The 42,628-nt window shown below is 43.9% G+C and carries 36 protein-coding genes; 19 read left to right on the top strand and 17 right to left on the bottom strand.

What is annotated here, in order from left to right; genetic code table 11:
- Positions 1 to 485: 485 nt before the first annotated feature.
- From K5Q92_RS18470 to K5Q92_RS18535, 14 genes are all read left to right on the top strand, one after another.
- A complete protein-coding gene (locus K5Q92_RS18470; protein ID WP_220770361.1) occupies positions 486 to 683 on the top strand; it encodes a Flp family type IVb pilin in 198 nt (65 codons plus the stop codon).
- A 77-nt stretch (positions 684 to 760) separates the two neighbouring features.
- Positions 761 to 1,327 carry a prepilin peptidase gene (locus tag K5Q92_RS18475; protein ID WP_220770362.1) on the top strand — a complete coding sequence of 189 codons (567 nt, stop codon included), beginning with the start codon at positions 761 to 763 and terminating at the stop codon, positions 1,325 to 1,327.
- Between the two features lie 9 nt (positions 1,328 to 1,336).
- Positions 1,337 to 2,659 carry an AAA family ATPase gene (locus K5Q92_RS18480; protein WP_220770363.1) on the top strand — a complete coding sequence of 441 codons (1,323 nt, stop codon included), beginning with the start codon at positions 1,337 to 1,339 and terminating at the stop codon, positions 2,657 to 2,659.
- 28 nt (positions 2,660 to 2,687) lie between these two features.
- A complete protein-coding gene (gene cpaB, locus K5Q92_RS18485) occupies positions 2,688 to 3,503 on the top strand; it encodes a Flp pilus assembly protein CpaB (protein WP_220770364.1) in 816 nt (271 codons plus the stop codon).
- 48 nt (positions 3,504 to 3,551) lie between these two features.
- Positions 3,552 to 4,988, top strand: a complete 1,437-nt coding sequence (locus tag K5Q92_RS18490; protein ID WP_220770365.1) for a type II and III secretion system protein family protein — start codon at positions 3,552 to 3,554, stop codon at positions 4,986 to 4,988.
- 22 nt (positions 4,989 to 5,010) lie between these two features.
- Positions 5,011 to 5,304 carry a hypothetical protein gene (locus tag K5Q92_RS18495; protein ID WP_259649628.1) on the top strand — a complete coding sequence of 98 codons (294 nt, stop codon included), beginning with the start codon at positions 5,011 to 5,013 and terminating at the stop codon, positions 5,302 to 5,304.
- An 18-nt stretch (positions 5,305 to 5,322) separates the two neighbouring features.
- Complete coding sequence (locus K5Q92_RS18500; protein ID WP_220770366.1) at positions 5,323 to 6,636, top strand: TadE/TadG family type IV pilus assembly protein; 1,314 nt, start codon at positions 5,323 to 5,325, stop codon at positions 6,634 to 6,636.
- Between the two features lie 8 nt (positions 6,637 to 6,644).
- Entirely contained in the window at positions 6,645 to 7,115 is a 471-nt protein-coding gene (locus K5Q92_RS18505; RefSeq protein WP_259649629.1) for a TadE family protein, read from the top strand.
- Entirely contained in the window at positions 7,112 to 7,549 is a 438-nt protein-coding gene (locus tag K5Q92_RS18510) for a TadE/TadG family type IV pilus assembly protein (protein WP_220770368.1), read from the top strand. Before K5Q92_RS18505 ends, K5Q92_RS18510 begins: the two co-directional genes overlap by 4 nt.
- Positions 7,550 to 7,636: 87 nt before the next feature.
- Positions 7,637 to 8,869, top strand: coding sequence for a pilus assembly protein CpaE (locus tag K5Q92_RS18515; RefSeq protein WP_220770369.1), 1,233 nt, complete (start codon positions 7,637 to 7,639; stop codon positions 8,867 to 8,869).
- Position 8,870: 1 nt separating this feature from the next.
- Positions 8,871 to 10,199 (top strand): CpaF family protein, encoded by a 1,329-nt coding sequence (locus K5Q92_RS18520; RefSeq protein ID WP_220770370.1) that lies wholly within the window; start codon positions 8,871 to 8,873, stop codon positions 10,197 to 10,199.
- Between the two features lie 11 nt (positions 10,200 to 10,210).
- The gene (locus K5Q92_RS18525) at positions 10,211 to 11,188 is read left to right on the top strand and encodes a type II secretion system F family protein (protein WP_220770371.1); all 978 of its coding nucleotides are present in this window, start codon (positions 10,211 to 10,213) and stop codon (positions 11,186 to 11,188) included.
- Position 11,189: 1 nt separating this feature from the next.
- Positions 11,190 to 12,152: a type II secretion system F family protein gene (locus tag K5Q92_RS18530; RefSeq protein ID WP_220770372.1), complete on the top strand. Its 963-nt coding sequence runs from the start codon at positions 11,190 to 11,192 to the stop codon at positions 12,150 to 12,152.
- 33 nt (positions 12,153 to 12,185) lie between these two features.
- Positions 12,186 to 13,241 (top strand): lipopolysaccharide assembly protein LapB, encoded by a 1,056-nt coding sequence (locus K5Q92_RS18535; protein ID WP_220770373.1) that lies wholly within the window; start codon positions 12,186 to 12,188, stop codon positions 13,239 to 13,241.
- Between the two features lie 124 nt (positions 13,242 to 13,365).
- Here the strand turns inward: K5Q92_RS18535 and K5Q92_RS18540 are convergent, their stop codons facing one another.
- The 12 genes from K5Q92_RS18540 to asnS all read right to left on the bottom strand — a co-directional run bounded on the left by K5Q92_RS18540 (position 13,366) and on the right by asnS (position 27,042).
- Positions 13,366 to 13,713 carry a hydrogenase maturation nickel metallochaperone HypA gene (locus K5Q92_RS18540; protein WP_220770374.1) on the bottom strand — a complete coding sequence of 116 codons (348 nt, stop codon included), beginning with the start codon at positions 13,711 to 13,713 and terminating at the stop codon, positions 13,366 to 13,368.
- Positions 13,713 to 14,729, bottom strand: coding sequence for a hydrogenase expression/formation protein HypE (hypE, locus tag K5Q92_RS18545; RefSeq protein ID WP_220770375.1), 1,017 nt, complete (start codon positions 14,727 to 14,729; stop codon positions 13,713 to 13,715). The genes K5Q92_RS18540 and hypE overlap by 1 nt, the downstream gene beginning before the upstream one ends.
- On the bottom strand, positions 14,726 to 15,847 hold the full coding sequence (gene hypD, locus K5Q92_RS18550; protein WP_220770376.1) for a hydrogenase formation protein HypD: 1,122 nt from the start codon (positions 15,845 to 15,847) through the stop codon (positions 14,726 to 14,728). The genes hypE and hypD overlap by 4 nt, the downstream gene beginning before the upstream one ends.
- Complete coding sequence (locus K5Q92_RS18555) at positions 15,847 to 16,095, bottom strand: HypC/HybG/HupF family hydrogenase formation chaperone (protein WP_202722100.1); 249 nt, start codon at positions 16,093 to 16,095, stop codon at positions 15,847 to 15,849. Before K5Q92_RS18555 ends, hypD begins: the two co-directional genes overlap by 1 nt.
- Positions 16,095 to 16,856 (bottom strand): hydrogenase nickel incorporation protein HypB, encoded by a 762-nt coding sequence (gene hypB, locus K5Q92_RS18560; RefSeq protein ID WP_220770377.1) that lies wholly within the window; start codon positions 16,854 to 16,856, stop codon positions 16,095 to 16,097. Before hypB ends, K5Q92_RS18555 begins: the two co-directional genes overlap by 1 nt.
- A 100-nt stretch (positions 16,857 to 16,956) precedes the next feature.
- Positions 16,957 to 19,344 carry a carbamoyltransferase HypF gene (gene hypF, locus K5Q92_RS18565; protein WP_220770378.1) on the bottom strand — a complete coding sequence of 796 codons (2,388 nt, stop codon included), beginning with the start codon at positions 19,342 to 19,344 and terminating at the stop codon, positions 16,957 to 16,959.
- Between the two features lie 18 nt (positions 19,345 to 19,362).
- A complete protein-coding gene (locus K5Q92_RS18570; protein ID WP_220770379.1) occupies positions 19,363 to 21,117 on the bottom strand; it encodes a NiFe hydrogenase in 1,755 nt (584 codons plus the stop codon).
- A complete protein-coding gene (locus tag K5Q92_RS18575) occupies positions 21,104 to 21,661 on the bottom strand; it encodes a HyaD/HybD family hydrogenase maturation endopeptidase (RefSeq protein ID WP_220770380.1) in 558 nt (185 codons plus the stop codon). Before K5Q92_RS18575 ends, K5Q92_RS18570 begins: the two co-directional genes overlap by 14 nt.
- Before the next feature lie 12 nt (positions 21,662 to 21,673).
- Positions 21,674 to 22,342 (bottom strand): Ni/Fe-hydrogenase, b-type cytochrome subunit, encoded by a 669-nt coding sequence (cybH, locus tag K5Q92_RS18580; protein WP_220770381.1) that lies wholly within the window; start codon positions 22,340 to 22,342, stop codon positions 21,674 to 21,676.
- Between the two features lie 14 nt (positions 22,343 to 22,356).
- Entirely contained in the window at positions 22,357 to 24,060 is a 1,704-nt protein-coding gene (gene hyaB / locus K5Q92_RS18585) for a nickel-dependent hydrogenase large subunit (protein WP_220770382.1), read from the bottom strand.
- 2 nt (positions 24,061 to 24,062) lie between these two features.
- Positions 24,063 to 25,199: a nickel-dependent hydrogenase small subunit gene (hyaA, locus tag K5Q92_RS18590; protein ID WP_220770383.1), complete on the bottom strand. Its 1,137-nt coding sequence runs from the start codon at positions 25,197 to 25,199 to the stop codon at positions 24,063 to 24,065.
- Between the two features lie 442 nt (positions 25,200 to 25,641).
- Positions 25,642 to 27,042: an asparagine--tRNA ligase gene (gene asnS, locus K5Q92_RS18595; protein ID WP_220770384.1), complete on the bottom strand. Its 1,401-nt coding sequence runs from the start codon at positions 27,040 to 27,042 to the stop codon at positions 25,642 to 25,644.
- A gap of 151 nt (positions 27,043 to 27,193) precedes the next feature.
- Between asnS and K5Q92_RS18600 the strand changes: the two genes are divergently transcribed.
- Positions 27,194 to 27,529, top strand: coding sequence for a hypothetical protein (locus K5Q92_RS18600; protein ID WP_220770385.1), 336 nt, complete (start codon positions 27,194 to 27,196; stop codon positions 27,527 to 27,529).
- 36 nt (positions 27,530 to 27,565) lie between these two features.
- Here the strand turns inward: K5Q92_RS18600 and K5Q92_RS18605 are convergent, their stop codons facing one another.
- The gene (locus K5Q92_RS18605; protein WP_220770386.1) at positions 27,566 to 28,156 is read right to left on the bottom strand and encodes a CoA pyrophosphatase; all 591 of its coding nucleotides are present in this window, start codon (positions 28,154 to 28,156) and stop codon (positions 27,566 to 27,568) included.
- A gap of 58 nt (positions 28,157 to 28,214) precedes the next feature.
- Positions 28,215 to 29,702, bottom strand: a complete 1,488-nt coding sequence (gene pabB, locus K5Q92_RS18610) for an aminodeoxychorismate synthase component I (RefSeq protein ID WP_220770387.1) — start codon at positions 29,700 to 29,702, stop codon at positions 28,215 to 28,217.
- 178 nt (positions 29,703 to 29,880) lie between these two features.
- On the opposite strand from pabB, the gene K5Q92_RS18615 reads away from it, so the two are divergent.
- Positions 29,881 to 31,401: a fumarate hydratase gene (locus K5Q92_RS18615; protein WP_220770388.1), complete on the top strand. Its 1,521-nt coding sequence runs from the start codon at positions 29,881 to 29,883 to the stop codon at positions 31,399 to 31,401.
- 199 nt (positions 31,402 to 31,600) lie between these two features.
- Positions 31,601 to 33,652 (top strand): S9 family peptidase, encoded by a 2,052-nt coding sequence (locus K5Q92_RS18620; protein ID WP_220770389.1) that lies wholly within the window; start codon positions 31,601 to 31,603, stop codon positions 33,650 to 33,652.
- 191 nt (positions 33,653 to 33,843) lie between these two features.
- Here K5Q92_RS18620 and K5Q92_RS18625 read toward each other — a convergent pair whose 3' ends face one another.
- Together K5Q92_RS18625 and K5Q92_RS18630 are read right to left on the bottom strand one after the other, a co-directional pair.
- Positions 33,844 to 34,410 carry a prepilin-type N-terminal cleavage/methylation domain-containing protein gene (locus K5Q92_RS18625; RefSeq protein WP_220770390.1) on the bottom strand — a complete coding sequence of 189 codons (567 nt, stop codon included), beginning with the start codon at positions 34,408 to 34,410 and terminating at the stop codon, positions 33,844 to 33,846.
- 503 nt (positions 34,411 to 34,913) lie between these two features.
- Positions 34,914 to 36,497: an isocitrate lyase gene (locus tag K5Q92_RS18630; RefSeq protein ID WP_220770391.1), complete on the bottom strand. Its 1,584-nt coding sequence runs from the start codon at positions 36,495 to 36,497 to the stop codon at positions 34,914 to 34,916.
- A 110-nt stretch (positions 36,498 to 36,607) separates the two neighbouring features.
- Here K5Q92_RS18630 and K5Q92_RS18635 point away from each other — a divergent pair, with 110 nt between their 5' ends.
- Positions 36,608 to 37,552, top strand: a complete 945-nt coding sequence (locus K5Q92_RS18635; protein WP_220770392.1) for a LysR family transcriptional regulator — start codon at positions 36,608 to 36,610, stop codon at positions 37,550 to 37,552.
- A gap of 257 nt (positions 37,553 to 37,809) precedes the next feature.
- A complete protein-coding gene (locus tag K5Q92_RS18640) occupies positions 37,810 to 39,984 on the top strand; it encodes a malate synthase G (RefSeq protein ID WP_220770393.1) in 2,175 nt (724 codons plus the stop codon).
- A 73-nt stretch (positions 39,985 to 40,057) separates the two neighbouring features.
- Here the strand turns inward: K5Q92_RS18640 and adhE are convergent.
- Positions 40,058 to 42,628: bifunctional acetaldehyde-CoA/alcohol dehydrogenase (gene adhE, locus K5Q92_RS18645; protein ID WP_220770394.1), on the bottom strand; the 2,571-nt coding region annotated here is incomplete at its 5' end.

A 42,628-nucleotide genomic window follows, 5' to 3' on the forward strand; every position in this document is an offset into this window, starting at 1 on the left:
CTTTTGGTATGTGAACTATTTTTATTCTTTTGCCGCACCGATCTGCTATAAACAATCTACCAACCCCTTAGTTTTCCTATCTTAACGGCTTTAGCATAATAATTTCATTGAATAATGAACTGGTCTGATTTTCAACCGCTTTAATTAAAATGAGGTTGTTAACATAAACGCCAGAGTTTCTATCTCCCGATATTATCTAATACTTTTAAATGCTACAGCCTAATGGATACGTGGATGTTGGCATTTGTTTCGTGCTAGAAAATTCTTGGATTGTTGTAAAGTGAGCAATAGGTTAGCGCTCTTAAATTATCTTGATTTAGTTGTTTTTATTATAGGTAGACCAATAATTTATTCCACATGGAGAGTTAACTTTGCCTTTGCTACCTTTATAGACAGCGTTACTTAAGCAATGAGCAAAAACTTTGCGTCTGTAGCCAAACTTGTAAGAGCTGGTTTTGAGATAGGACAAAATAGGTGGGTAAGTTATGGATATTAAATGTTTGCTAAAAGAGTTTATCGAAGATGAAAGTGGTTTGACTGCGGTTGAGTATGCAATTGCAGGTGGATTGGTTGTTGGTGGTATGATTGCTGCGTTCAACACTTTAGGCACAAATGCCACTGATAAAATTGATTGTTTAGCTTCAGCAGTAAATGGTAATTCAACGGATTGTACAGCTCCTTAAACCGTAAAAAATTCAACGGATTAAAGATTGCTCACTATGATGTGAGTAATCTTTTGCTGAATAGTTAAGGGAATAATATGGCTGATTATCAATTGTTACTTCAAGTTATTATCGCAGGAATATTTTTAGTTTTAGCGATCGTGTTTGATTTAACAAAGGAGAAAATACCAAACTGGCTATGTTTATTTGCAATTTTTTGTGGCTTTTCAATCAATAGTTATTTTGCCCATCTGAGTGGGTTAATGCACTCATTTATCGGCTTTAGTCTTGCCTTCATCATTTTATTTCCAACTTTTATTTTTAAGATCCTCGGTGCAGGTGATATTAAGCTAATGATGGGGATAGGTGCACTAATGGGGCCGCAATTAGTAGTTTGGAGTATCGCCTATGCTATCGTTGCAGGAGCCATAACGAGTAGCTTACTCGTCATTTGGAGATCTGGTTTTTCAGGTTGTTTCAAAACATTAAAAAGATATTGGGACTGCTTTTATTTAAGAACGTATTTCAAGCCTGAAGAAGGTGAAGTTGCAGGTCAAAGGGTGCCGTACGCACCGGCTTTAGCTATTGGATGGCTTTGGGCGTGTTCGCTGAACCAAGACATTAGTTATTTATACTCTTCTATTAGTCACTCTCTATTTTCTTAGGATGCGCGCATGAATATACCTAGAGAAGAGCAATCGCAAAAATCTATCGCTTCAAATAGTGAAGTGCTGCAAATGGAGACTCAACTCGCTCCTCGTCCAAAAACAATTAGTGAAACAGGAGTGTCAGAGTCTTTACTCCTAGACTTAGTGACAAAGCATCTGTTAGCCGCAGGTGTGTTAACGAGAGAGCAACTCGTTAATTTGCTAGGTGTAACAGGAGGTATTATTCAGCAATTGCTAGACACCGCAAAATCTTTAGCCTGGGTTGAAAATAGACAGACAACGGCCGATGGTCAGATGCGTTATGCCCTAAGCGCAGGGGGCGAAGTTCACGCGAAACAAGCATTGTCGAGAAATGGTTATTTGGGCTTAGCACCAGTGCCGTTAAAACAGTATGCAAATATTTGTAAGAAGCAATCGAGTAGAGCCAAGGCGATTACTTTTGAAATGCTCGAAGCGGGGTTATCAGCTTTAGTTCTACCTAAAGACTTACTCTTTAAGATAGGCCCGGCTATGAACTCTAGTCGCCCAGTGCTTATTTATGGTCCACCTGGTACAGGTAAAAGCTACCTGTGCCGTCACCTTAATTTAACCTTGGGAGACAGTGTGTTAATTCCCTATGCATTAGCCATAGGAAACGAAGTCATTCAAGTATATGACCCTGAACTGCATCATAAGGTTGGAGGTGGCAGCGAAAGCACGAGTTTAAACCTAGCTGAGGGGCATGATCCAAGATGGATAAAGTGTGAAAGACCGTTGAGGATCACCGGTGGTGAATTGACCGCCGAGATGTTAGAGGTTCAGTTTGACAGCCATAGTCGTACTTATATGGCTCCACTTCAACTTAAGGCAAATAACGGTATTTTGTTATTAGATGATCTCGGTAGACAGAAGATCAGTGCGAAGCAGTTATTTAATCGCTGGATTATTCCTATGGAAGAGAGAAGAGACTTTTTAAGTCTACAATCTGGTGAGCATTTTGAAATTCCATTCGAACTAATTCTTTTATTTTCAACTAACCTTAATCCAAATGAACTTGTAGATGAAGCCTTCTTAAGGCGACTAGGGTACAAAATTCACTTCGATGCCTTAGATGAAGAGCTATATAGAAAGATATGGTTTCAAGTATGTGAAGACTTAGGGTTGAGTTGTACTGAAGAGGTTTTTCAGTATCTCTTAGTCGAATATCACAAGCGGTACGATAAACCTCTTATTCCATGTTATCCAAGGGATTTGTTAGGGATTATGTCTGATCAAATAAGTTTCATGGAGTTCGAGCCCGTAGTGACTCCATCCTTAGTGGATTCTTCTTGGTCGATATATTTTGTATAAAATTTTAGATTTTGATTAGGAGCGACAAATGAATAATAAAACAGTCTTATTTGTCATTTTGTCATTAGTCTTTGGAGTTACCGCTGTGTATCTAGCGCAAAGTTGGCTCAAAACAAATACTAAAACAGAAAATGTAGGCACTACATCCAATGTAATTACCATGGTGTCAGAGGTTCCCTTGGGAACGATTATCGAGAGGAAGCATTTGGCCCTTACGCCGGTTCCTCAAAATCTTGTTCCAGAAGGTGCCATTACTGAGATTACCGAGGCTGAAGGTCAGGTCGTAAAGCACCGACTCTACCAAGGAGAGGTACTTCGTAAAGAGCGATTAACTCCGAAAGGTGAGGGAAGCACATTAGCGAGCTTAATAACCCCTACTATGCGGGCTGTAACGATTCGGGTTAACGACGTAGTCGGTGTTGCTGGCTTTCTTTTACCCGGTAATAGAGTAGATATTATTAATATATTTAAAACCACGGGTTTAAAAACGGATATTGTTCTTTCAAATGTAAAAATTCTAGCCATCGATCAGAAAGCGTCAAATGATGAAAATAAGCCAGTGCTGGTTCGTGCGGTGACATTAGAGTTAAGTTTGGAGCAAGCGGAAACTTTAATGATCGCTAAGAGCAGAGGCTCTTTGCAACTGGCACTTCGTAATCCTAATGATACCGCCGTTATAGAGCTTGCCGATATCGAAGAAGCGAATAAAACTGCTGAAAACGATAAGAAAGAGCCTGCTCCACAAGTTGAGCCTGTAAGTGTGGCTAGACTCTCGGAACCCAGCTCAAACAAAGTATTTTTGCTTAAAGGCATGAATGAGCAAGAGATCAAAGTCGACAACTAATAATTAGTTGATAGCAAACATAAAGATTCATGTTTTAAGGAGAATAACATGTCATTCCTTCGGTACTTATCAATTGTTTGTTTATTGGCAATGTTGCAGCTATCAACGGCATACGCTGGCGGCCCAACAGCTGGTGCAAGAGCCGATGTTCAGCGGATCCCTATTTTTAAATCTAGAGTGTTAATGCTCAATGGTCCGATACATCGTGTTTCGGTGGGTAACCCGAGCATCGCCGATATTAAGTTACTCCCTAATGATGAGCTGTATATTCTGGGTAAGCAGTTAGGTAGTACTAATGTAATGATCTGGGATAAAAATGAGCAACTTGCAAGAGTGATGGATATTGAGGTAACTCATGATCTTAATGGGTTAAAAACCAGATTGTATCAATTTCTTCCTACCGAAAAGTTAGGGGTTCAGACCTCTCAAGGTCAACTATTATTAAGCGGGCAGGCTTCCAACCTCCAAAAAATGAATACAGCAGTGGAACTTGCACAGGGCTATGCTGAGGCCGCAGCTGGCGGGCAGGCACCGAGTAAAGTACTTAATATGATGACTATAGGTGGTGATCATCAGGTCATGCTTGAGGTCGTTGTTGCAGAGGTTCAAAGGAATGTCGCGAGACAGTTTGATTCTAAGTTTTTCATCTTTAATCAAGGTTCTAACTTATCTGGCGGTGTAGTTGGTGGAGGCGGAGGCTTTGATCCTGGAAGTATTGGTGGTATCGATGCTAAAGGAATATTTGCACAGTATATCAACGGCGACTTGATGATGAATTTTGCGTTGGATATCGCTAAGCAAAATGGACTAGCCAAGGTATTAGCTGAACCCAATGTTACTGCTATGAGCGGACAATCGGCTCAGTTTCTTTCTGGAGGAGAGTTTCCAATTCCGGTTCCAGGTGAGAATGGGAATACAACCATAGAATACAGAGATTATGGTGTCGGTGTGAAATTTGTACCAACAGTCCTTGATTCTGGGCAGATTAACTTGAATCTAAATGTTGTTGTAAGTGAAATTAGTACCGCAAATAGTTTTGCTATTTCGGGCAATACATCAACCACGTTAGTCGTCCCGTCATTAGTAAAAAGAAGTACAGCAACAACGGTTGAGTTAGCAGATGGGCAAACTATCGCTATTAGCGGTTTGATTAGTGACACTCTTAGAGAAAATATAGATAAGTTACCCGGCTTGGGAGATGTTCCGGTATTGGGGCAGCTATTCACAAGTAAGAGCTTTCAAAGTGGGCAAAGCGAACTGGTTATTCTGGTTACGCCTAGGCTAGTTCGAGCATTTAATCGTAAAGATATTTCCTTACCAACTGATGGATTTGTATTACCTTCTGATGTCGAATTTTACCTATTAGGTAAACTGTCCCACAAAGAGAAAACTGACGATACGAATGAAACACCTTATGAGCCAGTCGAGTCTGATGCGAAGTTAGATGATTCAGGAACTCAGCAGAAATATGGCCATTCACTTTAATTGTCGAAAAGGAGTAAGGCTCATGAGATCCAATGTAAAAGGCGTTAGTACGACTTTTTTTACCGCTTTTGTTGTTCTTTGTAGTTTGACTGGTTGCACTAAAATCAATGACTTTCCTATGGGCGAGAGTCATTACCGCATTAAACAAGTGCAGATATTAGATCCCGCAGCTGCAGAACGTAATGACGGTATTATACTTAGCTTGGAAGGTAACTATGGGCGTGAGGTTATGCAGTCTTATCGTGCAAGTACTGTTAAGCCTGCAACCGCAAGAAGTATGGGGTCGATAACCGCCGATGGTTCAAGTAGCAATTAAATCATAGAGGCTAGAGTTATGGCGAGTCAATTCAGTTTGTTAGTCCAACGTAGACGTCCGAAAAGATATCAATCAGGGGCGATAATCGTCATGTTTACGATAGGATTATTTGCGATTGTTGCCATGGCGGCTTTAGCGTTAGACAGTAGCCATATGTTATTAAACAAAGGCCGGTTGCAAAATGCTGTTGACTCAGCGGCTTTAAGCGCAGCTAAAAAGCTTCAGGATGGTGGAACGCTTTATGATGCAAGAGAAGTTGCTATTAGTATTCTTGCCCAAAATCTTGGTCATGCTGAAAATAACGAAATAGCAGATGTTGTCACTTTGTCATCACCAGATTACAACTCTTCCCAAGTAACAAGCCATGTTGCTATAGAGTTTTCTGCATTGCCTGACCCTTTTGTCCCTGGATCCGATAACAGTTATGAATATGTCAGAGTTAGGGTTGAAGATATTGGTCTGGACAACTTTTTGGCGCAAATTTTAAATTTTGATAAGAAAGTTCGTGCTTCTGCTGTAGCTGGTCGCAGTACCGATATTGAGTGCTTAAATAAAGTTGTTCCCTTATTAGTTTGTGGTGATATGACACAACCAGATGACTATGGGATGGCCCACGGTGGTCTTCATGTTATGAAAATTGGCTCCAAACAAAATCCTACGGATCCAGATATAACTTTAGGACCAGGTAATTTTCAATTACTAGACCTTGGTGGCTCAGGCGGTAAAAGTATAGAGGAGGGGCTTGCTGGTGAGTTTTCTCCAGACGCGTGTGTAAGTGTAGACCAGCAGATTCCAACTGAGCCTGGTAATAAAGTCGGTCCGGTTGCAGATGGTCTTAATACCCGCTTTGGAGAGTGGCCAAATGGTAATCAATTGAATTCTTTAGATCACCCTCGAGACATTAATACGTGCCAGGGAGATAGATTATTAGTAGATGAAGAAGCCAACATAATTAATCCTACTGCTGAGTATTATAGCTATGCGGCTTATTATGGTCAGGATATTGATGAAAACCCTGTACCCCACTCTCAATATTGTAAGACCGGGAATATATTAGACGCATCAGCATATAACAAGGCTGATAGGAGAAAGCTTCCGGTTGTTATAGGAGACTGTACGGGTAAGGTCAATGGTAAAAATGTTGTAGAGGTTAAGGCTATTGGTTGCTTTTTCTTAACTCAGACTGTTGAGCATGCGGGAAATACATCAATCATTATCGGAGAATACGTATCTGAATGTGGTTCCTCGGGGAACGCCTCTTTAGATCCAGACTTTGAGAGTGATAACTTTACCATAGTGCTCTATCGTGATCCTGATAGTCCTGATTCATAGGTGCCATGATGAATTTGAATAAACAGAAAGGAATTGCGGTTATCGAGTTTACGCTTGTATTACCCATTCTATTGTTACTGATATTCGTTACAGTCGAATTTGGGCGAATACTTTATCAATATAGCGAATTAACGAGAATGGCGCGCAGCGCAGGACGCTTTATATCTAATACCGCAATCGTCAATACAACCGGAAATTTACCGGATGTTTTATCTGATGAAAATTGTGATTTTTGTATTAGTAATATGAAACGTATGTTGTTAAGCGGAGATACGCTAAATACCACATCTAATCTCTCTGGTCTTACAAATAGTGATATTACTGTAACTGAGTTTCCTGTTGATAGCGGTATTCTCGTAATAAAAGTGAGCTATGACTGGCAGCCCTTATTTGCAGATAAGCTATCGACGCTTTCTTTTGGACAAGACATAGATCTCACTTTCAATTTGGATGCGAGCTATGCGGTAACAGCGTTATGAAGAAGCAGAATGGAGTCTATGCAGTAGAATTTACATTTGTTGCAGGGATATTTTTCGTTGCACTTTTCGCAGCCATTGAGTTTGGACGTCTATTATTCACCTACAATGTACTCCATGAAGCATCAAGAAGAGCTGCAAGGCTGGCTGTGGTATGTCAGGTGAATAGTGATATCAATTCTATCGCGTTGTTTAATGATGCTTCGATTCTTCCAAATTTAACGGCGAGTAACCTAAATATTAGTTACTTAGCCTACGATGGTACGCCCGCTACGGGGATAGAGATCGACTTGGTGAGAGCTGAAATTACTGGATACAACCATCAATTTCTTGTACCAGGTTTATATCGAACGCTAAATTCTCCAACTTTCTCTACAACTCTACCTAGAGAGAGCCTTGGCATATTTCAAGGAGGAACAACAGACTGCAGTCTGTGAGTAAAAATATAACCAAATAAATAAATACCCTAAGGATTATTGTCTATAGTAAGTGTAGATGTGTTTAAAAAGGGAGGTAGGTTGCGAATGGATAAGCCGTTAGAGCTATGTGTCTCGAATGATAATCAACAACAAGAATTGCCTACGCATTTATGTTTGTCATTTCCTGTTCGAGCCGTTGTGCTAACTAATGGCAACCAGTCTCTTGCGTGGTTAGGTGAAAACTTAAATCAACTTGAAAACTTAGATTGGCAGGCAGCCTCTTATGACCAGCAAAACTTAGCGAAAGAACACAATAGCTTCAATCTCGTGATATTGGTATTGCCCTCTGATGAGATAGAGGCTGTAAAAGCGTTAACTTATGCATCACAGTTCGACTGTGACACGATAGTGGTAGGGATTAATACCCCGCAGAATATTCTACGGTTGGCTTTTCAATATAACGTAAGTGATTTTATTCCTGCGACTTCCCCGTTAAATGAGATTTTTAGCTCATTAGAGAAAGTATCTAACCGTCTTGTTCAGAATGCAGATCTAGCTCCCGTTATTGCCATTATCAACGGTAAGGCGGGTTCTGGTGCGAGCTTTATTTCAGCCAGCTTAGCGGATGTCGTATCTCAAAGAAAAGGGGCTGACTTAGCTTTGTTAGACATGGACTTACATCACGGTACCCTGTCTCATATTCTTGGTGTTGAAGCTAAATACTCTGTTTGTGATGTATTGGCATCGATTGATGAACTTGATGAGATAGCACTAAAAAGTACGATGAGCAAAAAAGGAAATTTGAGTCTATTAGCGGCTAAACCCTTTGAATTGCTTGGACTCGATAAAGAGGTCGACTTTGGTAGAGTTAAAGGCTTAATTTGGAAGTACCGTAATTTTTACAAACAAGTCATCTTAGATTTTTCAAGAGGACCAGAGCATTGGAACTGCGATCTTCTTTTAGATGCTACGATCTTAATTGTTACACAACAAAACATAATGCACTTACGTCAAACAAAGGATTTAGTAAACCAATTGACGAAGCGACTAGGTGTCTCTCCAGAAAGAATTAACCTTGTGGTTAATCGATATAACAAAAGCTCCAATATCAAGATAACAGATATAAAAGAGGCAATCGGTATATCGAATATTTGTACTGTTATTAATGATTATCAGTTATCGAATGAGTGCGTAGATCTTGGTAGAGCAATTACAGAGATCGGAAAAAAACAGCGTATCGTAACCGATATTCGCCTGTTAGGAGACAAAATACTACCGGTGAAAGTGGATGAAGGTAATAGAAAACCGGGTTTTTGGAAGCGCCTTTTAGGAAACTAACATGGAAATATTACAGGAAAGCAGAAGGGTTGATGATTACCAACCATTGACCCAAGAAGAGCAGGATATCAAGGTGCAGCTCTATGATAAATTATTGAGTTTAATGGACCTTTCCCTTATTGAAACCGTTTCAAAAGAACAAGCTCAGATCCAAATTAGTGAAATATGTGGCCAGATTTTAAATGGACTTAACCTCCCCATAAACCTCTCTACCCGTAAGCGACTTATCAGCCTTATTATTGATGAAGTGTTAGGGTTAGGTCCGCTTGAGACGCTTTTAGCCGATCCCTCAATATCAGATATTCTCGTTAATTCCTATGATCGAGTTTATGTAGAAAGAAAGGGTAAATTAGAGTCGGTTAATATTAAATTTCATAGTAACGCTCATCTCTTAAATATCATTGATAGAATCGTTTCAAGTGTCGGAAGACGAATTGATGAATCATCACCTATGGTAGATGCAAGGCTTGCGGATGGATCACGAGTGAATGCCATTATCCCCCCGCTGGCTTTAGATGGGCCGTCCCTATCAATCAGACGGTTTGCCGTTGATAAACTTAATGCTAAACAGCTCATTGATATTGGTTCTGTGACAGAGTCTATGATTGAACTTTTGAAAGGCGGCGTTAAAGGCAAGCTGAACATTTTAGTATCAGGCGGAACTGGTAGCGGTAAAACGACCCTACTAAATATGTTATCTGGATTTATTCCGAGTGACGAACGTATAGTTACCATTGAGGACTCCGCAGAGCTCCAACTTCAACAACCTCATACCGTGCGCCTAGAAACCCGGCCTCAAAATATTGAAGGCAAGGGTGAAGTTTCTCAGAGAGACCTTGTTAAAAACTGTTTGAGAATGAGGCCAGACCGAATTGTAATTGGTGAGGTCCGTGGTGGAGAGGCCCTCGATATGCTAACAGCGATGAATACAGGTCATGAAGGCTCGTTAACTACTTTGCATGCCAATAGCCCAAGAGATGCGCTTGGCCGACTTGAGTATATGGTTTGTATGGCGGGTTTTGATATGCCAGTCAGTAACATACGGACCCAGATCGCGTCAGCAATTGATCTTGTTGTGCAGTTAGAGCGTCAAGAAGATGGGCGCAGAAGAGTGACCAGCATACAAGAGATTAATGGTATGGAAGGGGATGTCATTACCATGTCTGAAATATTCCGTTTTGCTCGTAAAGGGCGAGATGAAGACGGAATGATTATTGGTGAGTTTGAGGCCACTGGAGTCATCCCAGGTTTTCATACCAAACTAAAACAACATGGAATAGATCTTCCATACCATCTTTTCAATTGTGGCGATCCATTTACTGAATTTTAGGGAGCCGACACATGTTTTCTAATCAAGTCATTTTTCTCGGCCTTGTGTTTGTTGCTGTACTCTTTTTGTCGCAGGCACTTTTTTTGCCTGTTTACAGTCCGCAAAGAGCAAACACCGCACTGGTTCGTAAACGTCTAAAGAAGCTCTCTGAAGAATCAGGTGATATTACCTATGAGACTTCCTTGCTGCGTAAAAGCCGTTTAGGAAAACTAGGTCCTATCGGGCGTTGGTTAGAACACTTTCAGGTGGTGGAAAACTTAAGTTATCGTTTGGAGTTAGCCGATTACAAACTGATGGGCCACCAATTTATTTTTCTCGCACTCTTATCCGCATCCATCGTTACATTTTTGACGTGGATGTATATAGGTGAACCTATCGCTGCGGCCTTTATGTTTGTGGTAACGCTTTTCTTATTTAACGTCAAATTAAATCGCGATACTGCAAAACGAATGGACAAGATTGAAGAAAGTTTTCCTGATGCTTTAGACGTATTACGTCGTGCTCTTCAAGCGGGTTACTCTTTCTCTGACGCCATTAAGTTAGTGACAGAGGAGATGGAAGGTCCGCTTGCGAAAGAGTTTAGCTTAATGTTCGCCAATATTAATTACAGTAAAGATACTAAGAGAGCGCTCTTAGGGTTTATTGAGCGGGTTCCAAGTGTTTCTGCTATGGCTTTTGCTAGTGCAGTTATGGTGCAAAAAGAAACAGGCGGTAATTTAGCAGAAAACATTAACAACTTGGCAAGAGTCATCCGATTACGCTTTACGTTTAGGCGAAGAGTGAGAACACTTTCAGCCGAAGGTCGCTTGTCTGCCTGGATCCTTATCTTGCTGCCGTTTGTACTTTTCGCTGTCATTTATATCCAAACACCAGGTTATGTTGGCGAGCTAACGGGTACAGAAGAGGGCAATCAATTGCTTATTTGGGGGGCCATCGGAATGTTTGTCGGTGGTATGTGGATTAGTAAGTTAATAAGGATAGATATGTAATATGGACTTCCTAATTGGTTTATTCGGTCAGTTATTTGATGATCCACAGCATGTTGAATGGGCTATTTACACAGTAGCTGCGATTGCTGGGGTTACCCTCGCGATATCAATCTCTTACTTGATTAGTGGAGTCTACTCACCCATCAGAAAGAGATTGAAACTACTCAATGATGATGAAAAGAAATTGGTCACCCATGATGTAACCGGAACGCTGGAGCATGGCATGGGGGAAATGGCTAAGAAGCCATTTCTTAACTTTTCTAACCATGAAACTAGGCGCCTGCTTATTCATGCTGGATTTCACTCTCAAAATGCTTTAGCAGTTTTCAACGCTTCGCGTTTGTTACTGATCTTAGTCGGATCAATCGTTTCTTTGGTGATTTTAAATCTGTTTCCGAATATTTCGGGTATTTGGACTATTTACATTTTTTGCTTGTTTATTGGGGGCGCATTTATTATCCCCTCTATCGTATTGCAGTCTTTGGCAAACCGCCGTATGCGTCTTCTTCGAGTAGGGTTTCCCGATGCACTAGACTTGTTAGTGGTTTGTTGTGAGGCGGGACTTGGGTTAATGGCGGCTATGCAACGGGTAGCGAAGGAGCTGGCCTTTAGCCATCCAAGCCTAGCCGGTGAGTTGGATTTGGTTTGTAGTAAGGTCAGGGCGGGGTTAACGATTAAGGTTGCGCTGCAGGAGTTTACCGATAGAACGGGGTTGGAAGATATTAAGGGGCTCAACTCCGCAATTTCTCAAAGTATGCGTTTGGGTACGGGGATTGCCGAAACACTCAGGGTTTTTTCTGATGAGTATCGTAATAAGCGGTTACAAGCAGCCGAAGAGCAAGCCGCAAAACTTGCTGTGAAAATGATATTTCCAATGATGTGCTGTATTTGGCCTTCGTTTTTTATCGTTGCAGTTGGCCCAGCTGTACTAAAAGTAATGAAAGTATGGGGACAGGCATTTTAGTCGTTATATTGAAGGATTTTTTAGGGGATGGATATGAGCATGAGATTGATACCGTTTAGTAAAGGTTATAAAGCATCTTTTATTCCACTGGCTAAAGCTTTGCTAATGTTAAGCCTTTTGTTTGGCGTAACAGCTTGTAGCTCTACTCCTGAAGAGGTGCCTGTAGAGGTTAAGGAACCTGAACGCCAAGATTTATTGGATGTTGGAACGCTCTCATCGATTGCATCGGACTTTTCCGCTCCCAAAACGGAAGAGGACGCATTAATTAAAGCCCGAACCGAGGAGCAATCAGGCAACCTTGAAAAAGCATTATACGCCTATATCCAAGCGTTAGATTTTAATGCAAAAAATCCGGAAACCTTTTATCAAATCGGGCGGATTCATACCATGAGAGGCAATCTCGATATCGCCTATAGAGCATATAATGAAGCTCTCAGCCTCGATCCTAATCTAATGATGGTTCATGCAGATCTTGGGGTCATTAGTATGGATAAGCGTCAGTACAGCAAAGCACGTTTACATTTAGAAAAGGCGATTGAACTGGATCAAAACAGACTCGCACAACTTGAGGTTAAGTCAGTTGTAGGAGGGTTTGTGGTACCAAATCAAGATTCTCCGGCACGAGTGTATAATGCTATAGCTATTTTAGAGGATGTTGAGAATAACCATCAAAAAGCTAGAGAGTACTTCAGGCTAATATTAGAGTTACAGCCGCATTCTGCGGTGCTTATTACCAATTTGGGGTATTCTTATTACTTAACGGGTGAACTCAGCATGGCCGAAAAGTATCTGCGTCAAGCAATACGCCAAGACTCAAATTTCGATCGTGCTTGGACCAACTTGGGGCTGGTCTATGTTCGTAAGGGGCTTTATAAACGTGCGTTAGCCACATTTGAGCGGACCATGTCTCCAGCCGACGCCTTAAATGATTTAGGTTACTTCTTGATGCTAGAAGGGCAGTATGAAAAGGCGATTGCATTATTTGAGCGAGCGATAGATACATCGCCTAGTTATTTTGAACAAGCTCAGAAAAACTTGAAAAGAGCTAAAGCTGAGATTTCTGATGAATTTCAGCATGCGGGTTATTGATTATAAAGCTGCGGACTTAAAATTAATGCCCTGTCGACTAGGTTAAGTTTAGCTTTATCGGCTTCTGCGAGGCTCAACCCAATAACAATAAGCCCTACCGAGTAGGGCTTATTTCGCTAGCTTGTTAACCTTGCTCTAGCTCAAGTTGCATTAGCAGCATATCTTCACCATCGAGCACTTTTGTTTGATCACTTTGACAGTGACTGCAAATGACGCTTCGCTCACTATGCTCAGTAGTTTTACCGCAAGTTAAACATGACAGTACCAAGGGTTGGATATTCATTACTAGCTTGGCTTCTCGACAGATCCCCTCTAATTTGAAGGTTTCAAAAGCCGTTTTGAGTAACTCAGGCTCCACACCACTTAAGATCCCAAGTTTAATTTCGACTCGGCTTATCTTGTTAGCGTTATTCGCCAAAGCATGGCGTTCACACTCTTCGATTAATGCCGTAACAATGGAGTACTCATGCACTAGCAGATCCTCGGCAGTAGTTCACCCTGAGGTAAGTCTAGATATCGCGTGCTCCCCCAAGGAGTGTTCAATATCACTTTACCTTTTCGATTTTGGTTGACCTCTCCAATAATGGCTGCTTGCTCGCAGTGACAAAATCGCTTCATAATCTCCAATGTTGCATCGGCACTCTCTCTTGGTACGGCGAGAATAAAGGTACCTTCATTAGCAAGATCAAACGGCTCGAAGCCATAAAGCTCACATAGGCCTCTGACTTCATCGCAAACTGGGATCGCTTCTTCTTTCACATTGATCTCAACATCGGATGCCACAGCCCATTCATTGAGAACCGCAGATAGTCCGCCACGGGTAGCGTCTCGCATAGCGTGGATCTCGATATTTGCAGCAATGAGCTGTTCGACAATTGGCCATAACGTGGCGCAGTCACTGGTTAGATCTGAATCGAGCGTTAGGCCCTCACGAGCCATCAAAATTGAGGCTCCGTGACGACCGATATCGCGAGAGACAATAATCACATCGTCTTCGGCTACACTTTTTACAGATATGCCTTTTCGTAATATACGACCTACGCCTGTGGTATTGATGAACAGTCCATCGGCGCAACCTCGCGGAACCACCTTTGTGTCTCCACAAACAATACGCGCACCAGATTGCTTCAGCTCCTTGGCCATGCTTTCGACGATGGTTTTTAACTTAGTAATCTCAAAACCTTCTTCAATGATAAAGCTGCAACTGAGATACTGTGGTTCTGCGGCCATCATGGCTAAGTCATTAACGGTGCCAGCTATGGAAAGCTTACCTATGTCGCCACCAGAAAAAAATAATGGCGCTACGGTGAAGGAGTCGGTAGTAAAGGCGACATCTCCGTTAAAATGCAAAACCGCCGAGTCTTCTTCGCTACGTAAAATTGGATTATCGAATGCTTTAAAGAACAGATCTTTAATTAGGTGGTTCATCTCTTTACCACCGCCACCATGACTGAGTTGTACGACTTTCTTGGAAGTGGTTTGATTCATTCTGTTACTCCATTATAGCGATAGTAGGCGTTACACGCGCCTTCTGAGCTGACCATGCAGCTGCCTAAAGGGGTTTCAGGTGTGCAACCGCGGCCAAATACCTTGCAGTCCTTGGGTTTGCATAAGCCTCTAAGAATGTCACCGCACTGGCAGGCTTTATGATCGTCAATTTCATCATTGGGTAGGTGTGCAGCAAAAACGTGTTCGGCATCTCTGTGAGCGTATTCCTCTCTTAACATTAATGCTGAAGAGGGGATGGGACCGAGACCGCGCCAGCGGAAATTGTCTCTAACCTTAAAATAACGGTTGACTATTTCTTGTGCGGCAAGGTTGCCATCTTCAGAAACCGAGCGGCTGTACTGATTTTCTAGCTCTGCCTTCGACGCTGCTTTTTGCTTCACAATCATCAAAATGGATTGCATTACATCTACAGGTTCAAAGCCAGACACCACGACAGGGGTGTTATAATCGGTCACTGCAGGGCGATAGACTTTGGCTCCACTGATCACACTAACATGTGCTGGGCCGATAAAGGCGTTCACCTTGACGTTTGGATCGGCCATAACCGCATCCATCGCTGGTGGAACAAGAACGTGGTTGATATGAAAAACCAAGTTTTTTATGTCACGTTGCTCGGCTTGATCAATAAGTACTGCAGTCATTGGAGTGGAGGTTTCGAAGCCTATAGCAAAGAAAACAACGGTTTTATCGGGGTTGTCGGTAGCTATTTGTAAGGTATCTAAGGGATCATAGATAGGCCTAATGTCACAGCCATTGGCACGGAAGTTAGCCAAGCTGCCTTTCGAACCTGGAACACGGATCATGTCGCCAAGTGTCACCAAAATAGTATCCGGTAAACTCGCCAAAGCGGCAGCATGATCGATTCGCTCTTTTGGCATGATGCAAACAGGGCAGCCAGGGCCATGTATAAAGTCGATATTATCTGGCAATAACTGGTTTAAGCCATACTTCATGATTGTGTGGGTATGTCCGCCGCACACCTCCATAATATTAACATTGCCATCGATTAAGCTTGCATAAGCGGCAATTTCTTTCGCTAAAGATCGAATGACTTCAGGATCTCTGAAGCCTTTGTAAAGCTCGGTTAGGGCTATCATTAAGACTCCTGCTGTTCTTGTTCGAGTTTCTCTACAATTTCTCGATACAGAGCTAAGCTCTCCATGGCGTCAGCTTTATCGATTTTGTTCATAACAAAGCCGATATGGATTAGAACGTAGTCACCTATTTCTAATGCATCAGCCATTAGATGACTACTTACCTTACGCTTGACGCCCATGGTATCAACTGTTACCGCTTGCTCGTCTTCATGTAGTGCGATAACTTGTGATGGAATAGAAAGACACATTAGGCTGGAACTCCTGATTGTTGAAGCAACCAATCAGCTACTTTGATTAGGGATTGAGGATCTTTGACAGAAACCTCTAATAGCTCGACATTAGGGTTCAGCTTCTTTAGCTGAGCACGGGATTCTTCCATGCTGAAGTCAAAGTAGGGCATGAGATCAGACTTTGTGATCAACACTAAGTCAGCACGGCGGAACATTACCGGGTATTTTTCAATTTTGTCATCGCCCTCAGGTACAGAAAGCAGCACGATATTCTTATGGGTGCCTACATCATAACTTGCAGGGCAGACTAAGTTGCCAACGTTTTCGACAAAGCAGATATCAATTGGATCTAAATTAATATGATGCAGGGCGCTATGCACCATAAACGCATCTAAGTGACAGGCTGCCCCAGTTTGGATCTGATAGGCGTCAATACCTTTCGCCTTAAGTCTGTCAGCATCCCTTGAGGTCTCAAGATCGCCTTCTATAACGGCATATTTGAGTTCGGTGTATTGATGTAAATGCTCAAGCAACGTGGTTTTTCCGCTACCAGGGCTACTCATTAAGTTAAATGCTTTGATGCCTTTTGCTTCAAAATGCGCTCGATTATGCTGCGCCTCAATATCGTTCTTATCTAAAATTTTATGAATGATAGAAAGGGTTTTTTTGTCATTAAGTTGCGGGTTGCTAGCGATATTTTCGTCAGTATTAGAATGCGAATGACCTGAACTTAAAAGATGATCATGACGGGTGATCGAACAACCACAGTCTTGGCACATAGGTAACTCCGTTTATTTTAGTTTTAAATGATTGTCACTTAGGTTGTCAGTATCGACCTTGATGCAAATCAGATTTGTGTTTATTGTCGGGTGATATTTATCACACATGTTGGTTATGCATTGCATGCCACAATTGGCCAAGTGCTACGCCGGCATCGTTTATCGGCACATTTTTGCTTGATAGCAGTTGATTACCTTGTGCGGTAAGTTGTTTTTCACAGCGCTCTAGTAGATATCGGTTTTGAAATACCCCGCCGCAAAGTACGATTGGAGTCGTTAAGTGCGGTTTTGCGCTTTCGCAAACCATATCGCATAGCGCGTCCATAAAGGCTTTTGCAATAAGTGCAACACGCAAAGGAGTGAGCGGTGCCAGAGTAATTTGCTCCACAATTTGCTGTAGCAGGTCTGAGCTATTCCATTGACCGTTTGACAGCTTTATATCAAAGCAAATTGGTTGATAGTGTTCAGTGGGGCAATCACGGCTGTTGCTGTTTAGCTGTTGAAGTTCAGATTGGCTATCAAAATTATTCAGATCAGAAGCGGAGCTCAGCGAGTTGGCTGCAGTTTCAATTAAGATCCCAGCCTGTCCTTCATATTGAATCTCGTTGATCATTCCAAGCGCCACAGCTACGGCATCGAACAATCTTCCTATTGATGAGGTTTTAATACTCGTACCTGCCTGCCAAAGCTTAACTAGGTTGCTAAACAATATTGGAGAGAGTGCCTTTAGCGCCGGAATATCAAGCTGTTTGATCTCTTCTGGTGAATATTTTTCAAGCATAATTGCAAGTAAAACCCGTACAGGTTGTTTAATCGCCTGCTCACCTCCAATAAGCGCAAAGGTACTGAGTCTAGCTTGCCGCTGGTATTGATTGACATCACACAGCAGCAACTCTCCACCCCAAAGTGTATTGTCATCACCTAATCCAGTTCCATCAAAACTAAAACCTAGAACCGGGGTGGTAATATTATTAGCCGCCATTACGCTCAAGACATGAGCATAGTGATGTTGCACCGAAGATGTACGAGCAACGCCTTGGGATTGAGCCCAGCGACTGGTAGCGTAGTCGGGATGGCTGTCATGGACGAGGCGGTCGGCGGTAAAGCCATATAATCTTGAAAAGGTATTTAGGGTGTGGTGGAAAAACTCCTCAGCTTCAATCGACACTAGATCGCCGATATGGGGACTCAGAAACAGGTTATGATTAAAACCGAAACAGATACTGTTTTTTTGTTGGGCGCCAACAGCAAGTATGTTTCCTTCCAGTGCCTGCTCGCTATAGAAAGAGAGTGGTGCGTACCCCCTTGCTAGACGCAGCACCTGTAGTTTGTCGTTTATTACCTGCACGACACTATCGTCACAGCCATTTAATATTGGACGGTCGTGATCGAGAATATTATCGATCACATGGGCTAGCTTGGTTTTAATTGCCTCGCTATTGGTGATGATTGGCTCACCGGAGAGGTTTGCGCTGGTCATGACCAAGGGACGCTTAATCCCATCAAGCAGGAGTTGGTGCAAAGGCGTATAAGGTAGAAAGATTCCGAGTCGGTCTATCTCTGGTGCAACGAGATGGCTAAGTGCTGGCTGGGCATTTTGAGAATCGATTTTGCGCATCAAGGTAATAGGGCGCTCAGCGCTGCTAAGGATCTGCCACTCTGCTGTGCTACCTGTAACGAGTTGCTTAGCGGTATCAATATTTTCAACCATCACAGCAAATGGTTTAGCAGGGCGATTCTTTCGCTGGCGCATCAGACTCACACTGCTATCGTTGGTCGCATCACAAACTAGATGAAATCCGCCAATGCCTTTAATGGCGAGTATTTTGCCTTTAATTAATGCCTCTATCGCATCTTCAAGGGCACTTTCTTTATTGCTGAGCAGTGTCAGGTCGGCTTGCTTGAAGCTTAATTGTGGGCCGCACTGAGGACAGCTAACGGGTTGAGCATGGTAACGCCTATCCATCGGGTCTAAATAGGCTCTCTCGCACTCTGGGCACATCTCAAAATCAGCCATGGCAGTATTGGGTCTGTCATAGGGCAGACCATTGATCAGTGAATACCTAGGGCCGCAATTTGTACAATTGGTGAACGGGTATCGAAAGTGGCGATTGTTAATATCTGCAATATCATCAAAGCAGTCTTTACAGGTGCATTTGTCAGATGATACGGCTACAACGGCAAGACTTTCTTTTTCGCTATGTACAATACTAAACTTGTCGCAATCACTTACCACTGGTAGTGGAGTGACATCAATACTGTCAATCCGCGCGAGTGGTGGCGGCTGATCTCTAAAGGCCGCTTCAAATAAAGCCAGATCGCAAGCTTGCCCCTGAGCCTCTATCGTGACTCCTTCACTATTATTAAGCACGTTTCCAGTTAGCTTGAGTTCATGGGCTAACCGATATACAAATGGGCGAAAACCGACACCTTGTACGATGCCGGTGATCTTTAGCTGTAAACGACACATAGTCAGGTTTTTTGTCATATATGCGGTCACAGCTAGTTAGCGTCTACGCTGCTTAAGGTATAAACCACCAGCGGCGATATTTAAGCCGTCAAGATCCATTTTTGGATTGGTGTTGAGGGTAAAGTTTTTACCGAGTCGCAGTGCAACTCTTTGTGCTAATACCTCATTGGCGAAGCTATCACCCGCGAGAACGACAGATTTAATGCAGATATTCTGATCTAGGTGCTCAATCCAGTTACAGAGGTAATCAGCGAAAGAGTCGTGTATACCAAAGGCAAGTTTATCGATGTTTTCCTCCTCGGCGAGCCTAAAGCTGATAATCGTACCTAATGTTTTACACCAGTTCAGGCTTCTAAAGGCTTCGCCGCGCGTTAAGGGGAAATCGACTCTAGGGGCATTAGCCCCTTTATGGCACATAGCTCGAGCGACTACGTAATCACAGAGCTCAGTCTTACTTACGTTACTTGGCTCACTTATTTTGCTGCCAGCGCCAAGGAAGATCGCGGTGATCGCTAAAAGAGACTCTATATTATCGGTCGGCGGGGGAAGCTTTAAGGATAAGAGCTTTAGGTAGTCTTCGGGATAACGTGTCTTGAATTTATCCAGTAAGTTCTTTTGAGGCGACAGTTCAAGATGATGCACTATGTCGTAGCCGTTATCCGGTAAGCTTGGAAATTCAAAGAATAGCTCTAATTGCTGTTTACTGTCTAAGGTTACAATCTGGGTCTTATTGGAGCGACTAAAGTATAAAGCGGCTACATTTTTAGGCTTATTATCGTTGACTATCGCGCCATGTAGAGCACAACTTGCTGCATTATCAATCGGTGCGCCTTTATTGGCTGCTGTGGGGTTAACGCTTATCTCAACTTGATTGTTTTTCCATCTTGCTTGATAACTTCCAGCCTCAGCATCATCGTGCAAAGGTTGGCGCGGCGCTTCAATCATGATCTTATGTGAAGTTGGCGGGGTTTCAATTAGCGCCCATTTAGCGTCTAGCATGGCAATTTTGGGGTTATGGGCATTTGCTATATAGATATAATCAGTACCCTGTTGCCTAAGGATCTCGCAAATCACTAATAATAGCCGAGAATTTGCAAAGCTAAGTTCATATAGAGGTTGCTTTAATCTTGGGTGGCTGCTGATAGGCCTTGCTCTAATAAACGGCTTTTCGATACTAGAAAGCGCAAGTATTTGGCTATCGTTTACCGAAAAATGCGCGTGAAGATTGTTGGGGTTGCAGATCACCAACTGATGGCGGTTTTCGATTGGTTGGTTTTCAATAGGGTAGAAACTGATAACCGGGCCGGTATTGTCTTTGCCTTGAGTTAGCTGAATTGCGCCTAGAGTATCGAGCTGTTTAACGAGTGCTTTGGCATCGGCTAAAGAAACGGCTTGCTCCGCGGCAGATATGCGAGTGTGGGCCTGACAGCAAGGGCAGTTGAATCCAATGTCACCAAAGTGTTTGGCTTGATTATCACCAAGCAGGGGTTGGCAATGCTGACAGTACTCAAGTTCGAGGGGGGCGAGTGGGAGTAGCTTCTTATTCCCGATGGGGGATTCAATGGCTTTTATCTGAGGCTTTACTAACCAAGTTGAAATTAAGAAGTCATTAGCAATCGCGTCAGCAAGTTGTTCTAGTTGTGGTTGTTCACCTTGGGCTTCAATGTAGTAAAGGTGATCTTGCTTGCCTATGGTTACGTCATATTGTTCGTTTTGCAGGTATTGATTGCAGAGGTGCGCGTAAAATGGCACATCGCGGGTACAATTAAACTCAAATCTAATATTCTTCATCTAAAGTTAAGCCACGTTTGTATGAGTCGGGAATGAGACTGTTTATATCAATGTTTGCAATACGCTGGTGAGTAAAACCTAAAGAGTCCATGTGGCTCAGTAGTGTTTTCTCCATCAAAGGCACGGCGGCCTGAATCTGTTCAGTTAATCCTAGGGTCATTGGTTCTAGAACTGTTGGGGTAACGCCTAGAACGAATGTTTTTGGTCTATCTCCGACCATCTCCATCATTATGAGGGTTTGTAGCATTTCCACTTCATGGGCACTGCCTTGCCAGTCAATTTCGGCTGGAGCCTTGTCGAAATCAAAGAAATAGACTTCACCTGGAGCGACACCATTGGCGTTGACGGTATCAACGACGATGAGGTAGTCGTAATGACAAAGTGTAGGAATAAGACCTTGGGCAAGTGTTCCACCATCAAGCATATCAAGCTGATCTATCTGATGGTGGAAACGGTAGTTTTCTTGGATGTAATTGACGAAATGTACGCCGATGCCCTCATCGGCGTACAGGACATTGCCAATACCAAGTAGCAATATCTTCATGTTTTCCTTTTATTATTTTTTCTTATGGTAGTCATAACCAGAGACGATAGAGTCCACTGAGTTGTGCTTAAAGCGAATTCCTGACCAAACTGCCATATAAACGTGTATTACCACAAAGATGATAAATACCCAGGTTAGGTAGTGGTGCCAGATCCGAACCGGTGCTAATCCACCCATCAATGCAGTGATCCAGTTAGCCATAGGTGCAAGTAAGCCACCAAGACCTTCGTGATATACATTGGCATACAAGACGAGTCCTGTAATGCAGATCAAAAGAGCAACGACAGATATTGCAAAGTAAGTCACGAACTGTAGCGGACCATACACTCCAGCTTTGTCTAAATGTCCCATCCATAGGTAAGACTTAAGCTGAGTGATCCAACTCTTAACGCTCATCACATCTTTAAAAGAACGACGTTCGATGTCACTCTTACCGAAAAAGAATAGGTAAGCCCGAACGATAGTGATTGCGACTAAAACAAATCCAAAGATCTGATGAGCTGCTCGAATATAGCCCTGTACCAATACATCCGAGTTATCTGGCGCGACCAAGAAAGGCCACGCGATATAAAACCCGGTTATAACCAATACAAGAATGGCTAAAGCTCTTAGCCAGTGAAATATCCTTATTGCAGCACCAAAGATCAGTTCCCTTTGGTAGGGCGCAGATTGAGTTGCCATGTTATCCCCCTTGATTAAAATCCGTTGGGATCAATTTTAAATTCACCGAGATTCTGGCCTTTGTAATCCATCACGTGCACAGCGCACGCCATACAAGGGTCAAACGAGTGAATAATACGGATAACCTCGAGAGGCTTAGTCGGATCTTCAAGCTTTAAGCCGATGAGTGAAGCCTCATAAGGTCCCATTTGACCGTTAGCATCTACAGGACCTGCGTTCCAAGTCGTAGGTACGACGGCTTGGTAGTTCTCGACTAAGCCATTTTTAATGCGGATCCAGTGGCTGAGCATGCCGCGTGGCGCTTCAATCATGGCGTGGCCGACATATTCTTTGCTTGAGTCAATTTCAGGCTTAACGTAAGTCGCCTCATCTGATTGCATGTTAGTTAACATTGCATCGAATGTCTTAAGACCTTCTTCGGCAACGATAACGGTTTGCAACATACGTGCTGCTGTACGGCCTAGTGTGGTAAATAGCGCCTCTACAGGTAGTCCGGTCGCTTCTAGTAAGCCGTTGACAGAGTCAACTACCACTTGGTTACCACGGGCATAGCTCACGAGTAAGCTTGCTAATGGACCCACTTCAACTGGCTCACCGTTATAGCGTGGTGATTTAACCCAGGTGTATTTACCATCGCCATCGACTGTTGGTAGCTTACCGTAAACGGTATCGCGCTCCACAAAGCCGGTGTAGTCGGGGACTGTAGTACCATCATATGGGTGCTGTGGCGCATCGGCCTTATACCAAGCGTGCGTTGCGTCTTCTGCTATCTTGTCAGGATCAAGGTCGCTCACATTGGCAAGATCGCCATTCATGATAACGCCTTGGTTAAACATGTACTGACCATCGCCAAGTAGGAAATCATCCGTGGCTAAGAAGTTCTTAACGTTAACGCCACCTAATACACTCGGCTCAGAGCCAAATGCTGCTGCGGCCATCACGATATCAGCCTTATAAGCACGAATGATAAAGTCTTGAACGATCTCATGCTTTTGTTTCCACTCTTGTAAGCGAGCAGGACTTAGCATGTCGCGTACAGAAGTGACGCCACCAACAACGATTGATTGTGGGTGAGGTGATTTACCACCGAAGATAGCTAGCATTTCAGCGGCGACACGCTGAATTTCTAGAGCCTTAAGGTAATGAGACACGGCGATTAGGTTCTGTTCTGGCGTGAACTTATAAGTGCCATTACCCCAATATGCGTTTGCAAATGGACCTAGTTTACCTGTTTCTACTAAACCTTTTACGCGCTCTTGTACGGCACGTAGATCACCTTCGCCTGCAGCGATTGGATTGGCGGTATACTTCATCGCTTCTTGCGCGGCTAGAGCTGGATCTGCGCTTAATGCCGAAACGACATCAACCCAATCTAAACCATGAAGGTGATAGAAGTGTACGATATGGTCATGCATATACAGCGAGGTTTGCATCAAGCTTCTAAGGTACTTAGCATTTAGCGGGATCTTTACGCCCAATGCATTCTCAACCGCTTCTGTACCACAGCGATAGTGAGAATAGGTACAGACACCACAAATACGTTGTACGATTAGGCCGACATCCATAGGTGTACGACCCTTGAGGATCACCTCAATGCCGCGCCATAAAGTAGATGATGACCAGGCTTTCTTAATAACATTATTTTCGTCGACTTCGACTTCAACTCGCAGATGTCCTTCGATACGAGTGATTGGATCTATGACTACACGTTTACTCATGATTATTCCTCTTCAGATTTGGCAAAAATACTGGCTACGGCGTGTGCACCAATACCGACAGCGGTTGCGCCTAAAATAACAGCGCCGACAGTGTCGCTTGTTGCATCAAGACCATGTAGTAATTGCCTTCCTAAAGGTTTTTCAAAGTCGGCCATATCATCCCAGAAGTTTGGCTCTGAGCAGCCAATACAGCCATGACCCGCAAGCACAGGCCAACTCGTATGGTGATTAAATCGTTCGGTTGGGCAGTTGTTATAGGTGTAAGGACCCTTACAACCCACTTTATAAAGACAGTAGCCGTCTTTTGCGCCTTGATCGCCAAACTCTTCAACAAATTCGCCAGCGTCAAAGCGGCCACGACGTTCACAGTTATCATGAACGCGAGCACCGTAAGCCCACTTAGGACGGTTGAACATGTCAAGGGCTGGTAACTTACCAAACATGATGAAATACATCAGTGTACCGACAATGTTCTTTTCACTTGGTGGGCAGCCACCTAGGTTAATAACGGGTCTATCAACAACCTCGTAAACACCTTTTGCCTCAGTTGGGTTAGGTGCGGCAGCTTGGATACCACCAAAGGCGGCGCAAGTACCAACAGATATAATCGCAGCGGCGCCCGCTGCGGCTTCTTTAACGATATGAAGTCCCGTGTGGCCTTTACAGCCAACCGTTAAAAATGCGCCATTGTTTGCAGTAGGTACGGCGCCCTCTACAGCAAGGAGGTAGTTACCTTTATAGGCTGAGAGTGCGTGCTCAAGATTTTCTTCTGCTTGCCAGCCTGCTGCGGCCATCAAAGTTTCATGGTACTCAAGAGAGACATGATTAAAGATTAAGGTATCTAGGTTAGGTGTGTCGGTACGGATAAGTGATTCACTACAGCCTGTGCATTCGGCCATGTGTAGCCAAACTAAAGGAACTCTATCTGCAAGCTCTGCAGCTTCTGCGACCAAGGTACTAAAAGGGAGCGGTAAGGCTAGCATGGCTGTAACCGCTGCGCTCCATTTCATAAAGTCACGACGAGTAATGCCATTTTGTTCCATTTTTTGCTGTAGCGTTTCACCTGTACGCGGTTGTAGCTTGCGAAGTTGTTCCATTCGCGCCACACCTTGCTGGTAAAGGGCTTCATGTGTTTCCATGGTTAAACCTTTTTTTTGTTTATAAGGAGTGTGTTCAACGAAAACAGTCTAGGCCTCACAAAGCTGTGTATTATTGATATGCGTCAAGCTTTTGAGTTCTTTGAAAGATACTACACAGACCAGTTGTAACTCAGTTGAGCTAGATCATGAAATAGGTTTTAAGCGGGACAAAATGACCCTGAAACGCCAAGAAGGTGATCTCTATCACATTAAATTGATTAGCTTATTTAACAGTAGCTTAACTATGAGTTGCTTATAAATAATTAATTTAAATGGATTTTCTTAAAAACTGTTAAGTTTTAGGTTGCTTGCATGTTAACAGTGGGTCTGTTTCAGATTGAGGGGGGGGAGGAGTTAGAAGTGTATTCTTGTTTATCAACGAGCAATAAAAAAGCCTCTGGCATGACTGCCAAAGGCTTTAAATAGGTGTTCAGATAACCGCTTAGAAGTTAGCTGAGTTAGGTGAACGTGGGAACGGGATCACGTCACGAATGTTTGCAACGCCAGTTACATAAGAAACTAAACGCTCAAAACCAAGACCAAAACCTGCGTGCGGTACCGTGCCATAGCGACGTAGGTCGCGGTACCACCAGTAGTCTTCTTGACTTAGGTTCATCTCTGCAAGACGTGCATCAAGAACGTCTAGACGCTCTTCACGTTGAGCACCACCGATGATCTCGCCGATGCCTGGAGCTAGAACGTCCATAGCTGCTACAGTTTTTCCATCATCATTTAAGCGCATGTAGAATGCCTTAATATCTTTTGGATAGTTCTTCACAACTACAGGTGCTTTGAAGTGCTCTTCGGCAAGGTAGCGCTCATGCTCAGAATGTAAATCGATACCCCATTCAACATCAAACTCAAAGTCTTTATCACAGGCTTTAAGAATTTCAATCGCATCGGTGTAATCGATCTGAGCAAAATCACTGTTGACAAAGTTTTCTAAACGCTCAATCGCTGTTTTCTCAACACGCTGTGCGAAGAACTCTAAGTCATCGCGACGCTCTTCTAGTACCGCTTTAAAACAGTACTTCAGCATGTCTTCTGCAAGTTTTGCAGCATCGTTTAGATCGGCATAAGCCACTTCAGGCTCAACCATCCAGAACTCGGCTAAGTGACGGCTGGTGTTTGAGTTCTCGGCGCGGAAGGTAGGACCAAAGGTATAAACTTTCGAAAGTGCACATGCATACGTTTCGGCGTTTAGCTGACCCGATACGGTTAGGAAAGACTCTTTACCAAAGAAGTCTTCGCCGTAATCGACAGTACCTTTATCTGTACGTGGTAGGTTCTCAAGATCGAGTGTCGATACACGGAACATCTCACCGGCACCTTCAGTGTCTGAAGCTGTGATAAGCGGTGTTGAAACCCAGATATAACCTTGTTCGTTATAGAAACGGTGAATAGCTTGAGACAAGCAGTTACGTACTCGTGCTACCGCGCCAATAATGTTGGTGCGTGGACGAAGGTGAGCAAGTTCGCGAAGGTGCTCGATAGAGTGACGTTTAGCCGCCATAGGGTAGGTGTCTGGATCTTCAACCCAACCAGCAACCTCAATGTTGGTCACTTGCATTTCAAACGCTTGACCTTGGCCAGGAGACTCAACAACTTCACCTGTCATCACAACAGAGCAACCAGCAGTAAGCTTTAACACTTCGTTGGTGTAATTTTCTAGATTATTTGGTACAACACCCTGAATAGGGTCGAAACATGAACCGTCATAAACAGCTAGAAATGAGATCCCAGCTTTAGAATCGCGGCGGGATCTTACCCAACCACGTACTGTGATTTGCGAACCGATCGCAAAGTCACCTTTAAACACAGAAGCGACAGATGTAATGCTCATTGTTGCTTAGTTCTCCAACGAAACGTTTTTGTAAATAATTTGGAGGTTTATATTACCTGTATAATCGCTTTTCTCAAGTGGAAAGTAGGGTATCTGAGTACCTAAATTGTTATTCTGACGACAATCATGACAAAAACTACGGATGGCAAGCATGAATAGAACAAAATTTTTCCAATTCTTATTGTCAACGCTATCGATTATCGGCTGGTCGCTGGCTATTTATGCGTTGTTGATTTTTGATAAAGCACGCCCCGATACGGCCATTGGCTATTACCAGAGTAAAGGCGCTGCGGTGAGGCTAGAATGGGATCCTACACAGACAGTTTTGCTGGAGCACATTATATGGGTATGTGCTGGCTTGAGTTTTATCAACTTAGGTTTCAACTTCTATGTTGCCCAACATAGCCGTCTAGGCTGGTGGGTGAATATTCCTTTGTTGTTTACCTGTTCTTTAGCGGCAGGGCTATATATTCGTTTTGTCGTATAACGGTATATCGGAGATTTAAGTTGAACGGGTTACACCTTATAGGCGTGATTCATTGGGATGAAGACTAAGATGTCTACAAAGCAGATCGATCATAGCCGCTGTAGCCCCCCAAATAAAGTAACCTTGATAAGGGATGAAGTGCACAGGGTATTGCCGCCCTTTACGTTTAAAGTGCTGGGTATGTCGATTATAACGCTTAAGTAAAAATGAAAGGGGGACGGTGAAGTACTCATCGACTTCACCGGGATCTAAAATTGGATCGAAGGGTTGTTTGACTATGCCTACAAAAGGGGTGATCTCAAAACCTGTAAAGGTCTTATGGGCTGGGAGGGCACCGATAACCTCGACATTAGATCTAAGCAGGCCGATTTCCTCTTCGGCTTCTCTTAACGCTGTAAATTGATGGCTTGGATCTGACCGCTCAACTTTTCCGCCTGGGAAGCTAATTTGCCCCGGGTGAGCTCGCAGGTGAATTGGCCTACGGGTCAATATAAGTTCAAGTTCTTGTCCCCTTTCATAAAGCGCAATTAGCACCGCAGCTTGACGAAGTTCCTCTCCAAGGTGAATAAGATCCAAATCTGGCAAAGTATTGAGATTATATCTGAGTCTAAACTCTGCCAGCTTCATTATCGATCCTTATTCATGTTAGGGGACAAGTCATAGATTGATATTTGCAAGGTGTAGATTAGCCAAGTTGAGACAGTACGGGCAAAATACGACTGACTTTATCGAAACTCTCTTGATATTCTGCGTCTACTTTAGAGTCGGCGACTATGCCACCACCGGCCCAGCAATAAATTTTACCTTCACTTGGTAGGCCATTATCAGATTTACTGCTATCTCTTTGAGCCACTAAGGTACGAATAGTAATGCTAGTATCCATCTTACCGTCTTGGCTAATGTAGCCAATAGACCCACAATAGATACTTCTCCTAGAGGGTTCAAGTTCTTCTATGATCTCCATGGCCCGAATTTTCGGTGCGCCAGTTATCGAACCTCCAGGAAAACAGGCTCTTAATAGATCTGTTGGGAAAAGACCAGTGTTAAGCGTTGCGGTTACAGTGCTAACAAGGTGATGAACGGCGGGAAAGCTCTCAACATCAAATAGCTTAGGTACGCTGACGCTTCCTGGAGCAGCCACTTTGCCAATATCGTTACGCAATAGATCGACTATCATCAAGTTCTCAGCGCGATCTTTTTCAGAACTTTTCAGCTGCATAGCGAGTTCAGCGTCACGGTCTGCATCTTTATCTCTTGGCAGGGTGCCTTTAATGGGTTTGGTTTCAATTTTGCCATCTTGATGCTGAATAAAACGTTCAGGCGATATTGATAATAACGCATGCTCTTTTAAACGAACAAATGCCGAAAAAGGGGCACCATTTGTTTGACGCAGTGTCTTGTAGGCGTGCCATTCATCGCCGCTATAGTCAGCACTAAATCTTTGGGTTAAGTTAATTTGGTAGCAATCGCCACTGTGCAGATACGCCTGAACCTTGTTAAATCTTTCTTTATAGTCTTGCTCAGACAGCTGATTATGCCATTGGCTCGTGAGTTTAAAGTCCGTTGAGGCTTGCTCAAGATCGCTGGCGGCATTAAAGATAACCGTGTTAAGCCTTTTTTCAACCGCCTCTAACGCCTCTTGCGACTGATAATGGACTAACTGCCAGTTTCTAAGTTGATAATCATACACCAGCGCCCAGTCGTAAACGCCTAGGTTCATCTCAGCTAGGGATATATCTTTGTGAGCTAGAGTGGGTAGCATTTCGATCCCGCGTGCCAAATCATAATTAAAGCTGCCCATCACACCGCCAGAGAAGACTTGTTCACTGGATTTAGCCTTGGGGTAATACTCGTTGATGAGTTGTTTAACCACATCAAAAGGGTCCCCGTGATGTGAGGTCGTCAAGGAGAGGGCCATATTGGTTTTTCCGCACAAACTAAATAGCGGTGTTCTATCTTTAGTTCGGGTGACAACTGTTGATTGATCTTGGGTGACAATGGTGGCTACGGGCTCGGCGCAAATCACATCAAATTTTGCGTCAACGTGATCTGCATCGGCCGAGTCGAGTAAAATTGACCAAGGAAGGGCCGAAAAAAAATCGAAAACTTCAGTTGTGCTTAAATTCCAATCGAGACGCTTTGTAAAAACTGCATTTTGCGTCAATTTGTTCATCTATTAACCCTATCTAAAATGTGATGTTTAACTAAAACTCGCGAAAGAGTATCATAATGCTTACACAAGTAATAAAAACAAAACACGTGAGCTTTAATGGCGACTGAAGTTATTCACACAAGCAAGTGCGAATGTGGTTTCAGCCGATTAATAAGTGTCTGCTAAAAAGGAAGTGTCTGTGAGCAAAGAAGTCCCTGTAATCAAGCAAGCCGATCTCATTGAAAGCGTTGCTGATGCCCTACAATATATCTCTTATTATCACCCAAAAGACTTTGTAGATTCTATGGCTGAGGCCTATGAGCGTGAACAAAGCGCAGCCGCTAAGGATGCGATTGCACAAATTCTTATCAATTCTCGTATGTCGGCCGAAGGTAAACGTCCGTTATGCCAAGACACGGGTATTGTAACCTGTTTCGTTAAAATCGGCATGGGCGTTCAGTGGGATAAAACCGATATGACCGTACAGGAAATGGTTGATGAGGGCGTTCGTCGCGCTTATACCAATCCTGATAACCCACTGCGTGCATCCATAGTTGCCGATCCTGCTGGTGGCCGTAAGAACACCAAAGACAATACTCCATCAGTTGTGCATGTTGAGATGGTGCCGGGTAACCATGTTGATGTGGCTATTGCTGCAAAGGGCGGTGGGTCTGAAAACAAGTCTAAGATGGTGATGTTAAACCCATCTGATGACATTGCTGCGTGGGTAGAGAAGACACTACCAACAATGGGGGCGGGTTGGTGCCCACCAGGTATGCTGGGTATAGGTATTGGCGGGACTGCAGAGAAAGCGGCTGTAATGGCCAAAGAGTCTTTGATGGATCCCGTCGATATCCATGAATTGCAAGCGCGCGGAGCACAAACAACAGACGAAAAACTCCGCCTAGATATTTTCGAACGTGCAAACAAACTGGGTATTGGTGCTCAAGGCCTAGGTGGTGTAACAACGGTACTGGATATTAAGATTAAGTCAGCTCCGACCCACGCAGCATCTAAGCCTGTTGTAATGATCCCAAATTGTGCCGCTACTCGCCATGTTCATTTCCACTTAGATGGTACAGGCCCTGCGGAGCTTACCCCTCCTTCACTGGAAGATTGGCCAGAAATTACTTGGGAAGTGGGTGAGAGCGTTCGTCGCGTCGATCTTAATACTGTGACTCAAGAAGAGATGCAGCAGTGGAAGAGCGGCGATACCCTGTTACTTAACGGTAAGATGCTAACGGGTCGTGATGCCGCGCATAAGCGCATTCAAAGCTTAATAGAAAGTGGTGAAGGGCTACCTGAAGGGGTCGACTTTAAGGGTAAGTTTATCTACTACGTTGGTCCTGTCGATCCTGTCGGTGATGAAGTAGTTGGCCCTGCGGGTCCAACGACTGCTACACGCATGGATAAATTTACTGACCTGATGCTCGATAAGACGGGATTGATGGGAATGATTGGTAAGGCTGAACGCGGTCCTGCAACAGTGGAGTCTATCAAGAAACATAAATCTTGCTACTTGATGGCTGTTGGTGGTGCAGCTTATCTAGTTTCTAAAGCGATTAAGCACTCGCGTGTGGTTGCTTTTGAAGATCTAGGTATGGAAGCCATCTATGAGTTCGACGTAAAGGATATGCCGGTTACTGTTGCAGTGGATGCTGAAGGCGTCAACGCTCACGAAACGGGCCCTGCTATCTGGAAAGTTAAACTAGAAGGCTAATACCTGGAAGTTGGTTTGTGAATTTTGAGGGGCTAATTTGTTTACCATTAGCCTTAAGAATGGCTTAGGCGTATTGCTTAAGCCATTTATATTGGCTAATGTGCTGAACAACCCTTAAATGTACAAGCTGCGTAACTGACTAGTAACAATCACAAGTTGATCACTAAAAGCTTTTAACTATAAGAATAAGACTATAACGATGAAAAAAACTGCAATCATAATGGCGCTTGCATCAGCGGGTGCCGCCTTTAGCGCTCAAGCCGCGTCACAGTCACCTTTCACTGTACAAGACCTCGTTAAAATGAATAAGCTTCATTCGGCAGCTCTGTCTAATGATGGCACTAAAATCGTTTATGCAGTGAAAAATATTGATACAGAAGGCGAGGCGAGTAGCGACCTTTATATTCAAGATCTGTCATCAAGCACATCACAAGCAAAACAGATCACAAGTGCAGCGGGTACTGAGCATAGTGTGGCTTTTTCCCCGAATGATAAGAGTATTTATTTTTTAGCCGCACGTAACGGTTCAAGCCAAGTATATAAACTTGCACTCGATGGCGGCGAAGCGATTCAAGTCACCGATTTTCCGCTGGATGTAGAGGGTTTTAAGCTATCTCAGGACGGCAAACAAGTCGTAGTGAATATGCGCGTCTTTCCAGAGTGTAAAGATTTGGCCTGCTCGAAAGATAAGTTTGCGGCTGAAGCCAATCGCGATACCACAGGACGCGAATACAAACAATTGATGGTTCGTCACTGGGATACCTGGAGCGACCACTCAAGAAGTCACCTGTTTGTGGCCCAATTAAACGGTGAAAAAGTCACATCAGCTGTCGATGTCACTGCGGGGCTGGATACTGAAACACCGCCTAAACCCTTCTCAGGTATGGAAGAAGTGACCTTTACGCCAGATGGCAAGCACCTTGTTTACACCGCCAAAGCACCAGGAAAAGATCAGGCTTGGATCACCAACTACGACTTGTGGCAGGTGAGCGTTGCTGGTGGCGAGGCAAAGAACTTAACTGAATCAAATAAGGCTTGGGATGCACACCCGACCTATTCAGCTGATGGTCGCTACTTAGCTTATTTTGCGATGACAAAGCCTGGTTTTGAAGCTGATCGTTACCGCATCATGTTACGTGATACCGTAACAGGGCAAGAAAAAGAGGTTGCGCCGTTATGGGATCGCAGCCCAAGCTCTTTAGCCTTTGGTAAAGACAACAAAACCCTGTACGTTACTGCACAAGACGTTGGCCAAGTATCAATCTTCGAAGTTAATACCCAGTTTGGTGACGTTAAGACTATTTATAACGAAGGTAGTAACAGCATAGTTGGCGTTAATAGCGATAAGATTATCTTCAGCAACAAGAGTCTAGTTGAGCCAGGCGATCTTTATAGCGTTAATTTAGATGGTCAAAATCTAAGCCGTTTAACTGAGGTGAACAAAGAGAAACTCGCTAAAGTGAAGTTTGGTGAGTACCAGCAATTTAGCTTTAAGGGCTGGAACAATGAAGAGGTTTATGGTTACTGGATTAAACCTGCTAACTATAAAGCCGGTGAGAAGTACCCAATCGCCTTTTTAGTTCATGGTGGTCCGCAAGGCTCATTTGGTAACTCGTTCAGCAGCCGATGGAACCCACAATTATGGGCCGGGGCGGGTTATGGCGTAGTGATGATCGACTTCCATGGTTCTACCGGTTATGGCCAAGCTTTCACCGATTCTATTACCCAAGACTGGGGCGGTAAGCCACTTGAAGATCTGCAAAAGGGTCTAGCTGCTGTGACTAAGCAGCAAAAGTGGTTAGATGGTGACAATGCATGTGCGCTAGGCGGTTCATATGGCGGCTACATGATGAACTGGATCCAAGGTAACTGGAATGACGGCTTTAAGTGTCTAGTTAATCATGCAGGTTTGTTTGATATGCGCTCAATGTACTACGTCACTGAAGAGCTTTGGTTCCCAGAGTTTGAGTTTGGTGGTACTTACGAGAAAAACAAAGAGCTGTATGAAAAGTTTAATCCAGTAAACTACGTAGAAAACTGGCAGACACCAATGCTTGTGATCCACGGAGAGAAAGACTTCCGCGTGCCTTATGGCCAAGGCTTAGCGGCCTTTACCTATATGCAACGCAACGGTATTCCATCAGAATTACTCATCTATCCTGATGAAAACCACTGGATCTTGACGCCTGAAAACCTAGAACAGTGGTACGCCAATGTACTAGGCTGGATGGATCGTTGGACCGAGAAGTAATCTAGCCACTTAATCGTTAGCCATTAAAAAGCCAGAATAAGATTCTGGCTTTTTTGTTCCATACCTTGTCCCTTCCTGAGGTTGTCATTTCCTGAGACTGCCCCGTCCTGAGATAAATCGATGTTTTAGAGCTTATTCTCTGAGCTTAGGGCCTATCACTAAACGTACACAAGTCAATGCACATTAGGCATTTAGCAGTCTTTAGTATAAGTGCGAACGCTATAGGCTCGTACGGATGTTGGGGCGCTGTATTCAACATGACACTGAAACTCTCCGTCTCTTATTGCACTGAGCTTGCTTTGCCATTTTATTGGGACTATTGCGACCGAAGCTAAATTGGTGGGTACTACAGTAAACAGAAAGCTAGACACTGGTAAGCCGAATGCTACACGGTAATTGTCACCAATAACGCTGCCGGAAGAGAGTGGAGATAGCGGATAGCCTAAACTCACGTAAACACGGGTACCTGATACATCGATGAAGTATTGGCCGACTAGGACGTCCCAGTTCGGATGGTCGGCGCACTGGAAGGTACAACCTACGAGGCGTTCAATATTATCAATCACGCTTTTGCTGTGGATTAACTGGTTTTGTTTACTGATTTGAGCCGCTAATCCCTTTATCTGGGCAATATTAGCATCACGACTAAAGCTGAGGTATTTACTCGTTGCGATCACTGCGATGATTGACAATATGATAATGACTGCTGTCAATTCTAAGAGGGTAAATCCACGGTTGCGATAGCGATTTAATAACATAGTGAGCGGCCTAATTTTACAAAAGCACGCAGATTATCGAGCATTTAGGTCTATAACAACTGCGCGCAGATACAGCTTGATACATTTTCAGGTAATTGAGAGTTGGTTCACGTAAATCTAAACGCCATCTGTGATCGAGGTGGTTTATGATGGCTTGTTTCTAGCAGGAATTATGAGCTTAGCTGTTTTGTAAAGTGTATCCATTAATTTATCAACAGGTCGTTTATTAACAGGCGCATAGAAATGACTAACAGCAGGGTAGAACTGTCATGGCTTATTGCTATGATTAAATTTGAAGTCTTTAAGTCATTTGAAGGTAAATGTTTTACCATAAATCTAATAACCGCCAGTTTAAGGCGAATTGAAGCTATTAAAAAATTTAAAGGGAGTTGGCTATTATGGTTCCCGTAAAAATGAAAAGGCCTACACAGGGTAGGCCTTAAGGGATTAGCTCATTATCGACAGGTTAGTCCACTTCAAAAACTCACCGCGATAATGACGGCTTAGCTAAATTGGTTCATGGTGTTGTCTTTACCTGAAGCCTTAAGAGCTTGGTCTCCAGAAAAGTATTCTTTGTGATCATCACCCATATCAGAACCAGCCATGTTTTGGTGCTTAACACATGCAATACCCTGACGGATCTCTTTACGCTGCACGTTAGCAACATAGCCTAACATGCCTTGTTCACCGAAGTATTCTTTAGCTAGGTTATCGGTTGATAGCGCTGCGGTATGGTATGTAGGTAGCGTGATAAGGTGATGGAAAATACCCGCTTCACGTGCCGCATCGGCTTGGAAGGTACGGATCTTCTCATCAGCTTGTACCGCGAGCTCAGTATTGTCGTAATCAATGCTCATAAGCTTATCACGGTCATAAGCAGATACGTCTTGACCAGACTCTTGCATTGCATCGAATACCTGCTGACGGAAGTTAAGTGTCCAGTTAAACGAAGGTGAGTTGTTATAGACCAGCTTCGCATTTGGAATTGTTTCGCGGATCTTATTCACCATGCCACCAATCTGCGCAACGTGAGGCTTCTCGGTTTCAATCCAAAGTAAATCGGCACCATTTTGCAACGAAGTAATACAATCAAGTACACAGCGCTCTTCCCCGGTTCCTGCTCGGAATTTAAATAGGCCATTTGGAAGACGAGCAGGCTTTACAAGTTGACCGTTTTGCTGGAATACCACGTCACCATTTTCAAGGTTAGCGGCGTCAACGGCTTCAACTTCAAGGAAAGAGTTATACTTGTCACCTAGATCACCAGCCTCGCTTGTCACAGCAATCTTTTGCGTAAGACCTGCACCTAATGAGTCAGTACGGGCAACGATAACACCATCATCGATCCCAAGTTCAAGGAATGCATAACGCACGGCATTGATCTTGGCTAGGAACTCAACGTGAGGCACAGTAACTTTACCGTCTTGGTGACCACACTGTTTAACATCAGATACTTGGTTTTCTAATTGAATACAGCAAGCACCGGCTTCAATCATCTGTTTAGCCATCAAGTAGGTTGCTTCTTCATTACCGAAACCAGCATCGATGTCGGCAATAATCGGTACCACGTGGGTTTCAAAGTTATCAATCTGAGCTTGAATTGCTGGTTTGTCACCTTCGCTCGCAGCATCGAGCTGGCGGAATAAGCCACCTAGTTCACGAGCATCGGCTTGGCGTAGGAAGGTATATAGTTCTTTAATCAGCGAAGCAACAGAGGTCTTTTCGTGCATTGACTGATCCGGTAGTGGACCAAACTCGCTTCGAAGTGCCGCAACCATCCAACCAGAAAGGTATAGGTAACGACGTTTAGTCGTCAGTAGATGTTTCTTAATAGAGATCATCTTTTGTTGGCCGATAAATCCGTGCCAACAGCCTAGTGACTGTGTGTACTGCGACGAATCTTTGTCGTAGTTATCCATATCTTCACGCATGATCTTAGCCGTGTACTTAGCAATATCTAACCCTGTTTTAAAACGGTTCTGTAGACGCATGCGTGCAACAGATTCTGGATTGATTGCGTTCCATGCACTACCTTCAGCATTAATCAAGGTAGCAGCCTCATCGATGTTAGCTCTGTAATTTGTCATGTGTCTATTCCTTTAACGATATGATTAGCGGCGATTGATTACGTTGAAAATATTAGTAAGATTTGTTTAAATAAGTCTAATTTATAGTTTCTATATCCGGTATTAATCTTATGAATATATCTCGTATCGATTTGAATTTATTGGTTTATCTTGATGTGCTGCTACGTGAAAAAAATGTTACAAAGGCGGCGGACCAGCTAGGGATCAGTCAACCAGCTATGAGTAACGGTTTAAAGAGGCTGAGGACATTATTTGACGATCCATTGCTGATAAGAACCAGCCAGGGCATGACACCAACTGAGCGAGCCCAAGAGCTTCAGCCAACCATTAGCGAGCTGATAATTGGCTTAGAGAAAGCAGTGCAGCCAAGGGCAAAGTTTAACGCCGAAGATAGTGAGCAAGTGTTTAGGGTAATGGCCAGTGATTACGCTGAGGCAACCTTGATCCCACCTTTAATAGCAAGACTTCGTACAGAAGCTCCCAACGTCATCCTCGATATCATGACCCCAAGTGACGTCAGCTTTCGCGATGTGGAGCAGGGGCGTGTGGATATGGTGATAAATCGCTTTGACAGTATTCCTCAATCATTCCACCAAAAAGTGCTTTGGAATGATAACTTTAGCTGCTTAATCAGCAAGACCAACCCGGTACTGGATAAGTTTTGTTTAGACAGTTACTTAAAGGCTAACCACGTTTGGGTTAGTAAGACGGGAATGGGAGTTGGAGTCGGTATGGATCCGGATGATGTGCAGAGGTTAGGCTGGGTAGATGAAGCCTTAACCCGAATTGGGGTACAGAGACGGATCACTGTTTTTACTCGTCATTATCAAGCAGCCTGTTTATTGGCAGAGCAACAAGATTTGATCGCTACCATACCAAGTAAAATGGCAAGGCAGCACGAAAATAACGACCGTGTCTGCATCGTACCACCACCGTTTGTGATCCCGCCTATTGCGCTTACCATGGCGTGGAGCCCACTATTGCAGCATAACCCTGCACATAAGTGGATGCGACAAGTCATCACTCAAACAGCGGATAACTTTGGTCGTAACTAGTTCTGGGCGATTGACGAGTTCCGTGCTTCTATTTCAATTGTGATGATTATTTACGCAAAAATAGAGTTGAGAAATTAGTTTGGTGAATAGTGGTAATAAGGGGTATAAATTTTATAAATAAGTGGCTCTTGGTATAGGCTAGTCAATATAGATAGGTGTCATTGCTGAAAATGGATAATTGATGGCTAACGCTAGCAGTTAATCGAGTCGTTACACCAGTGGCTAAAACAGATGGAAAACACGAATAAGGGCATATTATGACTTCACGGATCAGAGTCGGTGGTTTACAAATCGAAAAATCACTTTGGGAGCTGGTAGACAGTGAGATCAGTCCGGGTACCGGCATAAGCTCACAGATCTTCTGGACCAAGTTTGAAGAGATAGTCAATGAACTCAGTCCGCTCAATCGCAAACTTCTACAAAAGCGAGAGCAACTGCAGCGACAGATAGACGAATGGCATAAAGGCAACATAAAACAAACCTTTGTGCCGAGTGAATATAAACAGTTCTTAATCGATATCGGATATTTAGTCAAAGAGGGTGAGCCTTTTACGATTTCAACTGAGAATGTTGATAGTGAAATTGCGACCCAAGCAGGGCCTCAATTAGTGGTACCTGTTAAAAATGCCCGTTTCGCCTTAAATGCGGCGAATGCCCGTTGGGGAAGTCTATATGACGCTCTTTATGGTACCGATGCAATACCGCAAAGCGAAGGCGCCGAGTTATCTAAAGAATATAATCCCATTCGCGGTGCTAAGGTCATCACTTTTGCTAAAAACTTCCTAGATACAGCAGCGCCGTTAGTATCAGGCCCACACAGTCAAGTGACTCAATACTATGTAGAAGCTGGAACCTTATACGCAAAGTTAGCCAATGGCGACAAGACGACATTGGCCGAGCCCAGCAAGTTTGTGGGATTTAATGGTGAAGCACAAAACCCAGCGGCGGTATTGCTAGTTAATAATGGTTTACATATAGAGATCCAAATCGATAGTAGCAGTCCTGTTGGCCAGACGGATTTGGCGGGAGTAAAAGACTTACTCCTTGAATCCGCAGTCACAACCATTATGGATTGTGAAGACTCAGTTGCGGCCGTAGATGCCGAAGACAAAGTCGAGGTTTACCGTAACTGGCTTGGGTTAATGCAGGGCAAACTGACGGCAACACTGAATAAAAACGGCAAAGCTATGGTGCGTGAGCTAAACGATGACAGGGTGTACACAGGAGCCTCGGGTCGAGATGTCACGCTACCGGGGCGTAGCCTACTGTTTGTGCGTAATGTCGGTCACCTGATGACCAATGATGCGGTACTGGATAAATATGGTGATGAAGTACCTGAGGGGATCCTCGATGGTATGGTGACCGTATTTGCGGCACTGCATGATCTTCAAGGCAATAATAACAACCGTAGTAACAGCCGAAAAGGTTCCGTCAATATTGTTAAGCCTAAGATGCATGGTCCAGAAGAGGTTCAGTTCACCTGTGAGTTGTTCACACGAATAGAAGATGCGTTAAAACTCTCGCGAAATACCATTAAAGTGGGGATTATGGATGAAGAGCGTCGCACCACTGTTAATCTAAAAGAATGTATTCGAGCGGCTCAGGAGCGAGTCGTATTTATTAATACTGGTTTCTTAGACCGAACTGGCGATGAAATCCATACCTCCATGCTTGCTGGCCCGTTTGTGCCTAAGTCGGTGATGAAACAGCAAGCGTGGATCAAAGCCTATGAAGATTGGAATGTAGATATCGGTCTTGAGTGTGGTTTACAAGGGCGCGCCCAGATAGGTAAAGGTATGTGGCCTATGCCAGATGAGATGGCGGCGATGTTAGAACAAAAGGCTGGTCACCCACAAGCTGGAGCGAATACCGCTTGGGTTCCATCACCTAATGGCGCCGTTTTGCATGCGACTCACTATCATCATATCGATGTTGCCCAAGTGCAAAATCAACTGAAACAGCGTAAGCGTGCTAGCTTAGATGATCTGCTTACCATTCCGCTGATGCGAGATAATGAAACCCTCACGCCAGAGCAAAAGAGCTTTGAGCTAGATAATAACGCTCAAGGCATTTTAGGATACGTGGTTCGCTGGATTGACCAAGGCGTTGGCTGCTCAAAAGTGCCTGATATTAATAATGTTGGTTTAATGGAAGATAGGGCAACACTACGGATCTCATCACAATACCTCGCGAACTGGTTACACCATGGTGTGTGTACAAAAGAGGAGGTGATGGCCTCACTGAAGAAGATGGCGCGGGTCGTTGATAAACAAAATGAAGCCGATAGCGCTTATATTAAGATGGCACCAAGTTTTGACGGTGTCGCGTTTACAGCCGCTTGCGATCTGATCTTTAAAGGAGAGGAGCAGCCATCGGGCTATACCGAGCCGTTATTGCATGCTTATCGTAAACAAGCGAAGTTGCAAGCGTAATCCTCCTAAGTAAAGAGATAATAAAAAGCCCTAACCATAGGATGGTTAGGGCTTTTTTAATCAACTAATGTGGTTATTGATCACTGTAGTCATTGCCGTAGTAACTGGCTAGCAAGATCTGCTTTAGCTCAGCGATTAATGGGTATCTAGGATTAGCACCTGTGCATTGATCGTCAAATGCGTCTTCGGCTAGCTCATCTAGTTTGGCGAGGAAGTCGGCTTCGTTGACGCCGGCTGCTTGGATCGAGCATGGAATGCCAATCGTCTCCTTGAGCTCATCAATTTTTTTAAGCAGTGCCTCGACTTTTTCCGCATCGTTTTTGCCTTCGCCTGTTGCGCCTTCAAGTTTTAAATATTCAGCAATCTTTGCATATCGACAAAGTGCTTTCGGTCTATCGTACTGGCTAAATGCAGCCTGTTTAGTTGGCATATCCGTTGCGTTAAAGCGGATCACATTACTGATAAGTAACGCGTTCGCTAGTCCATGAGCTAAATGGAACTCTGCACCGAGCTTGTGCGCCATTGAGTGACAAATACCTAGGAAGGCATTGGCAAATGCGATCCCTGCAATGGTGGCTCCATTATGAACTTTTTCGCGTGCTATTGGCGCATTGGCGCCGTGAACATAAGCATCGGGAAGGTGCTTAAACAGTAAGTCTAGTGCTTGTAGCGCCTGACCATCACTATATTCGTTAGCCATCACACTCACATAAGCTTCTAAGGCATGAGTTACCGCATCTATGCCTCCGAAGGCTGTGAGTGATTTTGGCATGTCCATCACTAAATTAGGGTCAACGATGGCCATATTAGGCGTTAACTCATAATCGGCAATGGGGTATTTCATGCCTGTTTGCTCATCTGTTACGACCGCAAACGGCGTGACCTCGGAACCTGTACCCGAGGTGGTTGGGATCGCAACCATCTTTGCTTTCTTGCCAAGTTTTGGGAACTTGTAGATACGTTTTCTAATATCCATAAAGCGAAGCGCTAGGTCGGCAAAGTCGACATCGGGGTGCTCATACATAACCCAGATGATTTTGGCGGCATCCATTGGCGAGCCACCGCCTAATGCGATTATCACATCTGGTTGAAAACTTTGGGCGACCCGCGCACCTTGTTTAACAATCTGCATAGTAGGATCGGCTTCAACCTCATAGAAGACTTCAGTTTCTAACCCTTGGCTCTTTAAGATCTTAATGGTTTCATCGCAGTATCCGTTATTGAATAGATACTTGTCGGTAACGATAAGTGCACGCTTTTTGTCGCTTAGTTCTTCTAGCGCTATGGGTAAACTACCACGGCGGAAGTATATTGAAGACGGAAGTTTATGCCACAACATGTTCTCAGCCCTCTTTGCGACCATTTTCTTGTTGATTAAGTGACTCGGTCCTACGTTTTCTGAAATGGAGTTGCCGCCCCAAGAACCGCAACCTAAGGTCAAAGATGGAGCAAGTTTAAAGTTATAGAGATCGCCTATGCCACCTTGGGATGCGGGAGTGTTGATAAGAATACGAGCGGTTTTCATTCTAAACCCGAAAGCCTTTACTCGCTCTGTTTGAGTATCTTGGTTGGTATATAATCCCGATGTATGGCCAATGCCGCCTAGTGCAACTAGGGCTTCAGCCTTATCTACCGCATCTTCAAAGTCACTAGCGCGATACATAGCCAGTAGCGGTGAGAGCTTTTCATGAGCGAAAGCTTCCGCTTCATCGATATCAGTCACTTCTCCAATTAGTACTTTTGTAGTGGGGTGAACATCAATTCCTGCCATCTTGGCGATATTGGCGGCGCTTTGACCAACTATATCGGCATTGAGTCCACCATTTTTTAGAATAACGCTCTGCATCGCAGTAGTTTCGTCTTGGTTAAGTACGTAACCACCGTGAGTGATGAATCGCTCTTTAACCGTATCGTAAACCTCATCAACAATAACAACTGCTTGTTCCGACGCGCAAACCACGCCGTTGTCGAAGGTTTTAGACATCAATACCGAACTCACCGCGCGTTTAATATCGGCCGTTTCATCGATAACGATCGGGGTATTGCCTGCCCCAACTCCAATTGCAGGTTTTCCTGAAGAGTAGGCGGCTTTGACCATTCCCGGTCCACCCGTTGCAAGAATAAGATTGATATCTTTGTGGGTCATTAGTTGGTTTGACAATGCAACCGATGGTTCATCGATCCAGCCAATAATGTCTTTCGGCGCTCCTGCGGCGACGGCGGCCTCTAAAACCAGACGTGCAGCGGTTGTGGTAGAGGTTTTGGCCCGCGGGTGAGGCGAAAAGATGATGCCGTTACGGGTCTTAAGGCTGATAAGAGCTTTGAAAATAGCGGTGGAGGTTGGGTTGGTTGTAGGCACAATACCGCAGATGATCCCTACGGGCTCTGCAATGGTGATGGTACCAAAGGTGGTATCTTCTGAGAGGATCCCGCAGGTCTTCTCATCTTTATATTTGTTGTAAATATATTCAGAGGCAAAGTGATTTTTAATCACCTTATCTTCAATCACGCCCATCTGCGTTTCGGCTGCTGCCATCTTGGCTAGCGAGATCCGCGCGTCGGCAGCGGCAAGGGCTGCTGCTCTGAAAATCTTATCGACCTGTTCCTGAGAGTAGTTCGCAAACGTCTGCTGCGCCGTGCGTAC

The organism is Shewanella sp. MBTL60-007 (genome assembly GCF_019654915.1).
Classification (GTDB): domain Bacteria; phylum Pseudomonadota; class Gammaproteobacteria; order Enterobacterales; family Shewanellaceae; genus Shewanella.

Coding starts and splice junctions, on each gene's coding strand:
- K5Q92_RS18480 (WP_220770363.1), top strand. CDS start 1,337: ATGAATATACCTAGAGAAGAGCAATCGCAAAAATCTATCGCTTCAAAT.
- K5Q92_RS18630 (WP_220770391.1), bottom strand. CDS start 36,497: ATGACAAATTACAGAGCTAACATCGATGAGGCTGCTACCTTGATTAAT.
- hyaB (WP_220770382.1), bottom strand. CDS start 24,060: ATGAGTAAACGTGTAGTCATAGATCCAATCACTCGTATCGAAGGACAT.
- K5Q92_RS18570 (WP_220770379.1), bottom strand. CDS start 21,117: ATGAAGAATATTAGATTTGAGTTTAATTGTACCCGCGATGTGCCATTT.
- pabB (WP_220770387.1), bottom strand. CDS start 29,702: ATGAACAAATTGACGCAAAATGCAGTTTTTACAAAGCGTCTCGATTGG.
- K5Q92_RS18640 (WP_220770393.1), top strand. CDS start 37,810: ATGACTTCACGGATCAGAGTCGGTGGTTTACAAATCGAAAAATCACTT.
- hypF (WP_220770378.1), bottom strand. CDS start 19,344: ATGACAAAAAACCTGACTATGTGTCGTTTACAGCTAAAGATCACCGGC.
- hypB (WP_220770377.1), bottom strand. CDS start 16,856: ATGTGCCAAGACTGTGGTTGTTCGATCACCCGTCATGATCATCTTTTA.
- hypD (WP_220770376.1), bottom strand. CDS start 15,847: ATGATAGCCCTAACCGAGCTTTACAAAGGCTTCAGAGATCCTGAAGTC.
- K5Q92_RS18505 (WP_259649629.1), top strand. CDS start 6,645: ATGAATTTGAATAAACAGAAAGGAATTGCGGTTATCGAGTTTACGCTT.
- K5Q92_RS18625 (WP_220770390.1), bottom strand. CDS start 34,410: ATGTTATTAAATCGCTATCGCAACCGTGGATTTACCCTCTTAGAATTG.
- K5Q92_RS18525 (WP_220770371.1), top strand. CDS start 10,211: ATGTTTTCTAATCAAGTCATTTTTCTCGGCCTTGTGTTTGTTGCTGTA.
- K5Q92_RS18605 (WP_220770386.1), bottom strand. CDS start 28,156: ATGAAGCTGGCAGAGTTTAGACTCAGATATAATCTCAATACTTTGCCA.
- K5Q92_RS18470 (WP_220770361.1), top strand. CDS start 486: ATGGATATTAAATGTTTGCTAAAAGAGTTTATCGAAGATGAAAGTGGT.
- K5Q92_RS18620 (WP_220770389.1), top strand. CDS start 31,601: ATGAAAAAAACTGCAATCATAATGGCGCTTGCATCAGCGGGTGCCGCC.
- K5Q92_RS18515 (WP_220770369.1), top strand. CDS start 7,637: ATGGATAAGCCGTTAGAGCTATGTGTCTCGAATGATAATCAACAACAA.
- K5Q92_RS18520 (WP_220770370.1), top strand. CDS start 8,871: ATGGAAATATTACAGGAAAGCAGAAGGGTTGATGATTACCAACCATTG.
- K5Q92_RS18635 (WP_220770392.1), top strand. CDS start 36,608: ATGAATATATCTCGTATCGATTTGAATTTATTGGTTTATCTTGATGTG.
- hyaA (WP_220770383.1), bottom strand. CDS start 25,199: ATGGAAACACATGAAGCCCTTTACCAGCAAGGTGTGGCGCGAATGGAA.
- hypE (WP_220770375.1), bottom strand. CDS start 14,729: ATGAATCAAACCACTTCCAAGAAAGTCGTACAACTCAGTCATGGTGGC.
- K5Q92_RS18500 (WP_220770366.1), top strand. CDS start 5,323: ATGGCGAGTCAATTCAGTTTGTTAGTCCAACGTAGACGTCCGAAAAGA.
- K5Q92_RS18555 (WP_202722100.1), bottom strand. CDS start 16,095: ATGTGTCTTTCTATTCCATCACAAGTTATCGCACTACATGAAGACGAG.
- K5Q92_RS18575 (WP_220770380.1), bottom strand. CDS start 21,661: ATGAAGATATTGCTACTTGGTATTGGCAATGTCCTGTACGCCGATGAG.
- K5Q92_RS18495 (WP_259649628.1), top strand. CDS start 5,011: ATGAGATCCAATGTAAAAGGCGTTAGTACGACTTTTTTTACCGCTTTT.
- K5Q92_RS18475 (WP_220770362.1), top strand. CDS start 761: ATGGCTGATTATCAATTGTTACTTCAAGTTATTATCGCAGGAATATTT.
- K5Q92_RS18510 (WP_220770368.1), top strand. CDS start 7,112: ATGAAGAAGCAGAATGGAGTCTATGCAGTAGAATTTACATTTGTTGCA.
- asnS (WP_220770384.1), bottom strand. CDS start 27,042: ATGAGCATTACATCTGTCGCTTCTGTGTTTAAAGGTGACTTTGCGATC.
- K5Q92_RS18530 (WP_220770372.1), top strand. CDS start 11,190: ATGGACTTCCTAATTGGTTTATTCGGTCAGTTATTTGATGATCCACAG.
- K5Q92_RS18600 (WP_220770385.1), top strand. CDS start 27,194: ATGAATAGAACAAAATTTTTCCAATTCTTATTGTCAACGCTATCGATT.
- cybH (WP_220770381.1), bottom strand. CDS start 22,342: ATGGCAACTCAATCTGCGCCCTACCAAAGGGAACTGATCTTTGGTGCT.
- K5Q92_RS18535 (WP_220770373.1), top strand. CDS start 12,186: ATGAGCATGAGATTGATACCGTTTAGTAAAGGTTATAAAGCATCTTTT.
- K5Q92_RS18490 (WP_220770365.1), top strand. CDS start 3,552: ATGTCATTCCTTCGGTACTTATCAATTGTTTGTTTATTGGCAATGTTG.
- cpaB (WP_220770364.1), top strand. CDS start 2,688: ATGAATAATAAAACAGTCTTATTTGTCATTTTGTCATTAGTCTTTGGA.